The organism is Pseudoalteromonas sp. SWYJ118, assembly GCF_015864505.1.
GTDB lineage: Bacteria > Pseudomonadota > Gammaproteobacteria > Enterobacterales > Alteromonadaceae > Pseudoalteromonas > Pseudoalteromonas arctica.
In genome coordinates, this window is the sequence record NZ_JADYXC010000009.1 from 1 (window position 1) to 57,671 (window position 57,671).

Sequence of the window (57,671 nt, forward strand, 5' to 3'; positions counted from 1 at the left end):
CTAGAAGCTTACGGAACATTTCAACACCAGTACAAGTAGAACGAGTTGTATCATTGATACCAACAATTTCTACTTCGTCATTGATGCGGATGATACCAGCTTCAACACGACCAGTTACAACAGTACCACGACCCTGGATTGAGAAAACGTCTTCGATAGGCATGATGAAAGGCTTATCGATGTCACGCTCTGGCTCTGGGATGTAAGTATCAAGTGCGTTTGCAAGCTCAACAATCTTATCTTCCCACTCTTTCTCGCCTTCTAACGCTTTAAGCGCAGAACCAGCAATTAGAGGTAAGTCATCACCTGGGAAATCGTATTCTGAAAGAAGTTCACGAACTTCCATTTCTACTAGTTCAAGTAGCTCTTCGTCATCTACCATGTCACATTTGTTCATGAACACGATGATGTAAGGAACGCCAACTTGACGAGAAAGAAGGATGTGCTCACGCGTTTGTGGCATAGGGCCATCAGTCGCAGCAACTACTAAGATCGCGCCGTCCATTTGAGCAGCACCAGTGATCATGTTTTTAACATAATCGGCGTGACCAGGACAATCTACGTGTGCGTAGTGACGTGAAGGAGTATCGTATTCAACGTGAGACGTTGAAATAGTGATACCACGTTCGCGCTCTTCAGGAGCGTTGTCGATTGATGCGAAATCTTTAGCAACACCGCCGTATACTTTTGCAAGTACGTTAGTGATTGCTGCAGTTAGTGTAGTTTTACCGTGGTCAACGTGGCCGATTGTACCAACGTTTACATGCGGTTTTACGCGTTCAAACTTTTCTTTTGCCATCTTAAAAAATTCCTAATAAAGAAATTAAAGCCTGACTCACTATTGAGCCAGACAAGCTAAAATTATATAACAGCGCGAGCTGAAATTATTGTATCTGCAACGTTTTTCGAGGCTTCAGCGTACTTCACAAACTCCATAGAGTATGAGGCACGGCCTTGTGTTGCAGATCGTAAAGCAGTCGCATAACCAAACATTTCAGAAAGAGGAACCTGCGCATTAATTTGCTTAAGTCCACCTAATGCATCTTCCATGCCTTCGATTATGCCGCGGCGACGATTTAAGTCGCCAACTACATCACCCATATTTGAATCAGGAGTGAGTACTTCAACCTTCATTACTGGCTCTAAAAGTACAGGGTCAGCTTTACGCGCCCCATCTCTCATTGCCAGTGAACCTGCTATTTTAAATGCCATTTCATTCGAATCTACATCATGGAATGAACCATCATATAAAGTCGCTTTAACGCCAAGTAATGGGTAGCCTGCCAGTACACCTTGAGACATTTGCTCTTGGATACCTTTGTCTACCGCAGGAACGAACTCTTTAGGAACAGACCCACCTACGGTTTCGTTAACGAACTCGTAAATTGGTGACTCATCATCCGTAATGTCCATCGGTTCAAGTTTAAGCCAAACGTGACCATATTGACCACGACCACCTGACTGACGTATAAACTTCCCTTCAACCTTAACAGTTGAACGAATAGCTTCTCGGTATGAGACCTGCGGCTTACCAACGTTACATTCAACACTGAATTCACGTTTCATACGGTCGACGATGATATCTAGGTGAAGCTCACCCATGCCAGAGATTATAACCTGGCCTGATTCTTCGTCAGTTTGTACGCGAAAAGAAGGGTCTTCAGCAGCTAGTTTACCTAGCGCGATACCCATCTTATCTTGGTCAGCTATAGTGCGAGGCTCAACCGCAATAGAGATTACTGGTTCAGGGAATTCCATACGCTCAAGCGTAATAATAGAATTCGGATCACACAGTGTTTCACCTGTTGTTACGTCTTTAAGACCAATAGCTGCCGCGATGTCGCCTGCGAAAACTTCTTTGATCTCTTCACGAGAGTTTGAATGCATCTGTACGATACGGCCAAGTCGCTCACGCTTACTTTTTACTGGATTATATACCGTGTCACCCTGTTTAACAGTACCAGAGTAAACACGGAAAAAGGTCAAGGTCCCAACGAACGGGTCTGTAGCAATCTTAAATGCGAGTGCAGCAAACGGCGCTTTATCATTAGCAGGACGTTCTTCCTCAGTACCATTTTCTAAGATACCTTGGATTTGTTTCACTTGCTCTGGCGACGGCATATACTCAACAACCCCATCAAGCACAGCTTGAACGCCTTTGTTTTTAAATGCGCTACCACAAGTAACTGGAACAATCTCATTAGCTAATGTTCGTTGGCGTAAAGCATTTTTAATTTCTGCTTCACTTAACTCTTCACCTTCTAAGTATTTATCCATTAGTTCTTCTGTTGCTTCAGCAGCGCTTTCAACTAAATGAGAGCGCCATTCTTCAGCTAATTCCAGAAGTTCTGCCGGTATTGCCTCATATGAAAAAGTCATACCCTGGTCCGCTTCGTTCCAGTTAATCATTTTCATTTTTATGAGGTCAATAACACCTTTAAAGTCGTCCTCAGCGCCTACAGGCAACTGAATTGGAACAGGCGTTGCTCCAAGACGAGATTTCACCTGGCTAACCACAGCTAAGAAGTCAGCGCCCGTGCGATCCATTTTATTTACGAAGATCATTCTCGGAACTTCGTATTTGTTCGCTTGACGCCAAACTGTCTCAGTTTGCGGCTGTACACCAGATGAAGCACAAAGAACAACTACCGCACCATCGAGTACGCGTAAAGAACGCTCTACTTCGATAGTGAAATCTACGTGTCCTGGAGTATCAATAATATTGATACGATGGGCGTCAAATTGAGCGTCCATCCCTTTCCAAAAACACGTTGTTGCAGCAGAAGTGATTGTGATACCACGCTCTTGTTCCTGCTCCATCCAATCCATAGTTGCAGCGCCATCATGTACTTCACCGATCTTATGAGAAAGACCCGTGTAGAACAGAACTCGTTCTGTTGTGGTGGTTTTGCCTGCATCTACGTGAGCTACAATACCTATATTACGATAGCGCTCAAGTGGAGTTGTACGTGCCATATGATCCTCTTAAAGGTTAAAGACAGATTACCAACGGTAATGAGCGAATGCTTTATTCGCTTCAGCCATACGGTGAACGTCTTCACGTTTCTTAACCGCAGTGCCTTTATTATCAGAAGCGTCAACGATTTCTTGAGCTAAACGTAAGCCCATAGATTTTTCGCCACGCTTACGTGCAGCGTCTACTAACCAACGCATACCTAATGCGTTACGACGAACTGGACGTACTTCAACTGGTACTTGATAAGTTGAACCACCAACACGGCGAGATTTAACTTCTACCTGTGGGCGGATGTTATCAAGTGCAGTTTCAAAGATTTCTAGGTGCGACTTGCCTGATTTCTCAGCAGCCACGTCTAGCGCACCATAAACAATTTTTTCAGCAGTAGATTTCTTGCCGTCTAACATCACGATGTTAACGAATTTAGCAAGAAGTTCCGATCCGAACTTAGGATCTGGAAGAATTTTACGTTGACCGATTACGCGTCTTCTAGGCATTTTGTATCTCCGGTTTATTCAGGTTTGCTCTTTCGAGTCAATCACCCAAAACAATAATTATAAATATTTAGTGCTTGGCCTTACTAACGGAAAACAATTAGCCTTTAGGGCGTTTTGCACCGTATTTAGAACGAGCTTGACGACGATCGCTAACGCCTGCACAGTCAAGTGCACCACGAACAGTGTGAAAACGCACACCTGGTAAATCTTTAACACGACCACCACGGATTAGGATTACACTATGCTCTTGAAGGTTATGACCTTCACCGCCAATGTATGAAGTTACTTCGAAACCGTTAGTTAAACGTACACGTGCTACTTTACGTAACGCCGAGTTTGGTTTCTTAGGTGTAGTTGTATATACGCGAGTACATACACCGCGCTTTTGCGGACACGCTTTTAGTGCAGCTGAGTTACTTTTCGTAACCTTGCTACGGCGTGGCTTACGCACTAGCTGGTTAATAGTTGCCATTTAAATAGCTCCTGAAATTAAAATTACTACTGAAAAAAATAAAAAATCCGCCCTTTATTTACGAGCCTGCATTAAGCACACAAGTAAATGGGTGGCGGAATTTTAATGAGCAAAGTTTGACCTGTCAACCTAAACTAACCGCAAGACAGCATATAACTGACTTGCGATCACTTAATCTATTGATTAAGAACAGTTTATTGATTTCCAGACAAATCAGCATTTAGAGCGTCTGTAAGTGCTTGAGTTGCCTCTTCTGCACTTACTGTTTGCTCTTCTACTACTACTTTGCTTTGTTTACGGCGAGCCATACGTTCTTGATGATACGCAAAACCGGTACCGGCTGGGATCAAACGACCCACAATTACGTTTTCTTTAAGACCGCGAAGCTCATCGCTCTTACCATTCACTGCCGCATCTGTAAGAACACGTGTTGTCTCTTGGAAAGACGCTGCAGAGATGAAAGATTCTGTTGCTAGTGATGCTTTTGTGATACCCATTAACTGGATTTCAAACTTAGCTGGTATCTTACCTTGTTTTTCAAGGTCACGGTTTGCGATATTAACGCGCGCCACTTCGATTTGTTCACCGGCTAAGAAGTCAGTATCACCGCCGTGCATAATGGTACATTTACGTAACATTTGACGGATAATTGTTTCAATGTGCTTGTCATTGATCTTAACGCCTTGCAAACGGTAAACCTCTTGCACTTCGTTAACGATATAGTTAGCAACATGAGTCACACCACGTAGGCGTAAGATGTCATGCGGTGATTCAGGACCATCGGCGATAACTTCACCTTTAGACACTTGCTCACCTTCAAACACGTTAAGTTGACGCCATTTAGGAATCATCTCTTCGTAATGATCACCTTCAGCTGGAGTAATAACTAAACGCTTCTTACCTTTAGTCTCTTTACCGAAGCTAATTGTACCAGTTACTTCAGCTAATATAGCTGGTTCTTTTGGCTTACGAGCTTCAAATAAGTCGGCTACGCGTGGTAGACCACCCGTGATATCACGAGTTTTCGAACCTTCTTGCGGAATACGTGCTAACACGTCACCTGGGTTTGCTGTAACGCCGTCAATAACTTCAATCGTCGTGAATGAAGGAAGACGTGTTTCTTGCAGACCGCGCTCTTCACTTTCGATGATAAGCTTTGGTTCTTTCGTATTTACTTTAGCAAGATCTTTTACAACTACACGGGTTAAACCAGTTAGTTCATCAGTCTGTGCTTCAGTATTTGAATCATCGATATCGCTGAACGATACTTTTGACTTATGCTCAAGAACGATTGGGTGACTATGCGGGTCCCAAGTAGCAACGATGTCGTTACCTTGAACTTCCGTATTGTCTTGCACTGTTAATACCGCACCGTAAGGTACTTTATAGCGCTCTTTCTCACGACCATGACTATCAATGATAGTAATTTCCGTAGAACGAGAAGTAATAACAATCTTACCGTCTGTGTTAAGTACGTACTTAGAGTTATGAAGTTTTAATGTACCGTTAGTTTTAACTTGTACATTATTTTCTGCAGATGCTCTAGATGCCGCACCACCGATGTGGAAGGTACGCATTGTTAACTGTGTACCTGGCTCACCGATTGACTGTGCCGCGATAACACCCACTGATTCACCAGCGTTGATGATATGACCACGTGCTAGGTCACGACCGTAACAGTTAGCACAAACACCAAAGTCATTATCACACGTGATAACAGAACGTACGCGAACTTCATCTACTGAGTGCTCTTCTAAAAGGTCACACAGTTTTTCGTCTAGCATGATATTACGTTCAACAAGTACTGTATTAGTACCTGGAATTACAATATCTTCAGCAACAACACGACCTAGAACACGTTCACGAAGTGGTTCTACAACATCACCACCTTCAATAAGCGGTTTCATTGTTAAGCCATCTTCTGTACCACAGTCATCTTCATTGATTACCAAATCTTGTGCAACGTCTACTAGACGACGCGTTAGGTAACCCGAGTTTGCTGTTTTAAGTGCTGTATCGGCAAGACCTTTACGCGCACCATGCGTTGAGATGAAGTACTGAAGTACGTTTAGACCTTCACGGAAGTTAGCTGTGATTGGCGTCTCGATGATTGAACCATCTGGACGTGCCATTAGACCACGCATACCCGCCAACTGACGAATCTGTGCAGCACTACCACGAGCACCTGAGTCGGCCATCATAAACACTGAGTTAAATGACGGTTGCTCTACTTCTTCACCTTGTGCATTGATAACTGTGTCTTTCGACAAGTTAGACATCATCTCACGTGATAAGTTTTCGTTTACACGTGACCAGATATCGATAACTTTGTTGTACTTTTCACCAGCCGTTACAAGACCTGATTGGAATTGTTGGTTGATTTCAGTAACTTCAGCTTCAGCTGATTCAATTATCTGTGCTTTAACCGGTGGGATAACTAAGTCATCAATACCGATAGAAACACCTGACTTCATTGCATAATGGAAACCGGTGTACATAACTTGGTCAGCAAAGATAACTGTATCTTTAAGACCTAAACGACGGTAACACTCATTCAATAAGCCAGAAATCTGCTTTTTACCTAGCGGCTGGTTGATTGACGCAAACGGCATGCCTTTAGGTAAAATTAGAGACAGAATTGCACGACCAACAGTTGTATCGATAACAGTGATAGTGTCTTCTACTACGCCGTCTTCGTTTTTAACTGATTGACTAATACGTACTTTCACGATTGCGTGAAGGTCTGCATTGCCACTGCGGTATGCTTTTTCTGCTTCTTTTGGATCTTTAAATATCGCGCCTTCGCCTTTAGCGTTAATGCGGTCACGAGTCATGTAATAAAGACCCAATACAACATCCTGTGAAGGAACGATGATTGGCTCACCATTCGCAGGAGATAGAATGTTGTTTGTTGACATCATCAATGCACGAGCTTCAAGCTGCGCTTCGATTGTTAACGGTACGTGTACCGCCATTTGGTCACCATCGAAATCGGCGTTGTACGCCGCACATACTAATGGATGCAAATGAATTGCTTTACCTTCGATAAGCACAGGCTCAAACGCTTGGATACCCAAACGGTGAAGTGTTGGTGCACGGTTAAGTAATACTGGATGTTCACGAATTACTTCGTCAAGTACATCCCATACTTCCGGAACTTCACGTTCAACCATCTTCTTAGCAGCTTTGATTGTCGTAGCCATGCCGCGACGTTCTAGTTTGCCATAGATGAATGGTTTGAATAGCTCTAGTGCCATCTTCTTAGGAAGACCACATTGGTGAAGCTTAAGTGTAGGACCAACTGTGATTACAGAACGGCCTGAATAATCTACACGCTTACCAAGTAGATTCTGACGGAAACGACCTTGCTTACCCTTGATCATATCAGCAAGAGATTTAAGAGGACGTTTGTTAGAACCTGTAATTGCACGACCACGACGACCGTTATCAAGTAGCGCATCTACCGCTTCTTGTAACATACGTTTTTCGTTGCGTACAATAATGTCTGGTGCTGCTAAATCTAGTAGACGTTTAAGACGGTTATTACGGTTAATAACACGACGGTAAAGGTCATTTAGATCAGATGTCGCAAAACGACCACCGTCTAATGGTACTAATGGGCGTAGATCAGGTGGCAATACTGGAAGTACTGTCATGATCATCCACTCAGGGTTATTACCTGATTGGTGGAACGATTCCATTAACTTAAGACGTTTAGTGATTTTTTTACGCTTAGTTTCAGAGTTAATTGTTGGTAACTCTTCACGCATCTCAGCAATTAATTGAGCAAGATCAAGTTCACGAAGCAAGTCTAAAACTGCTTCAGCACCCATCTTAGCTTCAAATTCATCACCATGCTCTTCTAGTGAATCTAAGTATTCTTCTTCACCTAATAGCTGACCACGCTCAAGCGTTGTCATACCAGGCTCAGTTACTACGAATGATTCGAAGTAAAGAACACGTTCAATATCACGAAGCGTCATATCTAGCATTAAGCCAATACGTGACGGTAATGATTTTAAAAACCATATATGTGCAACTGGGCTCGCAAGGTCGATATGACCCATACGATCGCGTCGCACTTTAGTGAGTGTTACTTCAACGCCACACTTTTCACAGATCACACCACGGTGTTTAAGGCGTTTATATTTACCACATAAACACTCATAATCTTTCACTGGGCCGAAAATACGGGCACAGAATAAGCCATCGCGCTCAGGCTTGAAAGTACGGTAGTTAATAGTCTCAGGTTTCTTTACTTCACCGAATGACCATGAACGAACCATGTCTGGTGAAGCAAGACCAATGCGAATTGCATCGAATTCTTCGGTCTTATTTTGTTGCTTCAGAAACTTAAGTAAGTCTTTCACCTTAGCTCTCCTGTCGGAGTTAATCTTGAGGACGGATAATTTCGTCCCTACATTCTATTCAGCCGTAACAGATGCTGCAGCGTTAACTGCAGCATCTAATTGGCTTAATTTTCTTCCAACTCGATGTTGATACCCAGTGAGCGGATTTCTTTCAACAATACGTTGAACGATTCTGGCATACCTGGTTCCATTTTATGGTTACCATCAACGATGTTTTTATACATCTTAGTACGACCGTTCACGTCATCCGATTTCACTGTTAGCATTTCTTGTAGAGTGTAAGCAGCACCGTAAGCTTCAAGTGCCCATACTTCCATCTCACCAAAACGCTGGCCACCGAACTGGGCTTTACCACCCAGCGGCTGCTGAGTAACAAGGCTGTAAGAACCAGTAGAACGTGCATGCATTTTATCATCAACTAAGTGATTCAATTTAAGCATGTACATGTAACCAACAGTTACTTGACGTTCAAACTGATCGCCAGTACGGCCATCATAAAGTGTAACCTGACCACTACGAGGATAGCCCGCAAGCTCAAGCATGTCTTTGATTTCGCTTTCTTTCGCGCCATCAAATGCAGGAGTAGCTATTGGTAAACCACCTTTTAAGTTTTCAGCTAGACGACGAATTTCGTCATCAGTAAAGCTAGCAATATCTACAACTTGGCGAGATTCGCCAATTTCGTATGCTTGCTTGATGAAGTCACGTAGCTCATGAAGCTCACGTTGTTCTTTCATCATCTCTTCAATACGTTCACCGATACCACGTGCAGCAAGACCCATATGTGTTTCAAGGATCTGACCGATGTTCATACGTGATGGTACACCTAGTGGATTCAATACGATATCTACCGTACGACCTTTGTCATCGTAAGGCATATCTTCTACTGGTACGATAGTCGAGATAACACCTTTGTTACCATGACGACCCGCCATTTTATCACCCGGTTGGATACGACGTTTAACAGCTAGGTATACTTTAACAATCTTAAGTACGCCTGGTGCTAAGTCATCACCTTGGGTAATTTTACGACGTTTGTTTTCAAACTTCTTATCGTATTCAGCTTTAAGCTCATCGTATTGTGCAGCTAGTTGCTCAAGCTCAGCTTGCTTGTCTTCTTCAGCAAGACTTTGCGTAAGTACTTTTTCAGCATTTAGAGATGCAAGTTTATCTTCATCAAAACCAGCAGCTATAAGTAGCTTACGTGCACGGTCTAAAACGCCTGCTTCTAAAATACGGAACTCTTCGTTGAAGTCTTTCTTCGCTTCGCGAAGCTGCATGTCTTCAACTTCTAACGCGCGTTTATCTTTTTCAACACCATCACGGGTGAAAACTTGCACGTCAATTACAGTACCAGTTACAGAATTTGGTACACGTAAAGAGCTGTCTTTAACGTCAGACGCTTTTTCGCCGAAGATAGCACGCAGTAGCTTCTCTTCAGGTGTAAGCTGTGTTTCGCCTTTAGGAGTCACTTTACCTACTAGGATATCGCCGCCTTTAACTTCAGCACCAATATATACAACGCCTGATTCATCAAGCTTGCCTAGTGCAGATTCACCCACGTTCGGGATATCTGCTGTGATCTCTTCTGGACCTAATTTAGTATCACGGGCAACACACTGTAGCTCTTGAATATGGATAGTCGTTAGACGATCTTCTTCAACTACGCGCTCAGATAACAAGATTGAATCTTCGAAGTTATAACCGTTCCATGGCATGAATGCCACGCGAAGGTTTTGACCAAGGGCTAAATCACCTAAGTCAGTCGAAGGACCATCTGCTAACACGTCACCACGAGTAACCGGTTCGCCAACCATACAAGTTGGTTTTTGGTTAATACATGTATTTTGGTTTGAACGTGTGTATTTGGTTAAGTTGTAGATGTCGATGCCCGCTTCACCAGGGATGCGTTCTTCTTCATGTACATTTACAACGATGCGACTTGCGTCAGCATACATTACTTCACCACCACGTTTAGCAACGATAGTTACACCAGAGTCTTTCGCTAGTGTTAACTCAATACCAGTACCTACTAACGGCTTATCCGCTTTCAATGTTGGTACTGCTTGACGTTGCATGTTTGAACCCATCAATGCACGGTTAGCATCATCGTGTTCTAGGAACGGGATAAGTGCTGCCGCTACAGAGATCACCTGTTGTGGTGATACATCCATATACTGCTGGTCCATGCGACCCATAAAGGTAGATTCACCTTTGTGACGACATGGGATAAGTTCATCAACAAACTCATTGGTTTCAGTTAAGTTTGAATTCGCCTGTGCGATAACAAACTGACCTTCTTCAATGGCTGATAAATAATCAACTTCATCAGTTACAACACCGTCTACCACTTTGCGGTAAGGTGTTTCTAAGAAACCGTAGTCATTTGTACGTGCGTACGTAGACAATGAGTTAATTAGACCGATGTTTGGACCCTCAGGAGTCTCGATTGGACATACGCGACCATAGTGAGTTACGTGAACGTCACGTACTTCAAAGCCTGCACGTTCACGAGTTAGACCGCCCGGACCTAATGCAGAGATACGACGTTTATGCGTAACTTCTGATAGTGGGTTATTTTGGTCCATAAACTGTGATAACTGAGACGAGCCGAAGAACTCTTTAACCGCTGCCGAAATAGGCTTAGCGTTAATAAGATCTTGTGGCATTATCGCGTCAAGGTCACCTAAGCTTAAACGCTCACGTACAGCACGTTCAACACGTACTAGACCAACACGGAATTGGTTCTCAGCCATTTCGCCAACACTACGTATACGACGGTTGCCTAAGTGATCGATATCATCAACATCGCCTTGACCGTTACGAATAGCAATTAATACTTTCATAACAGACACGATGTCTTCTTTGCTTAATGTACCAGGGCCTGTGTCTGTATCGTAACCAACACGGCTATTGAACTTCATACGACCTACAGTAGATAAGTCATAACGTTCTTCAGAGAAGAACAAGTTCTGGAATAAGGCTTCAGCCGCGTCTTTCGTCGGTGGCTCGCCTGGGCGCATCATGCGGTAAATTTCTACTAGTGCTTCTAAACGGCTGCTTGCAGAGTCAATGTTCAAAGTATTTGACATGTAAGCACCGCTGTCCACTTCATTGATATATAACGTATCAATTTTAGTGTAACCGGCTTTAACCAATTCAGCCATTAGCTCTAGAGTTAGCTCGTCATTTGCATTTGCAATAACTTCACCAGTTGACTCATCAACATAGTTTTTAGCTACAATACGGCCAATGATGTACTCATGTGGTACTTCTAATTGCTTAATGCCTTTCTTCTCGATGCTCTTGATGTGGCGAGCCGTAACACGACGACCGCTTTCAACAAATACTTCACCGTCTTCGCTCTTGATATCAAAAGCGGCAGTTTCACCACGTAAACGCGAAGGTACAAGTTCCATAAGAACTTTACCGTTCGTTACTTCAAACGTAGTGTTATCGAAGAACATATCTAGGATTTGTTCGCTAGAATAATCTAGTGCACGTAGGATGATAGACGCCGGTAATTTACGACGGCGGTCAATACGTACATATAAGTTATCTTTTGCATCAAATTCGAAGTCTAACCATGAACCACGGTAAGGTATAACGCGTGCGTTATATAATACTTTACCCGATGAATGGGTTTTACCGCGGTCGTTATCAAAGAATACACCAGGGCTACGGTGTAGCTGAGAAACGATAACACGCTCTGTACCATTGATTACAAAAGTACCGGTATCTGTCATGAGCGGAATTTCGCCCATGTAAACTTCTTGCTCTTTAATGTCTTTAACTGTGCCTGGTGCTTCTTTGTCCATAACAACAAGACGCAGTTTCACGCGAAGTGGAGCAGAATAAGTCACACCGCGAATTTGACATTCTTTTACATCGAAAACTGGCTCACCAATACGGTAACTTACGTATTGAAGCTCAGAATTTCCCGAGTAGCTTTTAATAGGGAACACAGAACGGAAGGCAGCTTCCAAACCATGATCGCCATCAGCGTCCGGCACTAAGAATTTTTTAAACGATTCTAACTGTGTAGACAGTAAAAAAGGTATATCCAAAACTTGTGGACGTTTACCAAAATCCTTACGGATACGTTTCTTTTCAGAATAAGAGTAAGCCATGGGGTTCCTCAGCTTGCTGATCTTTGACCCGACCTGTTCTTGTAAGAACAGACTTAACTGGCAGCTATGCCAAGATTTTACAACATTTAACTGTTGTTCTAATTAGATCCCACTTTAACACTAGCAAACTATAAAGCGTTGAAAGTAAAGAAAAAATCAGATTTTATTTGAACTAAAAGAGTGCATCACTCTATAGCGCAAAAAGGCCGGTGATTAAATAATCACCAGCCCTTGCCTGATTTCTCAGGCAGCGAACTTAGCAAAAGCTAAATTACTTAACCTCAACTTCAGCACCAGCTTCAGTAAGATCTTTTGCAAGTGCTTCAGCTTCTTCTTTAGATACACCTTCTTTAACAGGTGTAGGAGCAGCTTCAACAAGAGCTTTCGCTTCTTTAAGGCCAAGGCCAGTTGCGCTACGAACAGCTTTGATTGCAGAAACCTTGTTAGCGCCAGCGCCAGTAAGGATTACGTCAAATTCTGTTTTCTCTTCAGCAGCTTCAGCAGCTGGACCAGCTACCATTGCAGCTGCAGCAGTTACGCCGAATTTTTCTTCCATTGCTTCGATAAGAGCAACAACGTCCATTACTGACATTTCAGCAATTGCGTCAAGGATTTGGTCTTTAGATACAGACATTACAAATTTCCTAATAATTAACGGACATTACGTCCAAATAAATTTTACACCGAAAGTGATTAAACAGCTTAAAATTAAGCAGCTTGCTCTTCTTTCTGTACACGTACTGCTTCAATTGTTTTACACAATTTGCCAGCAGACGCTTCTTTCATAGCACTCATTAAGCGTGCAACAGCTTCATCGTATGTAGGTAATGTAGCAAGCATTGCTGCATCAACAACATTTCCTTCAAAAGCGGCCGTTTTAAGCTCGAATTTCTCATTCTTTTTCGCGAAATCTGAAAAGATACGCGCAGCAGCACCTGGGTGCTCTGATGAGAAAGCGATTAAGCTTGGACCAACAAATGAATCAGAAAGACACTCAAAATCTGTTCCTTCAAGAGCACGTTTTGCTAAAGTGTTACGGACAACTTTCATCCAAACACCATTTGCACGAGCTTCTTTACGAAGGGCAGTGATTGCGCCAACTGTTACACCACGAGAATCTGCAACAACTGCAGATAGAGCACCATTGGCTGCTTCGTTGACTTCAGCAACTATTGCTTTTTTGCCTTGAAGATTTAAAGCCATGGGTGTTACTCCTGGTTTAATGGGGATACCGATTATCGGATTCCCCTGTTCTACTCTTCCCTACCAAACAAGGTAGAGATGCTTTTTACGGCGAGAGCCAGAAGGATTAGGAAAAATCTATCTGGGGTCTACACCGTCTACGTAGGTGAATATTAAGGCCGAAGCCACCTACGGTCTTGGACGGAAGCCCAATTTATCGTTAACCCCGAAGGCTTAACGAAATTATGGACTTCAACCCGAATTCTTTACTTTGCCAATTAATAAATTAATCAACAAAATGGCGCGAAATTATAGTACAAATTTCACGCCATGTAAACACTAATTAAGCTACAGTTGTGCTTAAAGTGCCTTGGTCAACAGAAACGCCTGCGCCCATTGTTGTAGAGATAGTTACTTTCTTCAAGTAAACACCTTTAGCTTGAGAAGGTTTAGCCTTCTTAAGCGCAACAATTAGAGACTCAAGGTTTTGTTGTAATTGCTCTGCAGTGAAATCAACCTTACCAATAGTAGTATGGATGATGCCATTTTTGTCATTACGGTAACGTACTTGACCTGCTTTAGCATTTTTAACTGCTTCTGCAACGTTAGGCGTTACAGTACCAGTTTTAGGGTTTGGCATTAGACCACGTGGGCCTAAGATTTGACCTAGTTGACCAACAACACGCATAGCGTCTGGTGATGCAACAACAACGTCAAAGTTCATCTCGCCTTTTTTAACTAGTTCAGCAAGATCTTCCATGCCTACTAATTCAGCACCGGCTTCTTTTGCAGCTTCTGCATTAGCGCCTTGTGTGAATACAGCAACACGAACGTCACGACCAGTACCGTTAGGTAGTACAGTAGCACCACGAACGTTTTGATCAGATTTACGAGCATCGATACCAAGGTTAACGGCAACGTCAACACTTTCTACGAATTTAGCTGTCGCTAACTCTTTTAAAAGAGCAACTGCTTCATTGATTTCGTAATCTTTTGTTACTTCCACTTTTTCGCGGATAGTACGCATACGTTTAGTTAATTTAGCCATTTCTTAGTCCTCTACGTTCAAGCCCATCGCACGCGCAGAACCTGCGATAGTGCGAACCGCTGCGTCCATATCGGCAGCTGTAAGGTCAGTTCGTTTTGTCTCAACAATTTCTTCAAGTTGAGCACGAGTTACTGTGCCTACTTTATCAGTGTTAGGACGGCCTGAGCCTGACTTGATACCAGCAGCTTTCTTAAGTAAGTAAGCAGCAGGTGGCGTTTTCATGTCGAACGTAAATGAACGGTCACCGTAAACAGAGATCACTACAGGAACTGGAGCGCCTTTTTCGATAGACTCTGTACGTGCGTTAAACGCTTTACAGAATTCCATGATGTTTACACCGTGTTGACCTAGTGCAGGACCTACTGGAGGACTAGGATTAGCCATACCAGCGGCAACTTGTAGCTTGATTAGAGCTTCAACTTTTTTAGCCATTATAAATACCTCATTTGGTGGGTCTCAGCCTTGTGCGCGCGAGGACGCGTACTCTAACGGCTTCCCAGTTTAAAAATTGGTTTCGTACTTTTTGCACAGTAAAAATAAATTTTACCTTAATACAAAAAGGCCGCTGATTATAAGTTAATCAGCGGCCTTTTTCAAGCTTCATGCCAAAATTTAAATAAAAATTAGCGAAGCTTTTTTAATCAATTACTTATCTTGCTCAACTTGACCGAATTCAAGCTCAACTGGCGTAGAACGACCAAAAATAAGTACAGATACTTTTACGCGGCTCTTTTCGTAGTCAACTTCTTCAACTACACCACTGAAATCTGCAAATGGTCCGTCTGTAACGCGAACAACTTCACCTGGTTCAAATAATGTAGCAGGTTTAGGTGCTTCAGCATTTTCTTGAAGGCGATTAAGAATGCGTTCTGCTTCTTTAGGAGTTATTGGAGCAGGACGATCAGACGTTCCACCAATAAAGCCCATTACACGTTCAGTGCTGTTCACTAAGTGCCAGCTTGCGTCATTCATATCCATTTGTACTAATACATAACCTGGAAAGAATTTACGCTCAGATTTACGCTTTTGGCCAGCGCGCATCTCAACAACTTCTTCAGTTGGTACTAGTATCTCACCAAAGCTCGATTCAAGACCTTCGATTTTAATGTGTTCAGTTAACGTTTGAGCTACACGCTTTTCGTAACCAGAAAAGGCTTGTACTACATACCAACGTAACTTAATTTCTTTGTTCTCGTTCTCATCCGACATGGGATCAGATCTCCAATCCAGTTAAAAAGCCTACAGCGCGGAATAAAATGCCATCTAATCCCCAAAGGATAAGTGCCATAATCACTGTTGCAACCATTACAATTAATGTCGTGTGGGTAGTTTCTTGGCGCGTTGGCCAAATAACTTTGCGTACTTCAATTCGAGCTTCTTTAGCGAAAGCAAGAAAGTTACGTCCCTTAAATGTTTGCGAGGCAATTGCTAATCCGGCCGCTATTGCAACAACAACGCCGATAGCACGTAGTAGTACAGATTGATCTGCATACATGTGATTACCAACAACTGCGCCTGCAAGTAGCGCGATTGCTACTAACCACTTTACTGACTCCATCGCACTTGATGGTGTTTCTACATTCGTGCTCATAATATTATTACCTTAACTACAGACACAACAACCCTACACTACGGTAAGGTTAATCCATTAAAATCTAAACTTAAAAACAGACTTAATTTAAACCGGTTTTTAATCTCAGACTACTCAAACCACAAGTAAAACTGGCAGGGGCGGAGAGATTCGAACTCCCAACCATCGGTTTTGGAGACCGCTGTTCTACCAATTGGAACTACGCCCCTGCAAAGTGGATGCCTATTATACTTACGCAGTCCATTAACACAAGCCTAAAAGATACCCACATTGGAAAATCTCGGCATTGCATTAAAAAATCAATCTTAACATTGATTAAAAAGCAGTTTATGATTGTCCAAATTATAGGGACTCACAATTAGATGGGAAGTCTGTGAAAGCAATAAAAACAATCATAAGATATAAAATTATTAGCTTTTTATTATTATTTCATATTAGTTCTTATGCCCTGCCATTGTACTTAGATACATATACAAATGAACAAGGTTTATCACAAAATTCAATTACCTGCAGTACCACTGATGAAAAAGGGTTTCATTGGTTTGCTACCCAAGGTGGCTTAAACCGATTTGATGGGTATGAATTTAAGCACTATAAATTCAATCCTTCACAACCTAGTATTTCGGGAAATTGGATTACGGACTGCCTGAATTTAGGAAACGGCCACATTTGGTTTGCGACAACAAGTAATGGACTTAACTTATTAAATACTGAAACAGGAAGTTTTAGTGTTTTTAACCAGTACTCAGCTCCTCCTATTACAAATGAACGTATTTCATCAATTTCTTCTAATTCGCCACAAATCATTTGGATTGGTCACGATAAAGGGCAACTTACTCGTTTAGATACATACACAGGTACTACCGAATTATTTTCTTATCAGGGCACGAATCACTTAAATGTTGTTTTTAAGGATGTGCTTTTTGATGATCAAAAAAACCTTTGGTTAGCAAGTAGTATCGGGCTGATTAAGTTCGATACACAAACACATCGGTTCGAACATATATCTAATAGCCCTGAACAGCTCTGGCAATTAAAAAAAGTAACAAACGGCAAATTTATTATAGGAGGTAAGACTGGTCTAAGTGTTTTTGACTCAAACACACTCGCATTTTATAACTTTGAGCAACTCAAAAATGTTTGGGTCACAGATATACTTTTTGATGATGAAAAAAAATTATGGGTAAGCACTTATGGTCATGGTCTTTATTACCAAGCTACAGATAATTTATTAAGTAGCGAGTTTCGTCAACTTACTCACTCTCCAGATTTAAAACATGGCTTAGCTAACGATCACCTATTATCACTTTACCAAGACCCTCAAGGCATTATTTGGATTGGTACAGACGGCTATGGATTACATCGCTATGATAAAAGGCAGACTCAGTTTGGTCATCAAAAACATCAAAGCAATAACCCAGCTTCTATCTCGAATGACTTTGTAAGAGCAATACTCAAAGACAGTAACAACTTACTTTGGGTGGGTACGCGCGACGGACTTAACAAACAAACTGACACAGGATTTAAACGCTATAAAACAGATAAAAATCAAGATATAGGCTTAACTAATAACAATATATTTAGTCTTTATGAAGATGCCAATAAACGCGTATGGATAGGCACATACGGAGGTGGTTTACTGCTTTACAACCCAATTAATGATAACTTTTCGGCTTTTACTGTGCAAAGCCATCAACTCAGTAGTAACCGTATTTATGCAATCGAAGGTGATCTAAGTGGTAATTTATGGCTGGGCAGTAACGAAGGCTTAACGCGATTTAATCCCGATACTTTACAGGTTACAAATTTTAAATACACCGCAGATAAAAATAGTATCTCAAATAATACTGTTTTTAGTATTACTTATGACAGCGACAACAACGCTATATGGGCAGGAACCCGCGCAGGGTTAAATAAACTTTCTTTACATGATGAAACATTCACCCATTACCAAAGCGATCTTAAAAAGCCTAACAGTTTAACGCATGACATGGTTACATCCTTGCATTTACAAGATAAAAACACTTTATGGGTAGGTACTTTTGGCGGGCTCAATAAGTTAAATATCCAAACAAACAAAGTAATAAACATTACAGAGTTTGATGGCTTACTTAACGATAATATTTTTGCAATTAAACAAGATAGCAGCGGTTACTTGTGGCTAAGCAGCAACCAAGGCCTAACCCGTTACGCTCCTCAAACCCAACAAATGCAGCATTTTTTACCCGCAAACGGTATACAGCATCATTCTTTTATTTTAGGTGCCGCTTTTCAAGCCGATGACGGCGAGCTATTTTTTGGTGGTATTAACGGTTTTAATCAATTTGATCCGTTAAAGCTGACTCTAGCAACTCAACCCCCAGAACCCGTTATTACAGACTTACTTATTTTTAACCAGTCAGTCGGGACACAGCAATATATAAAAAACAAGACCCAAACGGCTAAGCTTATAAGCTATACAGACAAACTCTTTTTTAAAGAAGAAGATGGTGTTATCGGCTTTAAATTTTCTGCTTTAAACAGTGCAGAGCCCCCTTCTCAATACCAATATGCTTACAAGTTAGCTGGGTTAGATAAGCAGTTTTTATACGCAAACAAAAACCAGAGGCAAGTTAGTTATTCTCAACTTCCCGCTGGAAGCTATCACTTTATTGTAAAAGTTAAAGATCAATACGGTCAATGGAGTGATGATAAAACAATGGTTGCGCTTAAAGTTACTCCACCTTGGTGGAAGAACAATGTTGCCTATGTAACTTACATCATTATCGTATTATTTATAATGTGGTTAATTATAACAGCAAGGTATAGAGCTAACGTTGCAGAGCAAGCAAACTTAAAAGAGAAAGAACTTAGCAACTTAAAAACCCAACTATTAGATAATGTTAGCCATGAACTTAAAACACCATTGAGCTTAATATTAGCGCCACTTGAGAGTTTACAAAAAAGCCATAAGGATTCAGACACCCAACAAAAACTAGCGATGATTCAACGTAATAGCTATAAGCTATTGGATCAAATAAACCAACTTTTACAGCTCAGCCAGCGCCCAAGCACAGCAGTGAAACACGTCACACCCTATGCTATAAAGCCGGTAGTTGAACAATTAATTGAAGATTTCACCCCTTTATTTAAACAAAAAAATATTACGTTCAAGTTTGAAGATTTAACACAAAAAACTATTCCCATTAAATTAGAGCTAAATCATACAATTTCTATTATCAGTAACTTATTGAGTAACGCACAAAAATACACTCCAAACACTGGCAAAGTATTACTTCAGCTATTAACTCAAAAACAAACATTAATCATCACAGTCTCAGATACTGGTGTTGGTATAGATAAAGAGCACCTTGAGACCGTTTTTCAACGATTTACACGCATAGATACGAGTAATCAAAGTGGTAGCGGTATTGGCTTAGCGCTGGTGAAGCAGCTAGTTGAGCAATATGGAGGAACTATTGAACTTAAAAGTGAATTAAACAAAGGAAGTTGTTTTACTGTTTCACTCCCAACAACTCAAACAGACGAAACCTCTAACCTCACTGCTCTTGCTGTGTCTAAAAACAATAATTTATGTGCAGTAAAAAGTAATAAGATTCTTATTATTGAAGACAACGATGAAATGCGTGATTTAATAACGTCACTATTTATTAGTAGCTTCACGTGTATAAGTGCAGCTAACGGAGAGCTAGGTTTAGCTTTATGTAAAAACGAAATGCCTGACTTGGTAATAAGTGATGTAATGATGCCTGTTATGGATGGCTATCAGTTTATTAAAGCACTGCGCAGCGACACGGCTATTAGCCATATTCCGGTGTTATTACTTTCAGCAAAGGCAGATACGCATAGTAAATTAAAGGGCCTAGACTTACTTGCTGATGACTATTTGAGTAAACCTTTTGAGCCGCAGCTGTTACTCAGCCGCGTTCAAGGGTTATTAACGATTAGAGAAGTACTTAATCAACATTTAAAACAACAACTACCTGCTTTATCACAAACAACCCAGCTCGACCCACAAATGGCGCAAAGTAAAGATTATGTATTTACCGAGCGTGTAAAAACGACAGTAAAAGAGCATTACCAAGACGAAGCATTTAGCGTAGAAGAATTTGCAGCAGCGCTCTACCTTAGCCCTCGCGCTTTACAATTAAAAATGAAAGCCTTGTACAACCTAACACCAAGCGATTACATTCGAAATATTCGTTTAGAATTTGCACAAGAGCTTTTAAAAAATAGTGAGCTTGCAATTGGTCTAGTAGCACAGCAAGTTGGCTTTAATTCACAAAGCTACTTTGCCCGGTGCTTTAAAGCAAAATATAATATGTCCCCAAAACAGTTTCGCGAACAATCCTGATAAATTTCGCCTGTGTGACTAAACATTTCGCACCAGTACTATTATTAACCTACTGATTTAACTAAATTAACATGAATTTAAATATTAAAGGAAATGCACTGCATTTCCCTTGAGCATATTAATTAAGGACAGTCATATGTTAAAAGCACCACAAAAACTATTATTAACGGCACTATTAACTGCCACTCTTAGCGCTTGTCAAAGCACCTCCACAAATGTTACGTCAGGTCAAAATTCACCAGACATAAACACTGTCGCCCAAGAACAATACAATGGGCCTAAAGCTCGTATTGCTGTTGCACGCTTTACCGACAAATCAAACAACTCAAAATGGTGGCGTAAAGAAATAGGCGACGGTATGGCTGATCAATTAACTACGGCACTTGTATCAACAAATCGCTTTATTGTTTTAGAGCGCCAAGCGCTTGATGCTGTTTTATCAGAACAAGACCTAGCAGCCTCAGGTCGCGTTAGTGCATCATCGGGTGCCGCTTATGGTGAGATTGAAGGCGCTGAAATAGTCGTTATTGCAGCGGTAACTGAATTTGATGACGATAGCTCTGGTGCAAGTGTTGGCAGTGGCGGCTTTATGGGTGATGTATTTAGCTCTGTATCCGCTGGTTTCTCAGGCTCGCATATGGCGATTGATCTTCGTCTAATAGATACACGCACATCACGCATTTTAGCTGCAACAAGTGTTGAAGGTGGCAGTAAAGATTTTGACTTTACTGGAGCCGCAACCAACTTTGGTGGCGCACTTGTTGGCGGTAATATTAGTGGATGGTCTGATACCCCTAAAGAAAAAGCCCTTCGTGAAGTTATTATTAAAGCGGTTGAGTTTTTAGAAACTAAAATTCCAGATACTTACTATCGCTATAACAGTAATAACACTTTAGCATCGGGTTACACTGCGCCGCCACCGGCAGCTGTACAAGCAAAAACAGCCAGCAAGAGCGCTGTAACAGTCGATGTACCCACTCATAGAATGCCACATTATGAAAAGATGGATTTAGCAATGTCGCGCCTAAGCTTGGTATGTTTGGGTTACCTAAGAAACCAGCCTGATTACGAAGAATTCGAAACACAGGATGTTGAGTACGATCGTAAAACAGTTATCGCACTTCGTGAGTACCAGCAAGACAAAAAACTAAAGGTAACGGGTTTAGCTGATGAAACAACTAAAAAATCACTTGATGATAGTGGTTGTATTGCTAAAACGAACAAATCAAGCCTCGAAAGTATAAGCAACATGTTTAAGTTTAATTAATAAATATTATCTTTAAGTTTAAAATGAAAAACGGCTGTTACTTAGAGCCGTTTTTCAATCTATACGTAATAACTCACCACGATAAAAATCACACACTAACCAAATTTGCTCAAATTGATAGGTTCTTGGAAAGTTAAGGTCATTGATCACAGCTTCAAAGTCAGCTTTGTGCCAAATAGTACTGGCGTTACGAATAACAAGCCAAGTACGCTCTGAATAATAACGTTTTTTCGCTTTTTGTTTCAGCAACCGCTCTAATGCAGCCCGCAATCTGTGTTCACTTGGCTTTTGTGCCATATCTGCCAAATCTCGTTGCATTTGCATTGACAACGATCGTCCTAAAACAGCCATCGCTTCTGTTTCGCTGGCATATAAATGAGCAATTTCTATATCAAGCTGTTCACTCTCTTGATAACAACTAACGTCAGGTTTATTAGGCTCATTATGCCAAATGTTGCGCATATGAACACCCAACTGCTGCTCATAGCAACGTAAAAACAATTTAGCAGCATCATGCTCTAACTGACGTTTTTCCTCATCACTGCTGCGTTTCATTCAACACCTTGTAAACATCATTCAGTAAGCTTGAAGCACCAAATCTAAATGTATTTGCTTGCAAATAATCATCACCCATTATTGCGCGCGTAAGCGTTAAATAATCACTGGCATCGGCAACAGTTTTAACACCACCGGCAGCTTTAAAGCCCACACGTTTATCCGAGTTTTTAATAGCTGTTAGCATAATTTTTGTTGATTCAAGGGTTGCATTAATGGCCACTTTACCCGTACTGGTTTTTACAAAATCGGCACCACCTTCAATAGCCAATTGAGTAGCCTGCGTTATAAGTGCTTCAGTTTTAAGCTCACCGCTTTCTATTATTACTTTTAGTTGGGCGCGCGACCCACATGCTTTTTTACTTTCGCTTACATAGCTAAGTACTGTTTGAACATCGCCCGCTATGAGTTTTTTGTAAGGAATAACCAAATCAATTTCGTCAGCGCCGCGCTCTATTGCAATAAGTGTTTCGTTAATTACATCACTCAGTGGCGCATCACCTGTTGGAAAATTAGTGACCGTTGCAACTTTTACGTAGTTAAGCTCACGTGCTGCGAGTGCTATTTTTGCATCATCAACAAAGTCGCTATAAACACATACTGCAGCAGGTGTGCCCAGCCTCGGGTTTATACTATCAACAAGCGCTTGAATGTTTTTGGTTGTATCGCTGGTGTTTAAGCTTGTTAAATCCATCAGTGCGACTGCTAATGCGGCATCTTTTTGGTGTTGTGTCATTAGAGCTCCGTTGCTTATGTAATACCAATTTTATTAAAAACATAATCATTTTAGCGTATTAAATAACTCACTAACTACGTTAAAAATTATTTATATAGAACAACTATGTATCATAATTTTAGCCTTGTTATTGAGCTATTTTCTCGTCGCTATTATAGATCACTAATTTAATGCAATTGGTATAAGTACAAAATTTGATATGCCTCCATATTAACAAATTAAACCAAACTCGCTATAGCTCATAACCAAACACTATAAGCTGTTTATTTTACTTGTAACTCGGCGCAATCCCTTGTTAACTAACTCTTAGGCCTAAAAAGCCCACCTATTATAACTTTTGGTTATATCAACTTGGTTTTAATTATTTTTTACTTATTGATAGCCGCTATATTCTGCTTATCAGAATAAAGCGTTTTCTTATATTTGAATTTGTTTAGGGGTCTTATTAACGTGCAGTATTTACCTATCTTTACCAAACTCGACAACAAACCAGTATTGGTTGTTGGCGGTGGAGAGGTCGCATTACGCAAATGTCGCGCGTTTTTAAAAGCGAGAGCGAGCGTTACTTTAGTAGCGCCTTGGTTTTGCGACGAACTAAAAGAGCATGCACATAATAATGAAGTAACGCTTATTGATGCTTATTTTGATGAGTCGCATCTCGATGGAAAAATGCTTGTTATTGCAGCAACCGACCGCGATGAAGTAAACAACAACGTATTTGAACTTGCCAATGCCCGCAATGTATTTGTAAACGTAGTTGATGACCAACCTAAATGTACGTTTATATTCCCATCCATTGTTGACCGCGACCCAATTACGATTGCTATATCAAGTGCAGGCACAGCGCCCGTACTTGCGCGTCGCTTACGCGAAAAGCTCGAAACCCTTATTCCGCATCATATTGGCCCACTTGCAACACTTGTAGGTGGCTTTAGAGACAAAGTAAAAAAACGCTTTAAACATTTTTCAGACCGCCGCCAATTTTGGGAAGGCGTGTTCGACTCATCCGTCGTGAGTAAAGTGCAAACCGGTGACACTCAAGCCGCACAGCAGCAATTAGAGCAAATGCTAGATGCAAAAGCAGAACCTGAAGGCGAAGTATATGTAGTAGGTGCAGGCCCAGGCGATCCAGAGCTTTTAACACTTAAAGCACTGCAACTTATGCAACAAGCCGATGTGGTTGTATACGACTTTTTAGTGTCTGACGAAATTATGGAATTAGTGCGCCGCGATGCTGACCTTATTTGTGTAGGCAAACGTTTAGGCGATCATAGTGTTGTTCAAGACGACACCAACCAAATGCTGGTCGACCTTGCTAAACAAGGCAAAAAAGTGTGCCGCATTAAAGGTGGCGATCCGTTTATTTATGGTCGTGGTGGCGAAGAAGTACAAGTACTGGCTGCTAACAACGTAAATTATCAAATTGTACCGGGTATTACAGCCGCTGCAGGTTGTAGCGCATATGCGGGTATTCCGCTTACGCATCGTGACCATGCACAAGCCATTCAATTTGTAACTGGCCATTGTAAAAAAGACGGCCAAGAACTTGATTGGCAATCGCTGGCAAAAGCAAATCAAACGCTTGCTATTTACATGGGCGTAATTAAATCGCCGCACATACAAAGCGAGCTTTTAAAGCATGGCCGTAAAGCCGACACACCTGTTGCCATTATCGAAAACGGTACACGCAAAAATCAGCGTGTAGTAACAGGCCAACTAGGCGAACTTGCCGACTTAATCCAGCGCAACAGCATTATATCGCCTGCGCTACTCATTATTGGTGAAGTAGCCGCCCTGCACTCGCAACTAGCGTGGTTTGGGAAAAACGAGCAAACAAGCAGCTTTGCACAGCCGCTAACAGATGTATCAAATACATAACCGAATTTTAAATTTGTAACTTTTAATCATTTTAGTAGGACGACTAACAATGGCTTTAACTCACCTTCAGCAACTTGAAGCTGAAAGTATCAAAATCATGCGCGAAGTCGCCGCTGAGTTTGAGAACCCAGTAATGCTTTACTCTATTGGTAAAGATTCGTCGGTACTTTTGCACTTAGCGCGTAAAGCATTTTACCCTGCAAAAATTCCGTTTCCGTTATTACACGTAGACACCAATTGGAAGTTTCGTGAAATGATTGAGTTTCGCGACCGTATAGCTAAAGAATACGGTTTTGACCTACTGGTACACAAAAATCCAGAAGGCATTGAAATGGGTGTAGGCCCGTTTACGCATGGCTCGGGTAAACATACCGACATAATGAAAACCCAAGGCTTAAAGCAGGCACTTAACAAATATGGTTTTGATGCTGCATTTGGTGGCGCACGCCGCGACGAAGAAAAATCACGCGCAAAAGAGCGTGTTTATTCGTTCCGCGACAAACACCACCGTTGGGACCCTAAAAACCAACGTCCTGAGCTTTGGAACACTTATAACAGCCAAGTTAATCCGGGCGAAAGCATTCGTGTTTTCCCGTTATCTAACTGGACTGAGCTTGATATTTGGCAATACATTTACCAAGAAAACATCGACATGGTACCGCTTTACCTAGCAAAAGAGCGCCCTGTTGTTGACCGTGATGGTACCCTAATTATGGTTGACGATGAGCGTATGCCACTTAATGAAGGTGAAGTACCACAAATGAAATCTGTACGTTTTCGTACATTAGGCTGCTACCCACTTACCGGTGCAGTTGAGTCAACAGCAAGTACTTTAACCGAAATCATCGAGGAAATGCTGCTATCTACGTCATCTGAACGTGAAGGTCGTGTTATTGACCATGATTCAGCAGGCTCAATGGAGAAGAAAAAACGTGAGGGGTATTTTTAATGTCTAGCCAAAATAACGATACATACAACGAAGTAAAAGAAATAGGCATAGACGCCTACCTAGCACGCCAACAAGACAAAAGCTTATTGCGTATGCTTACCTGTGGCAGCGTAGATGACGGTAAATCAACATTGATTGGCCGCCTGCTGCACGACAGCCACCAAATTTATGAAGATCAGCTAGCTGCCCTTCATAAAGATAATGAAAAAGTAGGTAACGCAGGAGAAGATCTTGACCTTGCATTATTAGTTGATGGCTTACAAGCTGAGCGCGAGCAAGGCATTACCATTGACGTAGCGTACCGTTATTTTTCAACGGCTAAGCGTAAATTTATTATTGCCGACACACCTGGGCACGAGCAATACACGCGTAATATGGTAACGGGTGCATCAACAAGTGATGTCGCCATTATTTTGGTTGATGCGCGTTACGGCGTGCAAGTACAAACCAAGCGTCACAGCTTTATTTGTGACTCGCTGGGCATTAAGCAGTTTGTTGTCGCCGTTAATAAAATGGATATCGTTGATTTTGACGAAACTGTGTATGAAAAAATCAAAGCCGATTACCTTAAATTTGCTGAGCAACTTAACGTATCAAACATTAAGTTTGTGCCTATGTCGGCGCTTAAAGGCGACAACGTAGTAACTCGCTCTGCTCATACACCGTATTACACTGACAAGCCGCTACTTGAATTACTAGAAGATTCGCCAGCAGCCGAAACAGATACAGGCTTTGAAGCGCGCCTACCGGTGCAATATGTAGTGCGTCCTAACTTAAACTTCCGTGGTTTTCAGGGCACACTTACATCGGGCAAGATACACGTAGGCGATGCTATAAAAGTATTACCATCGGGTAAAACATCAAGCATTAAAGAAATTGTTACCTTTGATGGCAACCTAGACAGCGCAGAAGCAGGCCAAGCAATTACCGTTACCCTAAATAACGAAATTGATATTAGTCGAGGTGATGTAATCGTTCCTGCAAATTCAACAGCTTTGGTTACTAACCAGCTACAAGCTAAAATTGTATGGATGCACGAATCGCCATTAGTATTAGGTAAAAGTTATAACCTAAAACTAGGCAGCAAAAATACCTCAGCGATTGTTACAAAGATTGATTACACGATTGATGTAAACACGCTTGAGCACGGCACTGCCGATTCACTACAGTTAAACGAAATTGCGATTGTAACGCTTGAACTAACCGAAACTATTTTGGCAGACGAGTACCACAGCAATCACGAAACAGGCTCGTTTATACTAATCGATCGCTTATCAAACTTAACGGTTGGTGCGGGCATGATTGAACAAGTACTGCAAAGCCAAGCACAGCAAAGTAACTTTAGCGAATTTGAAGTTGAATTTAACAGCTTAGTACGCAAGCACTTTCCGCATTGGCAAGCGCTTGATATTTCTAAGTTATAAGTTAACTTTAGCCTGTTAGGAATTTAAAAGCATGGTAGAACAGCTCGTTTTAACAGGCATTATGCTTACCTTAGTCGGGTGCCTTTTTGGCACCCGTATTAATCCAGCATGGTTATTTGTAAGCGCCATTGGCACCAGCTACTTAGCAGGGCTAATCGATCTTGAAAGCATGTTAATTAATTATGCTAACCCGTCGCTTATCACCTTAGTACTATTGGTGTTAGTCTCGACCGCAATAGAAAAAACCACCCTAATTCAAAAGTTAGCGCAATCGCTATCTAAAGGTAGTTTAGTAAAATCGGTAACAAAATTGGGATTATCAACCGCCTTTTTATCGTCGTTTACTAACAATACCGCCGTTGTTGCATCGCTTATTACCGCGATAAAAGACAACCCTAATCACTCCCCTTCAAAGCTATTATTACCGCTGTCGTACACTGCTATTTTGGGCGGCACCATTACGCTTATTGGTACATCAACCAACTTAATCGTTAATGGCTTTGCAGTTGATGCGGGCATGGAACCACTGGGCTTTTTTGACTTTACCTTAGTGGGTTTAGGCGCGTTAAGCGTAGGCCTAATTACCATTTTAGTAATGCTTAAATACTTACCCGACAACGGTAAAAGCGACCAAGAAGTCGTGCCTTTTTACCTAGAAGGCAAAGTACAAGCAAACTCAAAATTAATAGGCCAAACCGTTGAAGAAAACGGCCTGCGTGATTTAAAAGACTTATTCCTCGCTGAAATCATTCGCGATGGCAGCCGCATTTGCGCAGTCACCCCGCAGCAAATTATTCAAAAAGATGACGTGCTGCTGTTTGTAGGTGACATAAAATCGGTGCCATTACTTACCCGTTTCGACGGCCTAAAAGTAGTACACGAAAATCATCAAAAAGACATAGAACACTTAGTAGAAGTAGTTGTAAGTCAGTCTTCAAAATTTATAGGTAAAACCGTAAAAGAAGCCCGCTTTAGAGAGCAATTTCATGCTGCTGTTATTGCTATTCGCCGTGGTCACGACCGCTTACAAGGCGGCCTTGGGCAAGTGCAATTACAAGCTGGCGACTCGCTTATACTCGCACCAGGCAAAAACTTTTATACCTTGCCCAACTTAAAGCGCGAATTTGTGTATATTTCAGGGTTTGACTTACAAGCCCACCTTGCACCTAAGCAATCAAATATTGTGCTACTGTGCTTTGCCGCAGTACTGGGTTTAAGCATTATTGGCATAGTGCCGCTGGTTAAAGGCTTATTAGTATTACTAATTGGCCTAATGCTCAGTGGCACCATAAAACTTAACGAAGTAAAACGCCGTTTTCCTATCGAGTTACTCGTGGTCGTAGGTAGTGCCATTGGCCTTGCCAAGTTAATGATAGGCACCGGACTTGCCGGGCAAATATCCAGCGCCCTATTTATGGTACTTGGGGATTTTGGCCCGTACGGCGCATTTATTGCGATATTTTTAATGACCGTATTATTTACCGAGCTTATTACTAATAACGCAGCAGCTGCCTTGTCGTTCCCTGTTGCTTACTCGCTCGCGGTTGGTTTTAATGTAGACCCGCTACCGTTTATTATGGCGGTTGCCTTTGGCGCATCAGCCAGCTTTATATCGCCATTTGGGTATCAAACTAATCTAATGGTTTATAGCGCAGGTAACTATCGCTTAAAAGATTACATAGTGATGGGCTTACCCCTTTCTATTATTTATTCAATCACGGTATTAACCTTGATCCCGCTGGTATTTCCATTTTAATACTGGCGCTTACAGCATAAGAGACATTCACTATGGATGAAAATATAGTTTGGCATAACTACGCAACTACAAAAGCACAGCGTAGTGAGCAAAAAAAACATAAGCCCGCTATTTTATGGTTTACTGGCTTTTCAGGCTCTGGCAAAAGCACCGTAGCAAACGCACTAGAAGCGGCGCTTAATCAGCAAGGTACGCACACTTACCTGCTCGATGGCGACAACGTACGCCACGGTTTATGTAAAGACCTAGGCTTTAGCGACGAAGACCGCATTGAAAACATACGCCGCGTAGGCGAAACCGCAAAGCTAATGACCGACGCTGGCTTGTTAGTACTTACTGCGTTTATATCGCCTTTTAGAGCAGAACGCGACATGGTGCGCAGCCTAGTAGACGAAGGCGAGTTTATTGAAGTATTTATCGATACCCCACTGGATGTATGCGAAAGCCGCGATCCAAAAGGCTTATACAAAAAAGCCCGCGCAGGGGAGATAAAACACTTCACTGGTATCGATTCAAGCTACGAAGTGCCAAACAATCCAGAAATAATTTTAGATACAAGTAAAAACACCCTAGACCAATCGGTTACACAACTGATAACGTATCTAAAACAAAAGCACATAATATAGGTTAACCCCATGAATCAAACCGAACTGCTAGAAGAAACCCTCATCCTTGCCCGCAAAGCAGGCCAAGCGATAATGGGAATTTACGAAAAGGACTTTAACGTTGAGTACAAAGCCGACGAAAGCCCCGTAACCGACGCCGATTTAGCAGCTCATAAACTGATTGTGGCAGGGCTTCAACAGCTCACACCCGACATTCCAATACTCAGTGAAGAAAACGCCGACATAAGCTGGGATGTACGCCAAACGTGGAAAAGCTACTGGTTAGTTGACCCAATCGACGGTACTAAAGAATTTATTAAAAAGAACGGTGAATTTACCGTAAACATCGCCCTAATTAAAAACGGCACTCCTATTTTAGCCGTAGTAGATGCACCTGCCCTTGGCGTATCGTACCTTGCCGCAGAGGCCATTGGCGCATTTAAAGATAAAGGCGATGAGCGAATTGAGCTTAAAGTAACGACTAAACCTAACAAAGGGTTAATTCGAGTTGTAGGCAGCCGCTCGCACCCATCACCCGATTTAGCCGAGTTTGTAAAACGCTTTGACGAGGTTGAAATGGTGTCTAAAGGTAGCTCACTTAAGCTGTGTTTAGTCGCTGAGGGCAGCGCCGATATTTACCCGCGCTTAGGTCCAACCTGCGAATGGGATACCGGAGCAGGCCATGCAATCGCCGAAATAGCCGGTGCTAGAGTCACTAAGCTTGATGGCAGCCCGCTTATTTATAACACCAAAGATGAATACTTGAACCCGTATTTTGTAGTGAGTGCGATAGAAGAGTAAGAGCCTAGAGCTGCGAGTTTTAGCTACTAGCAGCTCGATGTAAACCTAAACACCGTAGGTTGGGTTGAGAGGAACGAAACCCAACATGCTTAATATTTAAGCGCTAGTCGTTAGCCCCATCCCCCTGTAGGGGATGGCTTTAAACCGCAAAACCTATACCGTAAATAATTTCACCACCAAGAACACCGAGGCGCTTCGTTACACAGAGCGATTACAACCCTCAGAAAAACTTAGGTTTTTTATTGCTATATCAATATCTGAATTATTTTCTTGATTATCCCTAAGCTCTACGAGTGTTTGTAAAATATCTTCCCTCTCCTCAGGTGAAAGCTTTACGAATTCTTCTTTCACATGCCCTATTTGTATATCACCTGACGTTGTAGCATTTATTAAATAATCAACAACTCGAGTATTTTTATTGTTGATTACAACTTTAAATAGATTTTTGATTAACTTATTTAAAAAATTCAATTTATCATCGGCTAACTGCGCAAAAGCTTTAAATTTTAGACATATGAAAAAAGATCGTTTGGATAACTTGTGGCCATTTGAATTTAATAAATTACTAATATTAATACTTTGAAAAAGCTCATTACTATAATTAGCAGCTTCCATTCTCTCAGTTTCACCTTTTATATTTCCATAACCTTCAGTCTTATTTCCCATGTTAATTTTGAAATCAAGAGTTCGCTGCAATTTGTCCAATTGGTGCTCAAGCAACTTTTCTCCACTTTCTAAATTGACCAACTTGATTAAAACACTTTCCAAATTACCACTATCGATAGTTTGCTTTGTATACTCTTCAAAAACACCCTCAGTTAAAAAGCCATTTGGATCTTTTCCAATATGCTCTAAAACATCAAACGTTATTTGCTTTACCCTATCTTGATTTTTATCATCTAAAAGAAGTTTCCGACCAAAACGGTCAAATGCCTCTTGCCAACGATAATCACTGCAGACGTGTTTTGCCAACTCCTGTGTGGATGAAGATTTTATGGAGTCAATAACCACCTGATCTCTCAACTCACTTTCAGGAACAGTTTCCAGCAATACCCGCTTTAAATAATCAATAGAGCCTGGTTTTACACCTAAATGTTGCTCGCCACTATTTTTATTACTTTTTAAACTATTTCCGCTTTTATCAGTTATATCTTCTTTAAGGTTTAGTAATTCCTTAAATAAAGCATTGTAAACATGCGTAGCTTCACTATTTGTAAAATCAGCTATCAAGTTTGAGAGGGTTTCATTTATTGTTTTTTGCTTGCCATCTTCAGTTTTTGCCACGGTTAGTAATTTCCCATAAACCAAGCTAACGTATGAATTAACAAAAGCATTAAATAGCGCTGGGTTGTCTTCACGTAATGTCGTAATTAATAACAAAGATCCAAAATCGACTTCTCCCAACAATTTTTCTTCTGTCCAGCATTTACTTATGCGTCGCATTACTCGTTTCAACATTCGAATTGAGTCTATAAGATTATTAGAAATAATTGCTGGTTGATAAAAATCTTGCCTTAGAGGAAGTGGATTGTTCTTAGTATATTCGTCAATGTCATTCTCCGCTGAATGTGTTAGCACAAGGTGTTTATCAAATATTTCTTTAGTACATAGCTTTACCCAACCACATAGTATTTTTTTAAAGTCCTGGGATATTATTGTCTCTATGTGATCAACAACTTTACCTAAAACCACAGCATGCTCTGGCTTCTCATTACCCATTACAATAATGAAATTAATATGATTTAAATCCCGATTTTTTAACCTATCCAAAAGTGCAGCTATATCATTTAAGCGTTTTTCGTTTTCATCGCCGGTCCCGCGATCTACATCTTGCAAAGTAATTAGCAATTTATGATTTGTTGTTTTTAGTACATTATTAAGTTTTTGAAAACTTCCCTCAATATCAACAGGGCCTGCGAGTAACGTAGATGCAAACTGAAATGCACTACCGCCCGATTTGAGGGCTTCGGTATAATGCTTAGGTAGCGCACGAAAGGCGCACATATCAATATACTGGCTTATATCATCAATAATATTGCTCAGTACAACATGGGCAACACTGCCGCTTGCAGCGCCCCATGTTGATATATCGCTATGTATCCAGACACTCTCTTTTTCAGAGTTTTTTGCTAAATCATTCACAATACTTTCGACGATACTGCTTTTTCCGCAACCATAAGGCCCACATAAAGCTATGTGCTGCGCTAAATCCTTTTCACCTTTATCACCTTTATCACCTTTATCACCGCCATTTTTTAGCCGCTCGGTAATGCGCGTGGCGTAAACCTGTAAATCGGGTTCTAATTCCTCTGTGCTTTTAATAGTCGAATCGTCTTTAAACCATTTTCGAAAATCTTCTAAGCTATTCAGCTCTGGATTTATCTGAATGGTTACATCTTCATTTTCAGTAGTGATGCTTGGCTGTTTGCTCTGCCTATACTCATCAAATAATAAGTAAGCCGCCAATATAAAATAACTAGCAGCTAGGTACATAAAGACATTAAAGGCAGGTGTTATATCAGCTAGGCTGACGGCAAAAACTATGTAAATTAAACTAAGGGCAACTAATACAGCCGTAAAAATTGGCTTTTGGGTATAGAGCTTTGTCTGATAAATGACAGTTATGAGCATGCCAATAAACGTAAGTGCTAGGTATTTTAAGCTCATAAAACTTTGTGCGTATAACGCAGCTTCATCAAATTTTGGTGCTGTGCTTAGCATGTAAAAAACAGTCAGAAAGAGTGACGCTAATACAGCAATTGTCACTGGCGGATATCGCCAGTTAAACCCAATACTGCGTTTGGGGTGCGATATATAAAACTTATCAAGCAGCAGCTTGATGCCAATACCTGCTAAAGATGCGCTGCTGTAATGCAAAACCGGATTGGCATTTAAAATAGCGCCCAAACTCGAATATGTCTTTTGTACAAAACCGACTTTGCTTAAAAACACAGTAATTGTTGCAACAGTAATCGCGCACAATAAAAGAGAAAGCCAACGAGTGGCTGTAATGGGGAGAGTTTTAACTTGCGACAACTTAATATCCTTATTAATACGTTACCTTGCCAGTGTATATCAATTGAACATTATTGAATAAGCAGTTTAATAAATAAAACCGCCTCTCTTGGCTTCATTAATCGCATGACGCTATGACATGTTGGGTTTCGCTTCGCTCTACCCAACCTACGCTTTATAAGTTGGGTTTTATTCCTTCAGGGGCAGGTTTTGTTTTGAGTTTAGGACGAAAATCAAAAAAGAATGTACCGATCCTATTCCTTCTACAACCCTTAACGATTTTGCTGGGCGATAAAAGCAAGCGAGTGCTGATTGAATAAGTCGGGGCGTTCCACATTGCAGACATGGCCGCAATGGTGAATAGTTTGCAGTACGCTATTTTTATGGCGCTTTACCATTTCTTTAACAGGGCCAAGGAACATATGATCTTCTTTGCCCATAATGTACAGAATGGGTATATCAATGTCTTTTTCTTTGAAGTACTGCATTAAAGGGTTTACGTCCATGGCTAATTTAAACCATTTTATAAACTCTTTTTGGCACAAGCGCTTTGCTTCACGAACAAACAAAAGTCGAGATTCTTTATGGCGCTTTTTCGGCATCATAATAAAAGCAAATAAGCGATACAGAAACATATAAGGCAGGAAGTGTTTAAAAGTATTACCTAAATAAACCAATGTATTACTGCGAGTATTAAAACGAGTAACCGCTCCACCTAGCACCATGCTAGAAACATAGTGCGGCGCAATTTCAGCAATATTTCGAATAATAATTGTGCCCAATGAAATACCGACAAAGTGTGCGCTGGTGATATTGTTATGATCTAACACGTCAATAATATCTTTTGAGACATTATTAAACGAATAATTATTATCAACAAAGTTTTGTACTAAGTTATTCGATTTACCGTGACCACGAAGATCAAGCAACAACACATTATATTCTTTTTTATAGGCTTTAAGCTGACGAAACCAGATTGCCGAACTACCACCTGCGCCATGGACAAATACAACCCATGTTTTACTGGTTTCGTGCGCAAAAGTAGTATGGAAAAGAATTTCGTTGCTCATTGCAGTTAGCGGCCTATTTACTTCGTTTGGCGTATTCAATTGCAGGAAGTATAACGGAGTTTAATAAAAATCTCTTATGAAGTTGAGATCAATGGCTTCTACTTAGCAGCTTTTGGGAGCAGATTTTGATTTTTAAATGAAAACCAATAAAAATGACCTTCCCCTATTTTTACGTTATGAAAACCGCCTTCCTCGGCTTTCCTGCTAGCATGACGCTATAGCGTGTTGGGTTTCGCTCCAACTAACCAACCTACCCCGTACAGTAACTCTATAATGTGGCTTGCCATTTAAGGCTTTTGCTCACTTTTACACCACTGTTTCGTATTCATGACACTTACCCTCCAATTGAGTCTAATTAATTAGTCTAAAAATCTCTTCAAAACATGAAAAATGTCTCTAAAAACTATACCCTTCGGCGCAGTTATTATTTAAATAATGGATGAGCACACACACATGACAACATCTCAAGATGCAACGCTTTCAAATGCATCACCAAACACACACACAAATTCAAATACAAAAACTAAATGGAACCTGCACGATACGCAGTGGACATTAAGTTTATTTGGTACCGCCGTTGGTGCAGGTATTTTATTTTTACCTATTAACATTGGTATTGGCGGTTTTTGGCCGTTAATTATTATGGCGTGTTTAGCGTTCCCAATGACCTTTTTTGCGCACCGTGGATTAGCGCGCTTTGTACTTTCATCAAAAAATAAAGATGCCGATTTTACCGACGTAGTTGAAGAACACTTTGGTGTGACTGCGGGGCGGTTAATTTCCTTGTTGTACTTTTTATCTATATTCCCAATTTTGCTTATTTACGGTGTAGGTTTAACCAATACTGTTGATAGTTTTATGGTTAATCAAATGGGGATGGAATCACCTTCTCGCGTGCTACTTTCGGGTGTATTAGTTGCAGGTATGATTAGCTTAATGATGGGCGGCGAGCGCTTAATGCTACGTGCCTTTGCTATTTTAGTGTATCCGCTTGTGGGCATATTGTTCTTTTTATCACTTTATTTAATCCCAAGCTGGCAGATGCCAGATATGACGGTGCCTGAAATAGGCAGCTTTGGTAAAACGTTGTGGTTATCGATTCCTATTATTGTGTTTTCGTTTAGCCACGCAGCGGCTATCTCAAGCTTTGTGAATGTGCAACGCGGTCATTACGGCGAACAAGCTACACGTAAGTCTGAGGCGATTTTAAAGCGCACTAGCTTGCTACTTATTACCTTTGTACTGTTATTTGTGTTCTCTTGCGTGCTGTCGCTTACAGGCGAGCAAATGGCAGCAGCTAAAGCGGCTAACGTATCGGTTTTATCCTACCTTGCTAATATTACTGATAACTCGTTTATTGCCACACTTGGGCCACTTGTTGCCTTTATTGCTATTACATCGTCGTTTTTGGGTCATTTTTTAGGTGCACGCGAAAGCTTTACTGGTTTAGTAACTAAACAAACAGGCTTAAGCGCTGGCGTTACCGATAAAATTGGTGTGTTAATCATGTTTTTAGCTATTTGGTTTTGTGCTGTTAAAAACCCAAGTATTTTAGACATGATGGATCAGTTATCGGGCCCTATTATTGCGATGATTTTATTCATTATGCCAATGATTGCGGTTTATAAAGTACCTGCTCTTAATAAATACCGAAATCGCTTTAGCACGCTATTTATATTAGCGGTTGGCTCGCTTGCTGTATTTGCACTTTTATACAGTATGCTTAAGTAATAAAACTGTTTATACAAAAGCCCGGCTACTTTTTAGCTGGGCTTTTTTTGTGTGCTGTTTATCTCAAATTGTTTTTTTATAGTCGCTCTTCAGGCATGTTATAAATTAACTAGCCTAAAAATAAAACAATTATGCACTTTACTAAACAACTCCTACTTTACGTAAGCTTGCTAACTACGCTTGTTTTAAGCCTCTTTGTTAAAGCCGATGACGCTCCCACTATTTTATCGATGAAAGAGCGCGCTGCGTTTATAGATAAAATAACAGAGCTTAGAGTTAATACCTTAATGCCCTCGTTAATGAAGCAGCACAACACTGATATGTGGCTACTTATAAGTCGTGAATATAACGAAGATCCAATATTAAAAACAATGCTGCCTGCAACATGGCTTTCAGCCAGACGCACCACTATTTTGCTATTTGCACTTAATAAACAAGGTGGTGTTGATGCTTACGCTATTGCGCCTTATAAAATAGGTAACATATTTAAAAAAGGGTGGGATAAGCAAACACAACCAAGCCAGTGGGCAGCACTCAATACACTTATTGAGCAATACAAACCTCGCAACATTGCGCTTAATACTTCTACCGACTGGGCACATGCCGATGGCCTTGTGCTAGGCGATTACAAAACCTTAATGGCCAACTTGCCCGCCGCTTATCACGATAAAATAATTTCTGCAGAGCCGCTTGCTGTTGCGTGGTTAGAGCAACGCATTCCTGAAGAAGTTAAAATGTATAAACATATTGTGGCTATTGCCCATCATATTATTGCAGAGGGGTTTTCGGGTAAAACAATTACGGTTGGTGAAACAACTAACGATGACTTGGTATGGTGGTTTAGAGAGCGCGTAAAAGAGCTCAAACTACAAACATGGTTTCACCCGAGTATTGCTATTCAGCGCGCCGATGCGAAGTCGTTCGATCATGAAGAAAGCTTTACCAATGGCTACGATGATAACGTTATACAAGCCGGTGACTTGCTTCATGTAGATTTTGGGATTACTTATTTACGCTTAAATACCGACACGCAGCAGCATGCGTATGTGCTCAAAGAAAACGAAATAAGTGCGCCTAGTTACTTAGTTGAAGCACTAAAAAGCGGTAATAAATTACAAGACATATTTACCAATCAATTTGCGGTAGGTAAAACCGGTAATGAGGTTTTAGCTGCAGCACGAAAAGCCGCTATTGATCAGGGATTAAAACCCACTATTTATACTCATCCTCTTGGCTATCATGGCCACGCTGCTGGCACTACATTAGGTATGTGGGATTCTCAGCAAGGTGTACCGGGAGATGGTGACTATCCGCTGCATTTAAATACGGCTTACTCAATTGAGCTTAACAATGCGGTGTTTATAAAACAGTGGAATAAAGAAATAAGAATAATGCTAGAGGAAGATGCTATTTTTGATAAAAGCGGTGTCTGGTATTTAAATGGCCGACAAACACAGCTATTGCTTGTAAAATAAAGTATAAAAAAATGGCGCTCACTGAGCGCCATTTTTAATTTAATTCGTTGCTATTATTCTGTATCTGGCAGGTTACGGCCATAGAATATCTCTTGCATTTCGCGAGTCAGTTTTGAGCGAATTTGTTCTTCTTCGCCCTCTGATAAGTCTGCTGTCGAAATACCGAATAAGTACGTGTTTAAATCGGTTTCTTTTAACATCATTTTGGTGTGAAACAGGTTTTCTTGATACACGTTCACGTCCATCATTTGGTACGCTTCTTTTGTATCTTCTGTCATGAAGTTTTGAATCGAGCTAATAGCATGATCAATGTAGTGCTTAACACCGTTTATGTCGCGGGTAAAACCACGAACGCGGTAGTCAATAGTTACTACATCTGACTCAAGGCTATGAATTAAGAAGTTTAACGCTTTAAGTGGCGAAATAATGCCACACGTAGACACTTCAATATCAGCACGGAATGTACAAATACCATCATCAGGGTGAGCTTCTGGGTATGTGTGTACACAAATGTGGCTTTTATCTAGGTGCGCAACAACTGAATCAGGTAATGGGCCTGGTGCTTCGTCAGCATCGTAATTTTGCTGCTCTTCTACTGGTTCTTCTGAAACCAAAATAGTTACACTTGCGCCTTGCGGTTCATAATCTTGGCGCGCTACATTTAAAATGTTAGCACCAATAATATCAACAACTTCACCTAAAATGTCGGTTAGTCTATCTGCACTGTACTGCTCATCGATATATTCAATATATTCTTTACGTTGTTGCTCGGTCTTTGCGTAACAAATATCATAAATACTAAAGCTTAAACTTTTGGTTAAATTGTTAAAGCCATGAAGTTTAAGTTTATCGAAGGGTTTGTTCATAATAAACCAACCTATAAATTAGTGGGTTCTGCACCTGCAGAATGAAAAGTTCGCGGATTTTATACGAATTTTCCTCGTGGAAAAAGCGTTATTTTGCTTGATCTTGCACAACTTCGTGGCTATGCGTAATTTCTACTGTTTTATCAAGCATTAATGCAACCGAGCAATACTTTTCAGCAGAGAGTGAAACTGCACGTGCAAGGTGTTTTTCAGACACATTATTGCCTTTAACAACAAAGTGTAAGTTAATTTTGGTAAACACGCGCGGGGCTGTTTCGGCGCGCTCTGCACTTAGTTGCACCTGCACATCAGAAAAATCTTGTTTAGCTTTTTTTAAAATACTAACCACATCAACTGATGAACAACAGCCAACTGACATTAAAACCATTTCCATTGGGCTTGGTGCTGCACTATCGCTGCCGCCATCAAACACAACATTGTGGTTAGAATTAGAACGACCAATAAACGTATCGCCTTCAACCCATTTTACATTTGCTTGCATTGTTATATCTCAAAAAAATATTTTCTTGATTGTAAGCAAGTTAGCCGTAGTTGCAAATGAAAATGCAACGCAGGGCTATAAAATGGCTAAGATTGTTGTGTTAAAGCGCTATCAAAGAGGTTTTTTACTAAACCTGCAAATTCATCTATAAAGGCATGCTGTTCAACCGTGACAGGCTGTGAGGTGATGCTGCTGAGGACTTCTTCTAAATCGTAAACTATGCCATCAACTTCACGTACAATTTGACTACGCTGCTCTGTGTTGAGGTTTGTGTGCTGCTCGCAAATAAGCATCACATTTTGTGCAATAACGTCTTCGATTAATTCCATTACTGTTGGGGCACCTGGTTTTATTTCGCCTGGCTTCTCAAACAATGCTAAATTTTGAGTTAGATACATGATCAAATCATCGTACCCTTGCCTATCTAAAACCATTTTTGTACCACCTTTGTATAATTAATTATTTTTGATTTAAGCAGAAAGCGCTGTTGATTGCTAGCTTTGCGCGTTAGCAATACAAAAAAAGCAGCCGAAGCTGCTTTTATAATAATTAAGTAGTATTACTACTTAATCTATTTTTAAGCCTGGGCTTAGTGTTGCTGGCATAGCAACTTTTTCAAGCTCTACTGAAGCTACAGGGTATGCACAGTAATCGGCTGCGTAATACGCGCTTGCTCTGTGATTGCCCGATGCGCCAATACCACCAAATGGTGCTGCGCTTGATGCGCCAGTAATTGGGCGGTTCCAGTTAACAATACCGGCACGAATACGACGTAAAAAGTGGTCGTAATCTGCTGCACTGTCACTTAATAAACCAGCCGATAAACCAAAGGTTGTATCGTTTGCTTTATCAATGGCTTGGTCAAAGTCGTCAAAGCGGAATACTTTTAAAAGTGGTCCAAAATGCTCTTCATCTGGGAAGTCACTAATATTTGTACACTCAATAATACCTGGTGTTACAAAGCCAGTATTAGCTGTATGCTCAAGTTCTACTAATACTTCACCACCAAGCTCAACAAGCTCGTTTTGCGCTTTAACCATGCCTGCAGCTGCAGCTGATGAGATCATAGAGCCCATAAATGGCTGGTCTGCATCGTCATAATTACCTACTTTAATCGCTTTAGTTGCTGTGATTAAACGCTCAAGTATCACATCGCCTTTGCTACCAGTTGGTAAAAATAGTTTACGTGCACACGTACAACGCTGGCCACTTGAGATAAACGCTGATTGAATAATATCGTGAACAACCGCTTTAGTGTCTTCAACGTCAGTAATAATAAGTGGGTTATTACCACCCATTTCTAGCGCTAAAATTTTGCCAGGTTGACCCGCAAACTGTTCATGTAAAATATGACCAGTACGCGAAGAACCCGTAAAGAACAAGCCATCAATACCTTTGTGAGCAGCAAGGGCTTTACCCGTTTCTACTTCACCTTGTACAAGGTTAATGACACCTGCTGGTAAGCCTGCTTTTTCCCACAGTTTAAGCGTAAGCTCAGCTACTTTAGGAGTAAGTTCAGACGGTTTAAACACAACCGTGTTACCTGCTAAAAGCGCTGGCACAATGTGGCCATTAGGTAAGTGACCCGGAAAGTTATACGGACCAAATACGGCTACAACACCATGTGGCTTATGACGAATCATCGCACGGCCAAGTGGCATTGCGTTTTCTACGTCGCCAGTGCGCTCTAAAAATGCTTTTTCAGAAATGGCAATTTTACCAACCATAGCACCGGCTTCTGTGCGAGTTTCCCACAATGGCTTACCTGTTTCTTGTGCAATAGTAATAGCGAGCTCTTCGCTGTTTTCTTTTAATTGCGCTGCAAATGCTTGAATTATTTCCAAGCGCTCAGTAAAGCTTTTATCAGCCCATGCATAAAACGCTTCGCGCGCTGCATTTACTGCGGTGTCTACTTGCGCCGCAGTTGCCGATGAAGCCTGCCAAATAACGTCGTTATTTGCAGGGTTTACTGAATTAAATTCTGTGCCTTGGCCTTGTGACCATTGACCATTTATAAATTGTGCAGGATGAGTCATATACTTTCTCCTAAATTAAATCGTGGTTGCACTAACAATATCGCCAGTTTGCAAATGCAGTGCATCTGCTATTTCTTGCGATAAAATAAGGCTTTTTGCGCGCTCGTCGAATGTCATTGGTGTAACGGTTGCTCTGAAATCTTCAAGCTTTTCGTTTGCTAGCAACACCATGGTGTCGCCAGTCATTTCGCCAATTTCAACGTTAAAGTGATTTGCATTACGAATAGTCGCAATGTTATCTACTTTTGCTTCAACCGTTGGGCCGCCGTCAAAAATATCTACGTAGCCATTAAACGTAAAGCCTTCGCTTTTTAATAACTCGATTGCTGGGCGAGTGTTGTCGTGTACTTTACCTATTACGGCTTGCGCATCTTTACTTAGCAAGTTTACGTAAATTGGGTATTTAGGCATTAATTCAGCAATGAAAACCTTTTGGCCAATACCTGTTAGGTAATCAGCTGTTGGAAAATCCATTGAGAAGAAGTGCTCTTCAAGCCACTGCCAAAAAGGGCTGCTGCCGTTTTCGTCAGACACACCGCGCATTTCTGCGATTACTGTTTGCGCAAAACGCTCTTGATGCTGTTTTATAAACATAAAGCGCGCTTTTGAAAGTAGCTTACCGTTACAATTTTTACGATAACCATCTTTTAAAAACAATGTGCAAAGCTCTGTAGCACCTGTGTAGTCGTTACATAGCGTTAGAATATCAACCGCTTTGTATACGTCTAATGTGCGCGAAGAGTGAATCACTTTACTTAAGTGATAATGATAAAATGCATCATCAAGCCCTACCGCAGCTTCAATTGCAGATGTTCCTACAACGTCACCGGTTTCGCTATCTTCAAGAACAAACAGGTAGCCTTCGTCACCAGGTTGTGACGTTTGTTTAGCAAAAGAGCTTACTGAATGGTCGATCTTTTTTTGCAATAGTTCTTCGTTTAATGGCAAAGACGTAAAACCATGCCCTGATTCGTGGGCAATTTTCAGTAATGCTGAATAATCATTTTGCTGGATTGGGCGAAGGATCATCATGAGTCCGCTTGCTCCCTTATAAATAACGGTAAATAGGAATTGCAGGGCAAGCAGTGCTTGCCCTTAATTGGTTGGCTTAAGTCGCTTATGCGTTTACTACGCTAGCTACTGCTTTTTCAAAGCGTGCCATACCTTCGCGAATGTCCGCTTCAGGAATTACTAAAGATGGAGTGAAACGTATTACGTCTGCACCAGCAACTAATGACATAAGGCCTTGCTCAGTCCCTGCCACTAAAAACTCTTTTGCACGACCTTTGTATTGCTCGTTCACTACTGCACCAATTAATAAACCTTGGCCACGGATTTCGCTAAATACGCTGTATTTGTCGTTAACCGCAGTAAGTAGTTCATTAAATAATGCTGCTTTAGCTTTTACGCCAGCAAGTACTTCTGGGGTATTTACTGTATCAAATGCAGCTTCTGCAACAGCACACGCAAGCGGGTTGCCGCCATAAGTAGAACCATGAGTACCTACTTTAAGATGCTGTGCAATTTCAGTTGTTGTGATCATAGCGCCAATAGGGAAACCGCCGCCAAGTGCTTTAGCTGAAGTTAAAATATCAGGTACTATGTTTAAGCCTTGGTATGCGTATAAATCGCCAGTACGGCCAACACCTGTTTGAACTTCATCAAAAATAAGCAGTGCGTTATGTTTAGTACATAAATCGCGAACGCCTTGAGCAAACTCGTCAGTTGGTGAAACAATACCGCCTTCACCTTGAAGAGGTTCCATCATTACGGCACATGTTTTATCGCTGATAAGCGCTTCAAAAGCAGCTAGGTCGTTGTAATCACAATGTACAATGTCGCCAGGCTTAGGACCAAAACCATCTGAATATGCAGCTTGGCCACCAACAGTTACGGTAAAGAATGTACGACCGTGGAAACCTTTGTTAAACGCGATGATTTGTGATTTTTCTGCGCCAAACTTATCAAGTGCAAAACGACGCGCTAATTTAAGCGCTGCTTCGTTTGCTTCTGCGCCCGAGTTGGCAAAGTAAACTTTTTCAGCAAATGTAGCATCAACCATTTTTTTAGCTAGGCGAAGTGCCGGCTCATTGGTCATTACATTTGATAGATGCCAGATTTTTTCGCCTTGCTCTTTTAATGCGCCTACTAATGCAGGGTGACAATGGCCAAGACAGTTAACTGCAATACCACCAGCAAAGTCGATAAACTCTCGACCTTGTTGATCCCAGACGCGAGAACCTTCGCCTCGAACAGGAATTACGCTTGAAGGTGCGTAGTTAGGAACCATTACGTGATCAAATAATTCGCGATTGACTGTCATTTTATTTCCTCTTAATTGTGAGCAACACAAAACATCAAAATAGGTGTTTGGTTAATATTTGTAACCAACTTTATAGGCAAGATCAGTAACCTGATAATTGCGCAAAATTGCTTTGTGGTTCAATTTTCAGACGCACATTATTTCAGAATTACTTATATCTGTCTCGTTAAAAACTTTCATGTATCCCTTGAAAATAAAGGGCTAAAGATATTATTTCATAGATAGTGAATAACTATTTGCATAGCTATTTATGCTTATTTTTAAACAACTAACCGCATGAGCACCAAGGCGCGCATGCTTTAATCGGCAAATATGCAATATAACAATAGAGTGAGAATGAATGGTTAGTCGCAAAAAAATTAACAAAAAATTCAGATTTTTAGTCAATTTGAATAGCTAAATTGGTAAAATTACTCGATTGGAGGGTTTTTAGTTCCGTTTTAGTGAACTTAAAGTACGAAAACCAGCTTAGAGTTTCATCAGGCTCAATAAGTTGATGCTCTTTTAAATTAAGATATTGAGAGTAGCACCGTGCCTTTAGCATTACTTCTGTTAACGGCAGTAATGTATCGCCTTTATCTACCCCATTTACTAGCTGCTGCATTACACCTTTAAACGGTAAATATTTAAAAGCCATTTTGTCTATTACTTTGGCGCTTACTTCTATCGACTTATTGCTAAGTAGAGTGGTTAAAAATAGCGGGTCGGGCTGTAGCTCTAATAATGCGGTGTGTAAATCTTTTTGGTTTTCATTTCGGGCTAACTGCACTTTGCGTTGCCATACTTTCTCAAACGTTTTTAAGTACAAGCGCACTAATGCAATTCGCCCTACATCTAAAAGCATACCAAGGGTAAATGCATGTACGTCATTCACATTATTAATTTGTGCAATTTTTTGCGCAGCAATCGCGTTTGCCATCGCGCTGTCGCGTAGCCGGCGTTTTAATAATGAAAATGGTTCGGTGCTATGTGGCATCCAATGACGGGCAGCAAATGTAGGAATAACAAGCTGTAAGTTATCAAGGCCAATATAACGAAGGGCAAGCGATGGTTTATCTACTTTTACAGACGTATTTTTACTACGCTGATTACGATAGTAAGGTAAATTAACGAGCGTTACTAATTCTCTACCCAACCAGCTTATATCATTAACCAGTGGCTCTAAACGTCCTACCGACGCTGACTTTACAGCTAATATGTCGAGTATATTGGCAATGCCATCTTCAATACCTATAGTGCTGTGGATTACACCATCTATATCTTCAAGCTGCTTATATATAGCTGTTTCAATAGTTTTGTGCAGTTGCTCACTCGCTTGAGCGCGGTACTTATGATGTGCAGTACTGCTTTGCTGGCGTTTATTCTGTGCGGCCACTTCAACCTGAAGCAAAGTGCGTTGCTTCATGGGTTCGCCGTAATCTATATCTAATGTATGAATGAAACCAATTTGCTGATGCGCAAAGCTGTGCCCAAGCAATAAGTCATGAGCCCGTTGGCTTAGTATTTTGGCAGTACGCTGTTGCGCTACAAGTTCAGTCATGACATCCATTAATAAAGTATTAAATGCTCTGTGTATTATAACATTAGAAGCGAGTTAAAAAGTTATCAAGCAGTTCTAAGCCTTGATCAGTTAGAATAGCTTCGGGGTGAAACTGCACACCTTCGATTGCTAGTTCTTTATGAAGTAACCCCATAATTTCGTCAAACTCGCCTTGCTCAGTCTGAGTCCATGCGGTTACTTCAAGTTCTTTAGGTAAAGTTTGTGCTTTAACCACTAAAGAATGATAACGACACACTGTTAACGGGTTAGCTAAACCTTTAAACACCCCTTTATTAGTGTGAACTATGGGTGATGTTTTACCGTGCATTACTTTTTTAGCACGAACTACATCTCCTCCTAAAGCTTGCGCGATAGTTTGATGCCCCAAGCAAATCCCTAAAATAGGATATTGCCCTTTTAGTTGCTCAACAACATTTAGTGAAATACCCGCTTCGTTAGGGGTGCATGGCCCTGGCGATAACACGATGTGTTTCGGGTTCAACTGCTTTATTTGTGCAATGCTTAGCTCGTCATTACGTTTCACTAAAACGTCTTGATCTAAACGCTGAAAATATTGCACTAAGTTGTAAGTAAACGAGTCGTAGTTGTCGATCATCAACAGCATTACACAACAAACCTTATAAATTATTGACCACTTACTTCACACAAGTGGTACTAAGCGCTGCATTCTACCACTATTAATTAACCAACATAAATTAGCAAAAAGCGTTAAAAATTAACTATTTTAGCTAAAATGCTTAAAAGCCTTTAGCAGGTAATGGTTTACTTAACCTGAACTTTGGTTAAGAGATTTACTAACGTATTGAATCATGATGATGTTTAAATTTATTTTCTCTAGCCAGAGATTCCTTGCAGCTTGAGCAATAATATCGAATCCTAAGCTTTTCACGAGCAGTTAATACTCCTATTTAGGCTGTATACCCCAACAATAAATTATTGACCTCTAAAGTACGTGCGTTTATTGATCGCTCTATTAAATACTTTGGTGAAATACCTTACTGAGCAAAATAAACAGATTGTTTGCGCTACATCAAATTAGCGGCTCAATGGTTGAATTATATTTATGTAAGCCCCAGTGTATTATATGAAAGGCAGTAATTCACTTATACAACTCACTTACTTGTGAGCTCATTTATATCCTATTAAGGAGCGAATATGTTAGGCGAAGACCACTCACTCACTAATGACTTTCCAGAGTACTTAAAGACCATTGCCGAGTTAAATGAAAGCGATACTGAATTTGCAAAAAAAGCAGATAAGTACGACAAGCTAGATAAAGAGATTAGAGTGTTAGAACTCAAAGATGCGCCCATAAGCGATGAGCAAATGCATCAACTAAAACACGAACGTACAGAATTAAAAGATTGGCTATACGAGCGTTTGCAGCAAGAGCAGTAATGCCACTAAAAAAAGAGCTCACTGATGAGGTGAGCTCTTTAGATCAACAATGGGTATTTTTTCTAAAACTTTACAAAGCCACCCACAGGTTTCATAAATACACTGCTTGGGCCAGCAAAGGCTTGTGCAAACTCTTCTGATAATTGACTAAATACCGTTACTTTATCCATATCAACTACGCTTAAAAATAGTGGGCCACTTTCGCCCCAACCAGCAAGATGCGCTTTAGCAGCATCTTCATCTTGGTAACGCTCGTAAATATGTACATTGTGCTTGTCTTCACTTACTGTCCACTCATACATTAAAGTGCCCGCTTCACTTTTAGCCAAAGTAACTAATTGTGCCATTACCAGTAAAAACTCATCGTATTTACCTTCTTTAATTTGGCCTTGTACTGTCCAGGTAACATGATTTTTCATTATGCTTTGCCTAATTTAAGTTGTGCTAAAATACTGTCTAACGTATCTACTAGTTGTTGATTTTTAGAATTATTAAGTGCATCAACATGAGGAGGCGCAAAGCGTCCTGTATCGTTATCAAAATACAGGCCTGCGGCATCTTTAAATTCATCACTAAGCGCTGCGCGACAAAAAATATTTGCGCCAATTTTTAAGTCCCCACCATCTATACCGTAAGCGTCTTTTACCATTTTGCTTCCCAGTAACGATTTAGGGTTTACCGATACAACTAATGGCCCAGTATCTTTAAGCTCAAGCCCTAAATGACGCGACCACATAGTAATAGCCAATTTACTTTGTGCATAAGCCGCACTATCAGAAAGTTCAGTGTTACCAACCAGTGCATTTAAGTTAACGCTTGATTGCGCAGCTGATGACACATTAACCACTCGCGAATCATGACCAAGAACAGGTAACAATAGTTTTGTAAGAAGATATGGCGCAATCGTGTTTACAACAAAGCGAGCATCAAGACCGTCAATTGTTGTAGCATCAACTAATTGATAAACGCCTGCATTATTAATAAGTACGTCGAGCTGGTTATTATTTTCGGCCAAGTCGGTTAATACAGTTTGTGCCAAAGTTTGAACTTGGCTCATATCGCTTAAATCAGCAATATAAGTATGTGTGCTTGCATTTGGGTATTGCTTGGTTAAAGCTACTTGTAGCGCATTGAGCTTTGCTTGGCTGCGGCCATGTAATAATACGGTGTGACCTTGTGCTAATAACATCTTTGCAGTTTCTAGCCCAATGCCATCGGTAGCACCGGTAAGTAAAATTGTTTTGTTCATGTTGATCTCTCCTTACTTTATTTTCGCTATATTAGCATCCCGACTTACTGCTGATAATTAGGCCAATAGTTGAATCAGTTTATAGAATTAATTGATAAAGCTAAGCCTATGTTAGTTAATATAAAAGCATTCCTTTAAAAGGCAGGTAAGTGTTTAAGCTGAATGTTTTTTATGCTTTTATTTGAATTACCCAGCAATCATAACTATTGTTTTTAAACCCCCTTAATAGTAGTATTTATCATATAAATACACTTTTCGAGAAATAACATGAGAGTTTTAGTTACTGGCGGCATGGGTTACATAGGTAGCCACACATGTATTGCATTGCATGAAGCAGGTATTACGCCTGTTATTTATGATAACTTGTCTAATGCAAGTGCGCGGGTACTTGACCAACTCGAAAAGATTACAGGTACTCGGTTTGAGTTTATATTGGGTGACATTCAAGACGAGCAACAATTTAAACTCGCCCTAAAACATACTAAAGCCGAAGCTGTTTTTCACTTTGCGGCTTTAAAAGCCGTTGGCGAATCTACCGAGCAACCACTGCGTTATTATCAAAATAATGTGTCGGGCACATTAAGCATGCTACAAAACATGCAAGATGAAGGCGTTAACCATATTATATTTAGCTCATCGGCTACGGTGTACGGCGAGCCAGACTACCTCCCTATTGACGAAAAGCATCCTATACGCGCAACTAACCCTTATGGTTGGACTAAAGTTATGGTTGAACAAGCCATGCAAGATGTATGTAATGCCAACAGTCAATTTATGGGTATTGCGCTTCGTTACTTTAACCCAGTAGGTGCACACCCAAGTGGTTTATTAGGTGAAAGCCCTAATGGTATTCCTAATAACTTAATGCCATTTATTGCTCAAACTGCAGTAGGCAAACGCGACGTGGTTAATATTTTTGGTGACGACTACGACACCGAAGATGGCACAGGCGTGCGCGACTATATTCATGTTTTAGATTTAGCGAAAGGTCATGTTGCGGCATTTATGCAGCATAAAACAGATACCGCCTTCCATGCTTACAACCTAGGCACAGGGCAAGGTTATTCTGTGCTTGATATGATCAAAGCATTTAGCGCATCAGCCAATAAAGATATTCCTTATCAAATTGCACCGCGCCGAGCAGGTGATATTGCCTGTAACTACGCCGATGCCACAAAAGCGCAAAACACACTTAACTGGCACGCAGAACTAACACTTAGCGACATGACAAATGACACATGGCGCTGGCAAACTAATTACCCAAGTGGGTTGGAGAGTTAATATGGCTTTATTAGAAAGTACTCACAGACGTAAAAATCCGCTAACGGGTCGTTGGGTATTAGTGTCACCACATCGTAATAACCGCCCATGGTTAGGCGCAACAGAAGCCGTTAACGAAAACGTATTACCAAAACATGATGACAGCTGCCCACTTTGCCCAAGTAATACCCGTGCAAATGGCGACAGTAACCCTGATTACAAATACACACACGTATTTAGAAATGACTTTGGCGCATTAACGCCTAATGCCAGCGAGCAATTACAAAGCTTAGAATCAGACAGCGATTTATTTATTGCCGACGAAGCCAGTGGCGAATGCCGCGTAATTTGTTTTTCTCCAGAGCATAATAAAACACTACCAGAGCTTAGCCAAAACGCATTGCACGAAGTAGTAAAAGCCTGGAAACAAAATTACACAGAGCTTGCACAGCAGTACGAATGCGTACAAGTTTTTGAAAATAAAGGCGAGATCATGGGTTGTTCGCAACCTCATCCTCACGGCCAAGTATGGGCTCACTCGCATTTATCAACCGAAATAGAAGCCGAAGATAACCAGCAGCTTGCCTATTATAAAAAGCATGGCACAGCCATGCTTGCCGATTACGCGCAAAAAGAACAAGCAGATCAAACACGTGTTGTATTTGAAAACGAACATTGGCTTGTTGTTGTGCCATTTTGGGCTGCATGGCCGTTTGAAACAATGCTAGTAACTAAAGATAATATTCAAAACTTTAGCCAGCTAAACGATGTGCAAACCGACTCTTTGGCTCAGGCACTTAAAGTATTAACCACTAAGTACGACAACGTATTTAATTGCAGCTTCCCATACTCAATGGGATGGCACAATGCACCGGCTAATAGAGGCTCTGATGAGCAACATTGGCGTTTGCATGCACATTTTTATCCGCCGCTACTTCGCTCTGCTACTGTTAAAAAACACATGGTAGGCTACGAAATGCTAGGCGAAAGCCAACGCGATTTAAGCGCAGAAACCGCTGCTTCTATTTTAAAAGCAGCCAGTACAACACACTATAAAGATACAGCAGGACACACAGATGAAGCTTAACGAATTCCAACAACAATTTTTGTCACTGTATGGCGCGCCTGCTCAAGGTATTGCTGCAGCACCGGGGCGTGTAAACCTTATTGGCGAATTTACCGACTACAACGACGGTTTTGTTTTACCGTGTTCGTTAGAGTTTCGTACCCAAGTAATGTTTAAAGAGCGCGACGACAATATTATTACTGTGCATTCTTTAAATTACCCAGGCGAAAAAGACAGCTTTAGTGTTGATGAAGAAATCACTGAAGGCCAGTCGCAATGGGGTAACTACATTCGTGCTGTGACTTACGTTCTTAAAAGAGCGGGCTACACACTGCGCGGCGCCGACCTACTAATTGACAGTAACTTACCGCAAGGTAGTGGCTTGTCATCATCGGCCGCACTAGAAGTTGCTGTAGGCGGTATGTTTAACCATATTGCACAGCTTGGTTTACCGCCAGAGCAAATTGCGCTATTTGGCCAAGAAGCCGAAAATGACTTTATGCATTGCCAATGCGGCATTATGGATCAGCTTATTTCAGCTAAAGGAGAAAATGGGCATGCACTATTAATCGACTGTGAAAACCTAGCAACTAAATCAGTTAAAGTTCCTGATGATTTAAATATTGTTATTGTTAACTCTAACTACCCGCGTAAGTTGGTTGATAGCGAATACAACCAGCGCCGTATTGACTGCGAACAAGCTGCTGTAAAAATGGGTGTAGAAACACTTCGCCAAGCCACCATGGCTGGCCTGCAAGCAGTAAAAGCGACATTAAGCGAAAACGAATATAAACGTGCACACCACGTAATTAGCGAAAACGACCGTGTAATTGCAGCAACTACTGCACTACAAAATAATGATATGGATGCACTTCGTACGCTAATGGCTGCATCGCACCAATCACTTAAACACGACTTTGAAGTAACCGTACCTGCAACCGATGGCTTAGTAGAAATTTGTAAAGAAGCGATGGGCGAGCGTGGCGCAGTACGTATGACGGGTGGCGGCTTTGGTGGTGCTATTGTATGTTTGTGTCGCGATGCGGAAGTACCACTAATTAAAGCTGCGGTAGAAAAGCATTACTTTGAGCGTTTTAGCCTAAATGCTGATATTTACGTATGTTCAGCAGGTTCAGGATTACAAATTACGTCTTTTTAAATAAACTTAAGGAATAAGCATGGCAAAGGTTAATTGGGGAATTATTGGGTGTGGCAATATAGCTCACACCTTTGCTAAAAGCATTGCGCATTGTAGTGATGCACAGCTTATTGGCGCGGCTTCAACGAGTATGCAGCGCGCTAAAGAATTTGCCACACCGTACAATATTCAAGGCTACGAGAGCTATCAAGCACTTATTCAATGCCCAAACATTGACGCTATTTATATTGCCAATACGCACGATCAACACTTTAAAACAATAGCCCAATGCTTAACACACAATAAGCACGTGCTAAGCGAAAAACCAATTACCGTTAATGCTAAGCAATTGCAAAACCTCACTGAGCTTGCAAAACAACAAAACTGCTTTTTAATGGAAGGCGTTTGGATGCGGTTTTTACCAGCCATAGTAAAATTACAACAGCTCCTAAGTGAAGGTGTTATTGGTAATGTGCACAGTGTTAATGCCAACTTTAGTTTACCTGGCAGCTTTGCCGACACTCACCGATTAATGAACCCTGTAAAAGCCGGTGGCGCCCTGCTCGATTTAGGTATTTATCCTATTTCGATTGCTGATCTGGTATTTAATAAAGCCCCTGAACATATCAAATCCTTTGTACATAAAAGCACAACCGGCGTTGATGAGCGAAGCACTGCTATAGTTGATTACGGTAACGGGCAATTTGCATCTCTTGCCAGCGCACTGCAGCAAAATGGCCCAACAGAAGCATGTATTAATGGTGAGCTTGGCTATATTCGAATACCTCAGTTTGTAGGTGCAAAAACGCTAGAGCTACACATGAACGACCAAGACCCGCAATACTTTAAATACGACTTTAGTGACGATGAAAACTTTAAGTTTGAAATTGCACATGTCACGCAGTGTATATTACAAAAACAAACCCAAAGCAGCGTATTACCACTGGGTACTAGCTTAAGAATTATGAACATCATGGATACCTTACGAGCACAATGGCAGTTGCAATATAGCAATGCCGTCGAGTCGGCTGAACTGACTAATTAAAAAATAAAAATACACAACAAGGACACACAATGACACACACACTCAAGGCGCTTTCAAAAGCTATATTACTTGCTACGTGCAGTTTATCTGCCAGTGTAGCTGTTGCTGAATCTAATAAACCAGAGCAGCTATACCCGCCAATCACTAGCGAAGTACTCCCAGAACTTGCAGCTAAAGGTAACTACAATGTAGGTGTGCAAACACTTGATTTAGTTAACCCTGCGCAATTTGACCCCGCTACACAAGGCCAAAAAGATCGTCCTTTAAAAGTAGAGGTGTGGTATCCGGCTGCAAATACAGCAAAAGCGCCACTTAGCAGCTACACAGATGAAACTCGCTCAGGTAAAGAGTTTACTCTGCAAGCCGATGCAATGCGTGATGTCGCCATTAATAATAAAGAGCACTACCCTGTGATAGTGCTTTCGCACGGTTATACCGGTTACCGTACAATTATGTACTACCTTGGTGAGCATTTAGCGTCGCACGGTTACATTGTGGTAGCTATTGATCATACTGACTCAACCAATGCCGATGTTGATTTTAATAATGCGCCATTCTCTGGCTTTTTTAGCACGCTTATAAATCGCTCACGCGATCAGCAGTTTGTTATTAATTACTTTAATGAGCAAAACAACTTTGCAAGCAAGCAAGTAGATAGCAAAAGCGCAGGCGTAATTGGTTACTCAATGGGTGGCTATGGCGCTGTAAATACGATAGGTGGTTGTTACGCTTTTAATGAGCAAACAACGGCTATGTTTACGGGTATGAAAGACCCTGTTCAAATTGAAAAAGTACAGCAATTACTAAACAGCTGCGCTGGTGGGCAATACCAAAACCCAAAAGTAGACCCACGTATAAAAGCGATGGTGGCCTTTGCACCATGGGGCGGACAGCACGCTATATTTGATGCCAAAGCAATGGAAAATATTAAAGTACCTTCGCTTTATGTAGCCGGTAACTTAGATGACATTTCTGGCTATGAAGGTATTAAAAACCTTTATAACCAAACAGGCAGCAAAGATAAGTACATGCTTACTTACAAAAATGCACGCCATAATATAGCACCACACCCAGCCCCTGCTATTGCACAAAGCAGCAGTGAGCTAGATATAGGCCATTACTACGAGCCTTCGTGGTCTATGCGTACACTAAACGAAATCAACAAACACTTTGTACTTGCCATGATGGATTGCCACGTAAAAGGCATAGCCAGCGAGTGTAAATACTTAGATTTACCACAAAACGGCGACCAAGCTGTTGTTGATGGTAAACCGCTGCCACAGTGGCGCGGGTTTGATAATCGCTTTTCTACCGGTATGGATTGGCAACAAGCTAAACCTCACACCAAGTAATAATAAACTTTAAGCGGCTGTTTTAATCAATAGCCGCATACGCCCTTAAAATAATGCAAAAATAAAACGCCTTTTATATAAAAGAGTTACCAGAAAATATTAGCGTGTTTATTTTTTAATCTGCTATTTTAAGAAAAAACCATTGCCATTAACTTCGGTTAAAGGCAATCTAGTCATATATAAGATAAGATAAATAACACAAATATCATGTCCAAATACATACTCTCAATTGATCAAGGAACCACAAGCTCTCGGGCCATCTTGTTTACAAAAGATGCAGACGTTTTTGGTACAGCACAACAAGAATTTTCGCAGCATTTTCCACAAAATGGTTGGGTAGAACACGACCCTAACGATATTTGGCAAACAGTGCTTAGCACTAGTCGCGAAGTGTTAACTAAAAACGATGTAAAGCCTGAAGAAATTATTGCCATTGGTATCACCAACCAGCGCGAAACCACTTTAGTGTGGAACAAAAAAACAGGCAAAACAATTTATAACGCTATTGTATGGCAAGACCGTCGCACAAGTGACTATTGCGAAAGCCTAACAACTGATGAGCTTTGCCAAACGATAAGCGAAAAAACAGGCTTATTGCTCGACCCTTATTTTTCGGCCACTAAAATTCGTTGGATTTTAGATAACGTTGAAGGCGCACGCGAACAAGCCCTTGCAGGTGAGCTCGCCTTCGGTACGGTTGACACTTACCTACTTTGGCAGCTAACAGGCGGCAAAGAGCACCGCACCGATGCAACCAATGCATCGCGCACCATGTTATTTAATATTCATACCCAGCAGTGGGATCAAGAGCTTTTAGAGTTATTCGATATCCCAGAATCTATGCTGCCAGAGGTAATGGATTCAGCTGACGAGTTTGGTTCAACCAGCGCTGATATTTTTGGCGCGCCAATTCGCGTATGTGGTATTGCAGGCGATCAACAAGCTGCGCTTGTTGGCCACGCATGTTTTGAACAAGGCATGGCTAAAAGTACTTACGGTACTGGCTGTTTTTTAATGCTTAACACTGGCGAAAAAGCACTGACCTCAGAAAACCGCTTACTGACCACTGTTGCTTATAGATTAAACGGCAAGCCAACTTACGCCATTGAAGGCAGTATATTTATGGCTGGCGCAACTATGCAGTGGATTGTTGAAGGCTTAAAACTACTTAGCCATGCTGGCGAAAGTGAATCGATGGTTAAAGATGTACCGCTCGATCATGGTGTATTTTTAGTGCCTTCGTTTACGGGTTTAGGTGCTCCTTATTGGGACCCTAATGCACGTGGCGCTATTTTAGGGCTAACACGCGATTCGGGTATTAGCACCATAGTTGCCGCAGCGCTGCAATCAGTTGGTTACCAGACCAAAGATTTACAAAAAGCGATGGAGCGTGATGGTCTTCGCCCAAGTGTGCTTCGTGTAGATGGCGGTATGGTAAAAAATAATTGGGTTATGACCTTTTTATCAAACATTTTAGGCGCAACAGTTGAGCGCCCAACTGTGACCGAAACCACTTCTTTAGGCGTAGCATATTTAGCTGGCTTACAAACAGGTGTGTACGAGTCGACTGAGCAGTTATCTAAAATGTGGACATGCGACCGTCGCTTTGAGCCAACCATGAGTGCCGACGAGCGTAACGATCTATACGCAAAATGGCAGCACTGCGTAGCTCAAGTATGCTTAACGAATAAAAACTGCCCATAGTAAATACTAAGTGGTTAAGGCTAATACTTTAACCACTTTGCTTTTTTAACTTAGCTAAATGCTAGATTTAAAAAGCATGCTTTACTGCTTTAAATTGAAAATGGATTGGCGTCAAAATTAACGAATAAAAATCTGGGTTTTCTATTGTCAAATGAAAACAGCAGCTTTATGATGCTTATGTCTTATTTATATTACAAATAAAAAGGTTAGCTCGGTGGAATTAGCAGATAACGAATATGACTTACTAGTCATCGGTGGCGGTGTAAACGGCACTGGAATAGCAGCTGATGCAGCAGGCAGAGGATTAAAAGTACTCTTGTGCGAACAATCAGACCTTGCCTGTGCAACATCTTCAAACAGTTCTAAGCTGATCCACGGTGGTCTGCGCTACCTTGAGCATTACGAATTTAGATTAGTAAAAGAAGCCCTAGCAGAGCGAGAAGTGCTACTTAAAAACGCACCTCATATTATGTGGCCGCTAACCTTTAGATTGCCGCATCAAAAGCATTTACGCCCTGCGTGGATGATTCGCATTGGTTTGTTTATGTATGACAACCTAGCGAAACGCGAAACACTAGCGGGTTCTCGAAGCATTAAATTTGGCGAAAATAGTGTTTTAGAACCCTCTATTACCAAAGGGTTTGAATACTCTGATGGCTGGGTTGACGATTCTCGCTTAGTCGTTTTAAACGCCCTTGCAGCGCAGGAAAAAGGCGCCGTTATTACCACACAAACTAAGTGTGTAAATGCTAAACGTGAGCAAGGTAAATGGCAGGTAACGCTTGAGCAGCAAAAGAGCAAAGCTAAATACACCATTTCTGCCAAAGGCATTGTTAATGCTGCGGGTCCTTGGGTAGCTAAATTATTTGATGAAGCCCTAACAGAAAAATCACCACAAAATATTCGCCTTGTAAAAGGTAGCCACATTGTAGTGCCTCGCATTCACGATGAGAAACAAGCTTATATTTTACAAAATAAAGATCAGCGTATTGTGTTTGTTATTCCGTTTGAAGATGACTTCTCACTTATTGGCACAACCGATGTAGAACACAAAGGTGAAGCACAAGACGTTAAAATTAGTGATGAAGAAATTGATTACTTAATTGATATTACTAATACCTACTTTAAACAACCGATTAAACGCGAAGACATAGTACATACCTTTTCAGGCGTACGCCCATTACTTGATGACGAATCAGTTAATGCACAAGCCGTTACTCGCGATTATAAATTAGAGCTTTCGAGTGATGCTAAGCAAGCACCTCTATTGAGTGTGTTTGGTGGAAAAATTACAACTTATCGCAAACTTGCCGAAGCTGCGGTTAATAAGCTTGAAGACTTTTACCCACAAATGAGCAAAGCGTGGACCAAGCATAGCTCGCTCCCTGGTGGTGATTTTAGCTCTGTAGAAGCACTTAAATCAGAGCTAAAAGCAAAATATGAATGGCTACCTGAAATAACACTTAAACGCTTTGTACGCACTTATGGTACTCGTGCTAAAAATATATTAGGTAGTGCAACTGGGTTGAGTGATTTAGGCCAAGATTTTGGCCATGGTTTATTTGCAGCAGAAGTAGATTACTTGCTAAATGAAGAGTGGGCAGAAAACGCATACAATATTTTATGGCGCCGCAGCAAATTAGGACTACGTTTTAATGAAGCACAAGTTACGACACTTAATCACTACATTGATAACAAACAAGCTGCTAAAAGCGCTTAGCTATATTATATAGCTGCTTTTTACTGCAGCTATAATGATTTCCCGTAACCCCTTTATAATTTAACCGTTATAGAGGGGTTTATTTTTTTGACTCTAAATTAAATAAATAATTAAAGCCGCTTAGTGTGGCTGCTTTTATATCAAACTCAACACACTTCACACCAATTTGTTTAAGCGCTGTAGTAAAGCATTTATTTAGCTGCTTTGTACCAATTACCACAACTTGTGTATCACTCAATAATTGCCACTCGCTTGCATGTCGTGCAGCTCGTACATCGCTGCCAATTAACACGCCCGACAAATAAGCTTTGGCTTGTACTGGCGATAACTCTTTTGAAAGTTGACGGGTACGCACGCTAAAAATACCATGTGCTAAGTTACCGCTATCGCTGCCTAAAGTAAGCTCACAACCTTGTTCAAATGCCTTAAAGTCAAACTCACCTTCTGCGCAGTCATTAGCAATTAAAACACTTTGATGGCATAACAAATCGTACAACTCACCTGTCATGGCTGTTTTAAAGCAGATGATTTCGCCGTTGTTTATAAGCACCCATTTGGTATGTGTACC

At 41.0% G+C, this 57,671-nt stretch carries 45 protein-coding genes and 1 tRNA gene (1 of these 46 running past the window's edge); 18 read left to right on the plus strand and 28 right to left on the minus strand.

Features of this window, described 5'->3' with window-relative positions; genetic code table 11:
* The 13 genes from I6F48_RS10355 to I6F48_RS10415 all read right to left on the minus strand — a co-directional run.
* On the minus strand, positions 1–799 hold a 799-nt coding region (locus I6F48_RS10355), incomplete at its 3' end, for an elongation factor Tu (protein ID WP_197119357.1).
* Positions 800–861: 62 nt separating this feature from the next.
* Complete coding sequence (gene fusA, locus I6F48_RS10360; RefSeq protein WP_165728275.1) at positions 862–2,976, minus strand: elongation factor G; 2,115 nt, start codon at positions 2,974–2,976, stop codon at positions 862–864.
* A 27-nt stretch (positions 2,977–3,003) separates the two neighbouring features.
* On the minus strand, positions 3,004–3,474 hold the full coding sequence (gene rpsG, locus I6F48_RS10365) for a 30S ribosomal protein S7 (RefSeq protein ID WP_010555004.1): 471 nt from the start codon (positions 3,472–3,474) through the stop codon (positions 3,004–3,006).
* 97 nt (positions 3,475–3,571) lie between these two features.
* On the minus strand, positions 3,572–3,946 hold the full coding sequence (gene rpsL / locus I6F48_RS10370) for a 30S ribosomal protein S12 (protein ID WP_002958885.1): 375 nt from the start codon (positions 3,944–3,946) through the stop codon (positions 3,572–3,574).
* A 194-nt stretch (positions 3,947–4,140) separates the two neighbouring features.
* Entirely contained in the window at positions 4,141–8,316 is a 4,176-nt protein-coding gene (rpoC, locus tag I6F48_RS10375) for a DNA-directed RNA polymerase subunit beta' (RefSeq protein ID WP_197119358.1), read from the minus strand.
* 104 nt (positions 8,317–8,420) lie between these two features.
* Positions 8,421–12,446, minus strand: a complete 4,026-nt coding sequence (gene rpoB, locus I6F48_RS10380) for a DNA-directed RNA polymerase subunit beta (protein ID WP_165740515.1) — start codon at positions 12,444–12,446, stop codon at positions 8,421–8,423.
* Positions 12,447–12,717: 271 nt separating this feature from the next.
* Entirely contained in the window at positions 12,718–13,080 is a 363-nt protein-coding gene (gene rplL, locus I6F48_RS10385; protein ID WP_002958882.1) for a 50S ribosomal protein L7/L12, read from the minus strand.
* A gap of 74 nt (positions 13,081–13,154) precedes the next feature.
* Positions 13,155–13,649 carry a 50S ribosomal protein L10 gene (gene rplJ, locus I6F48_RS10390; protein WP_002958881.1) on the minus strand — a complete coding sequence of 165 codons (495 nt, stop codon included), beginning with the start codon at positions 13,647–13,649 and terminating at the stop codon, positions 13,155–13,157.
* A gap of 322 nt (positions 13,650–13,971) precedes the next feature.
* Complete coding sequence (rplA, locus tag I6F48_RS10395; protein ID WP_165728276.1) at positions 13,972–14,676, minus strand: 50S ribosomal protein L1; 705 nt, start codon at positions 14,674–14,676, stop codon at positions 13,972–13,974.
* 3 nt (positions 14,677–14,679) lie between these two features.
* Positions 14,680–15,108, minus strand: coding sequence for a 50S ribosomal protein L11 (gene rplK, locus I6F48_RS10400; protein WP_002958879.1), 429 nt, complete (start codon positions 15,106–15,108; stop codon positions 14,680–14,682).
* A 213-nt stretch (positions 15,109–15,321) separates the two neighbouring features.
* The gene (gene nusG / locus I6F48_RS10405; RefSeq protein ID WP_007580122.1) at positions 15,322–15,885 is read right to left on the minus strand and encodes a transcription termination/antitermination protein NusG; all 564 of its coding nucleotides are present in this window, start codon (positions 15,883–15,885) and stop codon (positions 15,322–15,324) included.
* A gap of 4 nt (positions 15,886–15,889) precedes the next feature.
* Positions 15,890–16,267 (minus strand): preprotein translocase subunit SecE, encoded by a 378-nt coding sequence (secE, locus tag I6F48_RS10410; RefSeq protein WP_002958877.1) that lies wholly within the window; start codon positions 16,265–16,267, stop codon positions 15,890–15,892.
* A 132-nt stretch (positions 16,268–16,399) separates the two neighbouring features.
* Positions 16,400–16,476 (minus strand) — tRNA-Trp (locus tag I6F48_RS10415).
* A 164-nt stretch (positions 16,477–16,640) separates the two neighbouring features.
* Between I6F48_RS10415 and I6F48_RS10420 the strand changes: the two genes are divergently transcribed.
* A complete protein-coding gene (locus tag I6F48_RS10420) occupies positions 16,641–20,621 on the plus strand; it encodes a hybrid sensor histidine kinase/response regulator transcription factor (RefSeq protein ID WP_197119359.1) in 3,981 nt (1,326 codons plus the stop codon).
* 136 nt (positions 20,622–20,757) lie between these two features.
* Positions 20,758–21,888 carry a CsgG/HfaB family protein gene (locus I6F48_RS10425; RefSeq protein ID WP_165740251.1) on the plus strand — a complete coding sequence of 377 codons (1,131 nt, stop codon included), beginning with the start codon at positions 20,758–20,760 and terminating at the stop codon, positions 21,886–21,888.
* A gap of 54 nt (positions 21,889–21,942) precedes the next feature.
* Here I6F48_RS10425 and I6F48_RS10430 read toward each other — a convergent pair whose 3' ends face one another.
* Together I6F48_RS10430 and deoC are read right to left on the minus strand one after the other, a co-directional pair.
* Positions 21,943–22,443: a hypothetical protein gene (locus I6F48_RS10430; protein WP_101216814.1), complete on the minus strand. Its 501-nt coding sequence runs from the start codon at positions 22,441–22,443 to the stop codon at positions 21,943–21,945.
* On the minus strand, positions 22,427–23,179 hold the full coding sequence (gene deoC / locus I6F48_RS10435) for a deoxyribose-phosphate aldolase (protein ID WP_197119360.1): 753 nt from the start codon (positions 23,177–23,179) through the stop codon (positions 22,427–22,429). The genes I6F48_RS10430 and deoC overlap by 17 nt, the downstream gene beginning before the upstream one ends.
* Before the next feature lie 450 nt (positions 23,180–23,629).
* On the opposite strand from deoC, the gene cysG reads away from it, so the two are divergent.
* From cysG to cysQ, 6 genes are read left to right on the plus strand one after another with little or no spacing between them, the layout of a single operon-like run.
* Complete coding sequence (gene cysG / locus I6F48_RS10440) at positions 23,630–25,057, plus strand: siroheme synthase CysG (RefSeq protein WP_101164434.1); 1,428 nt, start codon at positions 23,630–23,632, stop codon at positions 25,055–25,057.
* A gap of 49 nt (positions 25,058–25,106) precedes the next feature.
* Positions 25,107–26,006 carry a sulfate adenylyltransferase subunit CysD gene (gene cysD / locus I6F48_RS10445; protein WP_008133447.1) on the plus strand — a complete coding sequence of 300 codons (900 nt, stop codon included), beginning with the start codon at positions 25,107–25,109 and terminating at the stop codon, positions 26,004–26,006.
* Entirely contained in the window at positions 26,006–27,430 is a 1,425-nt protein-coding gene (gene cysN / locus I6F48_RS10450; protein WP_197119361.1) for a sulfate adenylyltransferase subunit CysN, read from the plus strand. The genes cysD and cysN overlap by 1 nt, the downstream gene beginning before the upstream one ends.
* Positions 27,431–27,461: 31 nt before the next feature.
* On the plus strand, positions 27,462–29,186 hold the full coding sequence (locus tag I6F48_RS10455) for an SLC13 family permease (RefSeq protein ID WP_197119362.1): 1,725 nt from the start codon (positions 27,462–27,464) through the stop codon (positions 29,184–29,186).
* A gap of 32 nt (positions 29,187–29,218) precedes the next feature.
* A complete protein-coding gene (cysC, locus tag I6F48_RS10460) occupies positions 29,219–29,812 on the plus strand; it encodes an adenylyl-sulfate kinase (RefSeq protein WP_007378439.1) in 594 nt (197 codons plus the stop codon).
* A gap of 9 nt (positions 29,813–29,821) precedes the next feature.
* The gene (gene cysQ / locus I6F48_RS10465) at positions 29,822–30,592 is read left to right on the plus strand and encodes a 3'(2'),5'-bisphosphate nucleotidase CysQ (protein ID WP_166420082.1); all 771 of its coding nucleotides are present in this window, start codon (positions 29,822–29,824) and stop codon (positions 30,590–30,592) included.
* 198 nt (positions 30,593–30,790) lie between these two features.
* Here cysQ and I6F48_RS10470 read toward each other — a convergent pair whose 3' ends face one another.
* Together I6F48_RS10470 and I6F48_RS10475 are read right to left on the minus strand one after the other, a co-directional pair.
* Complete coding sequence (locus I6F48_RS10470) at positions 30,791–33,628, minus strand: P-loop NTPase fold protein (protein ID WP_197119363.1); 2,838 nt, start codon at positions 33,626–33,628, stop codon at positions 30,791–30,793.
* 251 nt (positions 33,629–33,879) lie between these two features.
* Complete coding sequence (locus I6F48_RS10475) at positions 33,880–34,677, minus strand: alpha/beta fold hydrolase (protein WP_197119364.1); 798 nt, start codon at positions 34,675–34,677, stop codon at positions 33,880–33,882.
* Between the two features lie 453 nt (positions 34,678–35,130).
* On the opposite strand from I6F48_RS10475, the gene I6F48_RS10480 reads away from it, so the two are divergent.
* Positions 35,131–36,408 carry an aromatic amino acid transport family protein gene (locus I6F48_RS10480; RefSeq protein WP_101216819.1) on the plus strand — a complete coding sequence of 426 codons (1,278 nt, stop codon included), beginning with the start codon at positions 35,131–35,133 and terminating at the stop codon, positions 36,406–36,408.
* 131 nt (positions 36,409–36,539) lie between these two features.
* Positions 36,540–37,883 carry a M24 family metallopeptidase gene (locus I6F48_RS10485; RefSeq protein WP_197119365.1) on the plus strand — a complete coding sequence of 448 codons (1,344 nt, stop codon included), beginning with the start codon at positions 36,540–36,542 and terminating at the stop codon, positions 37,881–37,883.
* 53 nt (positions 37,884–37,936) lie between these two features.
* Here the strand turns inward: I6F48_RS10485 and speD are convergent, their stop codons facing one another.
* From speD to I6F48_RS10525, 8 genes are all read right to left on the minus strand, one after another.
* Positions 37,937–38,749 (minus strand): adenosylmethionine decarboxylase, encoded by an 813-nt coding sequence (speD, locus tag I6F48_RS10490; RefSeq protein WP_024593800.1) that lies wholly within the window; start codon positions 38,747–38,749, stop codon positions 37,937–37,939.
* A gap of 88 nt (positions 38,750–38,837) precedes the next feature.
* Positions 38,838–39,251, minus strand: coding sequence for an OsmC family protein (locus I6F48_RS10495; RefSeq protein WP_002958863.1), 414 nt, complete (start codon positions 39,249–39,251; stop codon positions 38,838–38,840).
* Between the two features lie 86 nt (positions 39,252–39,337).
* Positions 39,338–39,685 carry a DUF3802 family protein gene (locus tag I6F48_RS10500; protein WP_007580087.1) on the minus strand — a complete coding sequence of 116 codons (348 nt, stop codon included), beginning with the start codon at positions 39,683–39,685 and terminating at the stop codon, positions 39,338–39,340.
* Between the two features lie 132 nt (positions 39,686–39,817).
* Positions 39,818–41,287, minus strand: coding sequence for a succinylglutamate-semialdehyde dehydrogenase (gene astD, locus I6F48_RS10505; protein ID WP_197119366.1), 1,470 nt, complete (start codon positions 41,285–41,287; stop codon positions 39,818–39,820).
* Positions 41,288–41,302: 15 nt separating this feature from the next.
* Positions 41,303–42,319 carry an arginine N-succinyltransferase gene (astA, locus tag I6F48_RS10510; RefSeq protein ID WP_197119367.1) on the minus strand — a complete coding sequence of 339 codons (1,017 nt, stop codon included), beginning with the start codon at positions 42,317–42,319 and terminating at the stop codon, positions 41,303–41,305.
* Between the two features lie 85 nt (positions 42,320–42,404).
* Entirely contained in the window at positions 42,405–43,610 is a 1,206-nt protein-coding gene (locus tag I6F48_RS10515; RefSeq protein WP_197119368.1) for an aspartate aminotransferase family protein, read from the minus strand.
* Between the two features lie 379 nt (positions 43,611–43,989).
* Positions 43,990–45,150, minus strand: coding sequence for an HDOD domain-containing protein (locus tag I6F48_RS10520; RefSeq protein WP_024593401.1), 1,161 nt, complete (start codon positions 45,148–45,150; stop codon positions 43,990–43,992).
* A gap of 43 nt (positions 45,151–45,193) precedes the next feature.
* Positions 45,194–45,775 carry an anthranilate synthase component II gene (locus I6F48_RS10525; protein ID WP_165742110.1) on the minus strand — a complete coding sequence of 194 codons (582 nt, stop codon included), beginning with the start codon at positions 45,773–45,775 and terminating at the stop codon, positions 45,194–45,196.
* Positions 45,776–46,326: 551 nt separating this feature from the next.
* On the opposite strand from I6F48_RS10525, the gene I6F48_RS10530 reads away from it, so the two are divergent.
* A complete protein-coding gene (locus I6F48_RS10530; protein WP_007580070.1) occupies positions 46,327–46,569 on the plus strand; it encodes a YdcH family protein in 243 nt (80 codons plus the stop codon).
* 62 nt (positions 46,570–46,631) lie between these two features.
* Here the strand turns inward: I6F48_RS10530 and I6F48_RS10535 are convergent, their stop codons facing one another.
* Entirely contained in the window at positions 46,632–46,988 is a 357-nt protein-coding gene (locus tag I6F48_RS10535) for a putative quinol monooxygenase (protein WP_197119369.1), read from the minus strand.
* Positions 46,988–47,818 carry an SDR family NAD(P)-dependent oxidoreductase gene (locus tag I6F48_RS10540; protein WP_197119370.1) on the minus strand — a complete coding sequence of 277 codons (831 nt, stop codon included), beginning with the start codon at positions 47,816–47,818 and terminating at the stop codon, positions 46,988–46,990. Before I6F48_RS10540 ends, I6F48_RS10535 begins: the two co-directional genes overlap by 1 nt.
* A gap of 267 nt (positions 47,819–48,085) precedes the next feature.
* Between I6F48_RS10540 and galE the strand changes: the two genes are divergently transcribed.
* From galE to glpD, 7 genes are all read left to right on the plus strand, one after another.
* On the plus strand, positions 48,086–49,099 hold the full coding sequence (gene galE / locus I6F48_RS10545) for a UDP-glucose 4-epimerase GalE (protein WP_165728293.1): 1,014 nt from the start codon (positions 48,086–48,088) through the stop codon (positions 49,097–49,099).
* A 1-nt stretch (position 49,100) separates the two neighbouring features.
* The gene (locus I6F48_RS10550) at positions 49,101–50,165 is read left to right on the plus strand and encodes a UDP-glucose--hexose-1-phosphate uridylyltransferase (protein WP_197119371.1); all 1,065 of its coding nucleotides are present in this window, start codon (positions 49,101–49,103) and stop codon (positions 50,163–50,165) included.
* Positions 50,155–51,303, plus strand: a complete 1,149-nt coding sequence (gene galK, locus I6F48_RS10555; RefSeq protein ID WP_197119372.1) for a galactokinase — start codon at positions 50,155–50,157, stop codon at positions 51,301–51,303. Before I6F48_RS10550 ends, galK begins: the two co-directional genes overlap by 11 nt.
* A gap of 19 nt (positions 51,304–51,322) precedes the next feature.
* On the plus strand, positions 51,323–52,327 hold the full coding sequence (locus tag I6F48_RS10560) for a Gfo/Idh/MocA family protein (RefSeq protein WP_197119373.1): 1,005 nt from the start codon (positions 51,323–51,325) through the stop codon (positions 52,325–52,327).
* A gap of 29 nt (positions 52,328–52,356) precedes the next feature.
* A complete protein-coding gene (locus I6F48_RS10565; protein WP_197119374.1) occupies positions 52,357–53,679 on the plus strand; it encodes an alpha/beta hydrolase family protein in 1,323 nt (440 codons plus the stop codon).
* A gap of 207 nt (positions 53,680–53,886) precedes the next feature.
* Positions 53,887–55,383 carry a glycerol kinase GlpK gene (glpK, locus tag I6F48_RS10570; RefSeq protein WP_032826852.1) on the plus strand — a complete coding sequence of 499 codons (1,497 nt, stop codon included), beginning with the start codon at positions 53,887–53,889 and terminating at the stop codon, positions 55,381–55,383.
* Positions 55,384–55,597: 214 nt separating this feature from the next.
* Positions 55,598–57,103: a glycerol-3-phosphate dehydrogenase gene (glpD, locus tag I6F48_RS10575; protein ID WP_197119375.1), complete on the plus strand. Its 1,506-nt coding sequence runs from the start codon at positions 55,598–55,600 to the stop codon at positions 57,101–57,103.
* Between the two features lie 79 nt (positions 57,104–57,182).
* Here the strand turns inward: glpD and I6F48_RS10580 are convergent, their stop codons facing one another.
* Positions 57,183–57,671, minus strand: the 3' portion of a protein-coding gene (locus I6F48_RS10580) for a 2-dehydro-3-deoxygalactonokinase (protein WP_197119376.1). It continues 462 nt past the right edge of the window; 489 of the gene's 951 nt are visible here — the last part of the coding sequence; the start codon falls outside the window, past its right edge; it ends in the stop codon at positions 57,183–57,185.

Bases quoted from the DNA above. Each gene is read 5' to 3' on its own strand.
- fusA (WP_165728275.1), bottom strand. From the start codon at position 2,976: ATGGCACGTACAACTCCACTTGAGCGCTATCGTAATATAGGTATTGTA.
- rpsG (WP_010555004.1), bottom strand. From the start codon at position 3,474: ATGCCTAGAAGACGCGTAATCGGTCAACGTAAAATTCTTCCAGATCCT.
- rpsL (WP_002958885.1), bottom strand. From the start codon at position 3,946: ATGGCAACTATTAACCAGCTAGTGCGTAAGCCACGCCGTAGCAAGGTT.
- rpoB (WP_165740515.1), bottom strand. From the start codon at position 12,446: ATGGCTTACTCTTATTCTGAAAAGAAACGTATCCGTAAGGATTTTGGT.
- rplL (WP_002958882.1), bottom strand. From the start codon at position 13,080: ATGTCTGTATCTAAAGACCAAATCCTTGACGCAATTGCTGAAATGTCA.
- rplJ (WP_002958881.1), bottom strand. From the start codon at position 13,649: ATGGCTTTAAATCTTCAAGGCAAAAAAGCAATAGTTGCTGAAGTCAAC.
- rplA (WP_165728276.1), bottom strand. From the start codon at position 14,676: ATGGCTAAATTAACTAAACGTATGCGTACTATCCGCGAAAAAGTGGAA.
- rplK (WP_002958879.1), bottom strand. From the start codon at position 15,108: ATGGCTAAAAAAGTTGAAGCTCTAATCAAGCTACAAGTTGCCGCTGGT.
- nusG (WP_007580122.1), bottom strand. From the start codon at position 15,885: ATGTCGGATGAGAACGAGAACAAAGAAATTAAGTTACGTTGGTATGTA.
- secE (WP_002958877.1), bottom strand. From the start codon at position 16,267: ATGAGCACGAATGTAGAAACACCATCAAGTGCGATGGAGTCAGTAAAG.
- I6F48_RS10425 (WP_165740251.1), top strand. From the start codon at position 20,758: ATGTTAAAAGCACCACAAAAACTATTATTAACGGCACTATTAACTGCC.
- I6F48_RS10430 (WP_101216814.1), bottom strand. From the start codon at position 22,443: ATGAAACGCAGCAGTGATGAGGAAAAACGTCAGTTAGAGCATGATGCT.
- deoC (WP_197119360.1), bottom strand. From the start codon at position 23,179: ATGACACAACACCAAAAAGATGCCGCATTAGCAGTCGCACTGATGGAT.
- cysD (WP_008133447.1), top strand. From the start codon at position 25,107: ATGGCTTTAACTCACCTTCAGCAACTTGAAGCTGAAAGTATCAAAATC.
- cysN (WP_197119361.1), top strand. From the start codon at position 26,006: ATGTCTAGCCAAAATAACGATACATACAACGAAGTAAAAGAAATAGGC.
- I6F48_RS10455 (WP_197119362.1), top strand. From the start codon at position 27,462: ATGGTAGAACAGCTCGTTTTAACAGGCATTATGCTTACCTTAGTCGGG.
- cysC (WP_007378439.1), top strand. From the start codon at position 29,219: ATGGATGAAAATATAGTTTGGCATAACTACGCAACTACAAAAGCACAG.
- cysQ (WP_166420082.1), top strand. From the start codon at position 29,822: ATGAATCAAACCGAACTGCTAGAAGAAACCCTCATCCTTGCCCGCAAA.
- I6F48_RS10475 (WP_197119364.1), bottom strand. From the start codon at position 34,677: ATGAGCAACGAAATTCTTTTCCATACTACTTTTGCGCACGAAACCAGT.
- I6F48_RS10480 (WP_101216819.1), top strand. From the start codon at position 35,131: ATGACAACATCTCAAGATGCAACGCTTTCAAATGCATCACCAAACACA.
- I6F48_RS10485 (WP_197119365.1), top strand. From the start codon at position 36,540: ATGCACTTTACTAAACAACTCCTACTTTACGTAAGCTTGCTAACTACG.
- speD (WP_024593800.1), bottom strand. From the start codon at position 38,749: ATGAACAAACCCTTCGATAAACTTAAACTTCATGGCTTTAACAATTTA.
- I6F48_RS10495 (WP_002958863.1), bottom strand. From the start codon at position 39,251: ATGCAAGCAAATGTAAAATGGGTTGAAGGCGATACGTTTATTGGTCGT.
- I6F48_RS10500 (WP_007580087.1), bottom strand. From the start codon at position 39,685: ATGGTTTTAGATAGGCAAGGGTACGATGATTTGATCATGTATCTAACT.
- astD (WP_197119366.1), bottom strand. From the start codon at position 41,287: ATGACTCATCCTGCACAATTTATAAATGGTCAATGGTCACAAGGCCAA.
- astA (WP_197119367.1), bottom strand. From the start codon at position 42,319: ATGATGATCCTTCGCCCAATCCAGCAAAATGATTATTCAGCATTACTG.
- I6F48_RS10515 (WP_197119368.1), bottom strand. From the start codon at position 43,610: ATGACAGTCAATCGCGAATTATTTGATCACGTAATGGTTCCTAACTAC.
- I6F48_RS10520 (WP_024593401.1), bottom strand. From the start codon at position 45,150: ATGACTGAACTTGTAGCGCAACAGCGTACTGCCAAAATACTAAGCCAA.
- I6F48_RS10525 (WP_165742110.1), bottom strand. From the start codon at position 45,775: ATGCTGTTGATGATCGACAACTACGACTCGTTTACTTACAACTTAGTG.
- I6F48_RS10530 (WP_007580070.1), top strand. From the start codon at position 46,327: ATGTTAGGCGAAGACCACTCACTCACTAATGACTTTCCAGAGTACTTA.
- I6F48_RS10535 (WP_197119369.1), bottom strand. From the start codon at position 46,988: ATGAAAAATCATGTTACCTGGACAGTACAAGGCCAAATTAAAGAAGGT.
- I6F48_RS10540 (WP_197119370.1), bottom strand. From the start codon at position 47,818: ATGAACAAAACAATTTTACTTACCGGTGCTACCGATGGCATTGGGCTA.
- galE (WP_165728293.1), top strand. From the start codon at position 48,086: ATGAGAGTTTTAGTTACTGGCGGCATGGGTTACATAGGTAGCCACACA.
- I6F48_RS10550 (WP_197119371.1), top strand. From the start codon at position 49,101: ATGGCTTTATTAGAAAGTACTCACAGACGTAAAAATCCGCTAACGGGT.
- galK (WP_197119372.1), top strand. From the start codon at position 50,155: ATGAAGCTTAACGAATTCCAACAACAATTTTTGTCACTGTATGGCGCG.
- I6F48_RS10560 (WP_197119373.1), top strand. From the start codon at position 51,323: ATGGCAAAGGTTAATTGGGGAATTATTGGGTGTGGCAATATAGCTCAC.
- I6F48_RS10565 (WP_197119374.1), top strand. From the start codon at position 52,357: ATGACACACACACTCAAGGCGCTTTCAAAAGCTATATTACTTGCTACG.
- glpK (WP_032826852.1), top strand. From the start codon at position 53,887: ATGTCCAAATACATACTCTCAATTGATCAAGGAACCACAAGCTCTCGG.